The organism is Bradyrhizobium sp. USDA 4011 (assembly GCF_054063415.1).
The window spans coordinates 6,114,496-6,171,158 of sequence record NZ_JBSSGG010000001.1 but is presented as its reverse complement, the minus strand read 5'-3'; the positions used below and the strand labels follow the sequence as shown (position 1 = coordinate 6,171,158).

The 56,663-nt window shown below is 58.4% G+C and carries 52 protein-coding genes and 6 pseudogenes (2 of these 58 only partly in view); 26 read left to right on the top strand and 32 right to left on the bottom strand.

The annotated features are described in order from the left end of the window. The 7 genes from ACVW1C_RS29145 to ACVW1C_RS29115 all read right to left on the bottom strand — a co-directional run. Positions 1–963, bottom strand: the 5' portion of a protein-coding gene (locus ACVW1C_RS29145) for a hydantoinase B/oxoprolinase family protein (RefSeq protein WP_456761274.1). 657 nt of this gene lie to the left of the window's left edge; 963 of the gene's 1,620 nt are visible here — the first part of the coding sequence; it begins with the start codon at positions 961–963; its stop codon lies beyond the left edge, outside the window. Beyond that, positions 960–3,056, bottom strand: a complete 2,097-nt coding sequence (locus ACVW1C_RS29140) for a hydantoinase/oxoprolinase family protein (protein WP_456761273.1) — start codon at positions 3,054–3,056, stop codon at positions 960–962. Before ACVW1C_RS29140 ends, ACVW1C_RS29145 begins: the two co-directional genes overlap by 4 nt. Continuing rightward, positions 3,053–4,723, bottom strand: coding sequence for a thiamine pyrophosphate-binding protein (locus tag ACVW1C_RS29135; protein WP_456761272.1), 1,671 nt, complete (start codon positions 4,721–4,723; stop codon positions 3,053–3,055). The genes ACVW1C_RS29140 and ACVW1C_RS29135 overlap by 4 nt, the downstream gene beginning before the upstream one ends. A gap of 379 nt (positions 4,724–5,102) precedes the next feature. Next, positions 5,103–6,293: a M24 family metallopeptidase gene (locus ACVW1C_RS29130; RefSeq protein ID WP_456761271.1), complete on the bottom strand. Its 1,191-nt coding sequence runs from the start codon at positions 6,291–6,293 to the stop codon at positions 5,103–5,105. Between the two features lie 376 nt (positions 6,294–6,669). Continuing rightward, complete coding sequence (locus ACVW1C_RS29125) at positions 6,670–7,506, bottom strand: alpha/beta hydrolase family protein (protein WP_456761270.1); 837 nt, start codon at positions 7,504–7,506, stop codon at positions 6,670–6,672. A gap of 404 nt (positions 7,507–7,910) precedes the next feature. After that, positions 7,911–8,231 carry a 2Fe-2S iron-sulfur cluster-binding protein gene (locus ACVW1C_RS29120; RefSeq protein WP_456761269.1) on the bottom strand — a complete coding sequence of 107 codons (321 nt, stop codon included), beginning with the start codon at positions 8,229–8,231 and terminating at the stop codon, positions 7,911–7,913. A gap of 13 nt (positions 8,232–8,244) precedes the next feature. After that, on the bottom strand, positions 8,245–9,444 hold the full coding sequence (locus ACVW1C_RS29115; RefSeq protein ID WP_456761268.1) for a cytochrome P450: 1,200 nt from the start codon (positions 9,442–9,444) through the stop codon (positions 8,245–8,247). A gap of 441 nt (positions 9,445–9,885) precedes the next feature. Here ACVW1C_RS29115 and ACVW1C_RS29110 point away from each other — a divergent pair, with 441 nt between their 5' ends. The 10 genes and pseudogenes from ACVW1C_RS29110 to tnpC (ACVW1C_RS29065) form a co-directional block, all read left to right on the top strand. Then, positions 9,886–10,254 carry a hypothetical protein gene (locus ACVW1C_RS29110; protein ID WP_456761267.1) on the top strand — a complete coding sequence of 123 codons (369 nt, stop codon included), beginning with the start codon at positions 9,886–9,888 and terminating at the stop codon, positions 10,252–10,254. A 685-nt stretch (positions 10,255–10,939) separates the two neighbouring features. Continuing rightward, the gene (locus ACVW1C_RS29105; protein ID WP_456761266.1) at positions 10,940–11,965 is read left to right on the top strand and encodes an NAD(P)-dependent oxidoreductase; all 1,026 of its coding nucleotides are present in this window, start codon (positions 10,940–10,942) and stop codon (positions 11,963–11,965) included. A gap of 87 nt (positions 11,966–12,052) precedes the next feature. Continuing rightward, positions 12,053–12,853: a maleate cis-trans isomerase family protein gene (locus ACVW1C_RS29100; RefSeq protein WP_456761265.1), complete on the top strand. Its 801-nt coding sequence runs from the start codon at positions 12,053–12,055 to the stop codon at positions 12,851–12,853. A 176-nt stretch (positions 12,854–13,029) separates the two neighbouring features. Then, entirely contained in the window at positions 13,030–14,061 is a 1,032-nt protein-coding gene (locus tag ACVW1C_RS29095) for an NAD(P)-dependent oxidoreductase (RefSeq protein WP_456761264.1), read from the top strand. Between the two features lie 327 nt (positions 14,062–14,388). Continuing rightward, a pseudogene (locus ACVW1C_RS29090) lies at positions 14,389–14,588 on the top strand (transposase); the annotation flags it as partial. A 41-nt stretch (positions 14,589–14,629) separates the two neighbouring features. Next, a complete protein-coding gene (gene tnpA, locus ACVW1C_RS29085) occupies positions 14,630–15,157 on the top strand; it encodes an IS66-like element accessory protein TnpA (protein WP_456761263.1) in 528 nt (175 codons plus the stop codon). Beyond that, on the top strand, positions 15,109–15,354 hold the full coding sequence (gene tnpB, locus ACVW1C_RS29080) for an IS66 family insertion sequence element accessory protein TnpB (protein ID WP_456761262.1): 246 nt from the start codon (positions 15,109–15,111) through the stop codon (positions 15,352–15,354). Before tnpA (ACVW1C_RS29085) ends, tnpB (ACVW1C_RS29080) begins: the two co-directional genes overlap by 49 nt. Before the next feature lie 173 nt (positions 15,355–15,527). After that, positions 15,528–15,719, top strand: coding sequence for a hypothetical protein (locus ACVW1C_RS29075; protein ID WP_456761242.1), 192 nt, complete (start codon positions 15,528–15,530; stop codon positions 15,717–15,719). Then, the gene (locus ACVW1C_RS29070) at positions 15,697–18,012 is read left to right on the top strand and encodes a recombinase family protein (protein WP_456761261.1); all 2,316 of its coding nucleotides are present in this window, start codon (positions 15,697–15,699) and stop codon (positions 18,010–18,012) included. The genes ACVW1C_RS29075 and ACVW1C_RS29070 overlap by 23 nt, the downstream gene beginning before the upstream one ends. Before the next feature lie 121 nt (positions 18,013–18,133). Beyond that, a pseudogene (gene tnpC / locus ACVW1C_RS29065) lies at positions 18,134–18,910 on the top strand (IS66 family transposase); the annotation flags it as partial. A gap of 375 nt (positions 18,911–19,285) precedes the next feature. Here the strand turns inward: tnpC (ACVW1C_RS29065) and ACVW1C_RS29060 are convergent. Beyond that, a complete protein-coding gene (locus ACVW1C_RS29060; protein WP_246230513.1) occupies positions 19,286–19,936 on the bottom strand; it encodes a UPF0149 family protein in 651 nt (216 codons plus the stop codon). Further along, positions 19,933–20,133: pseudogene (locus ACVW1C_RS29055) on the bottom strand (transposase domain-containing protein); the annotation flags it as partial. The pseudogene ACVW1C_RS29055 and the gene ACVW1C_RS29060, both read right to left, overlap by 4 nt. A gap of 309 nt (positions 20,134–20,442) precedes the next feature. On the opposite strand from ACVW1C_RS29055, the gene ACVW1C_RS29050 reads away from it, so the two are divergent. Together ACVW1C_RS29050 and ACVW1C_RS29045 are read left to right on the top strand one after the other, a co-directional pair. Continuing rightward, entirely contained in the window at positions 20,443–20,634 is a 192-nt protein-coding gene (locus tag ACVW1C_RS29050) for a hypothetical protein (RefSeq protein ID WP_061876443.1), read from the top strand. Continuing rightward, complete coding sequence (locus ACVW1C_RS29045) at positions 20,615–22,693, top strand: recombinase family protein (RefSeq protein WP_456761260.1); 2,079 nt, start codon at positions 20,615–20,617, stop codon at positions 22,691–22,693. The genes ACVW1C_RS29050 and ACVW1C_RS29045 overlap by 20 nt, the downstream gene beginning before the upstream one ends. On the opposite strand, the gene tnpC (ACVW1C_RS29040) is transcribed toward ACVW1C_RS29045, so the two are convergent. Genes tnpC (ACVW1C_RS29040) through ACVW1C_RS29025 form a run of 4 tightly spaced genes read right to left on the bottom strand, consistent with a single transcriptional unit; the run spans position 22,599 to position 25,434 of the window. Then, positions 22,599–24,080 (bottom strand): IS66 family transposase, encoded by a 1,482-nt coding sequence (gene tnpC / locus ACVW1C_RS29040; protein WP_456761259.1) that lies wholly within the window; start codon positions 24,078–24,080, stop codon positions 22,599–22,601. The genes ACVW1C_RS29045 and tnpC (ACVW1C_RS29040) overlap by 95 nt on opposite strands. A 50-nt stretch (positions 24,081–24,130) precedes the next feature. Further along, positions 24,131–24,487, bottom strand: coding sequence for an IS66 family insertion sequence element accessory protein TnpB (gene tnpB, locus ACVW1C_RS29035; protein WP_018273742.1), 357 nt, complete (start codon positions 24,485–24,487; stop codon positions 24,131–24,133). Continuing rightward, positions 24,484–24,792, bottom strand: a complete 309-nt coding sequence (locus ACVW1C_RS29030) for a transposase (protein WP_456761258.1) — start codon at positions 24,790–24,792, stop codon at positions 24,484–24,486. Before ACVW1C_RS29030 ends, tnpB (ACVW1C_RS29035) begins: the two co-directional genes overlap by 4 nt. 54 nt (positions 24,793–24,846) lie before the next feature. Next, positions 24,847–25,434, bottom strand: coding sequence for a transposase (locus ACVW1C_RS29025; RefSeq protein WP_456761257.1), 588 nt, complete (start codon positions 25,432–25,434; stop codon positions 24,847–24,849). 466 nt (positions 25,435–25,900) lie between these two features. Here ACVW1C_RS29025 and tnpC (ACVW1C_RS29020) point away from each other — a divergent pair. Further along, positions 25,901–26,524, top strand: a pseudogene (gene tnpC, locus ACVW1C_RS29020) (IS66 family transposase); the annotation flags it as partial. 142 nt (positions 26,525–26,666) lie between these two features. Here the strand turns inward: tnpC (ACVW1C_RS29020) and ACVW1C_RS29015 are convergent. From ACVW1C_RS29015 to ACVW1C_RS29005, 3 genes are read right to left on the bottom strand one after another with little or no spacing between them, the layout of a single operon-like run. Next, complete coding sequence (locus tag ACVW1C_RS29015; RefSeq protein ID WP_456761256.1) at positions 26,667–27,668, bottom strand: tyrosine-type recombinase/integrase; 1,002 nt, start codon at positions 27,666–27,668, stop codon at positions 26,667–26,669. Further along, positions 27,665–28,591, bottom strand: a complete 927-nt coding sequence (locus tag ACVW1C_RS29010) for a tyrosine-type recombinase/integrase (protein WP_456761255.1) — start codon at positions 28,589–28,591, stop codon at positions 27,665–27,667. The genes ACVW1C_RS29015 and ACVW1C_RS29010 overlap by 4 nt, the downstream gene beginning before the upstream one ends. Next, a complete protein-coding gene (locus ACVW1C_RS29005; RefSeq protein WP_456761254.1) occupies positions 28,588–29,688 on the bottom strand; it encodes a tyrosine-type recombinase/integrase in 1,101 nt (366 codons plus the stop codon). The genes ACVW1C_RS29010 and ACVW1C_RS29005 overlap by 4 nt, the downstream gene beginning before the upstream one ends. 266 nt (positions 29,689–29,954) lie before the next feature. Between ACVW1C_RS29005 and ACVW1C_RS29000 the strand changes: the two are divergent. After that, positions 29,955–30,098 (top strand): annotated as a pseudogene (locus ACVW1C_RS29000) (transposase domain-containing protein); the annotation flags it as partial. Between the two features lie 388 nt (positions 30,099–30,486). Here ACVW1C_RS29000 and ACVW1C_RS28995 read toward each other — a convergent pair. Then, positions 30,487–31,548: a polyamine ABC transporter substrate-binding protein gene (locus tag ACVW1C_RS28995; protein ID WP_456761253.1), complete on the bottom strand. Its 1,062-nt coding sequence runs from the start codon at positions 31,546–31,548 to the stop codon at positions 30,487–30,489. Positions 31,549–31,852: 304 nt separating this feature from the next. Then, positions 31,853–32,194, bottom strand: a complete 342-nt coding sequence (locus tag ACVW1C_RS28990) for an aspartate racemase/maleate isomerase family protein (RefSeq protein ID WP_456761252.1) — start codon at positions 32,192–32,194, stop codon at positions 31,853–31,855. 87 nt (positions 32,195–32,281) lie between these two features. Here ACVW1C_RS28990 and ACVW1C_RS28985 point away from each other — a divergent pair, with 87 nt between their 5' ends. Then, positions 32,282–32,722, top strand: coding sequence for a hypothetical protein (locus ACVW1C_RS28985; protein ID WP_456761251.1), 441 nt, complete (start codon positions 32,282–32,284; stop codon positions 32,720–32,722). A gap of 87 nt (positions 32,723–32,809) precedes the next feature. Here the strand turns inward: ACVW1C_RS28985 and ACVW1C_RS28980 are convergent, their stop codons facing one another. Next, a complete protein-coding gene (locus ACVW1C_RS28980; RefSeq protein WP_456761250.1) occupies positions 32,810–34,417 on the bottom strand; it encodes an MFS transporter in 1,608 nt (535 codons plus the stop codon). 33 nt (positions 34,418–34,450) lie between these two features. Between ACVW1C_RS28980 and ACVW1C_RS28975 the strand changes: the two genes are divergently transcribed. After that, the gene (locus ACVW1C_RS28975; RefSeq protein WP_456761249.1) at positions 34,451–34,720 is read left to right on the top strand and encodes a hypothetical protein; all 270 of its coding nucleotides are present in this window, start codon (positions 34,451–34,453) and stop codon (positions 34,718–34,720) included. Here ACVW1C_RS28975 and ACVW1C_RS28970 read toward each other — a convergent pair. The 5 genes from ACVW1C_RS28970 to ACVW1C_RS28950 form a co-directional block, all read right to left on the bottom strand. Further along, positions 34,694–35,884: an ABC transporter ATP-binding protein gene (locus ACVW1C_RS28970; protein ID WP_456761248.1), complete on the bottom strand. Its 1,191-nt coding sequence runs from the start codon at positions 35,882–35,884 to the stop codon at positions 34,694–34,696. The two genes, ACVW1C_RS28975 and ACVW1C_RS28970, sit on opposite strands and share 27 nt — an antisense overlap. Before the next feature lie 59 nt (positions 35,885–35,943). Beyond that, positions 35,944–36,645 (bottom strand): ABC transporter permease, encoded by a 702-nt coding sequence (locus ACVW1C_RS28965; protein WP_456761247.1) that lies wholly within the window; start codon positions 36,643–36,645, stop codon positions 35,944–35,946. 118 nt (positions 36,646–36,763) lie between these two features. Continuing rightward, entirely contained in the window at positions 36,764–37,588 is an 825-nt protein-coding gene (locus ACVW1C_RS28960; protein WP_456761246.1) for an ABC transporter permease, read from the bottom strand. Between the two features lie 215 nt (positions 37,589–37,803). Then, entirely contained in the window at positions 37,804–38,859 is a 1,056-nt protein-coding gene (locus ACVW1C_RS28955; RefSeq protein WP_456761245.1) for an ABC transporter substrate-binding protein, read from the bottom strand. Positions 38,860–39,059: 200 nt separating this feature from the next. Continuing rightward, complete coding sequence (locus ACVW1C_RS28950; RefSeq protein WP_456761244.1) at positions 39,060–40,142, bottom strand: threonine aldolase family protein; 1,083 nt, start codon at positions 40,140–40,142, stop codon at positions 39,060–39,062. Between the two features lie 963 nt (positions 40,143–41,105). Between ACVW1C_RS28950 and tnpA (ACVW1C_RS28945) the strand changes: the two genes are divergently transcribed. The 7 genes from tnpA (ACVW1C_RS28945) (at position 41,106) to tnpC (ACVW1C_RS28915) (ending at position 46,158) form a co-directional block, all read left to right on the top strand. Next, on the top strand, positions 41,106–41,504 hold the full coding sequence (tnpA, locus tag ACVW1C_RS28945; protein WP_429032523.1) for an IS66-like element accessory protein TnpA: 399 nt from the start codon (positions 41,106–41,108) through the stop codon (positions 41,502–41,504). Continuing rightward, positions 41,501–41,800 carry an IS66 family insertion sequence element accessory protein TnpB gene (tnpB, locus tag ACVW1C_RS28940; RefSeq protein ID WP_456761243.1) on the top strand — a complete coding sequence of 100 codons (300 nt, stop codon included), beginning with the start codon at positions 41,501–41,503 and terminating at the stop codon, positions 41,798–41,800. Before tnpA (ACVW1C_RS28945) ends, tnpB (ACVW1C_RS28940) begins: the two co-directional genes overlap by 4 nt. Positions 41,801–41,973: 173 nt before the next feature. After that, positions 41,974–42,165 (top strand): hypothetical protein, encoded by a 192-nt coding sequence (locus ACVW1C_RS28935; RefSeq protein ID WP_456761242.1) that lies wholly within the window; start codon positions 41,974–41,976, stop codon positions 42,163–42,165. Continuing rightward, the gene (locus ACVW1C_RS28930) at positions 42,143–42,571 is read left to right on the top strand and encodes a recombinase family protein (protein ID WP_456761241.1); all 429 of its coding nucleotides are present in this window, start codon (positions 42,143–42,145) and stop codon (positions 42,569–42,571) included. The genes ACVW1C_RS28935 and ACVW1C_RS28930 overlap by 23 nt, the downstream gene beginning before the upstream one ends. Then, on the top strand, positions 42,558–44,234 hold the full coding sequence (locus tag ACVW1C_RS28925; protein ID WP_456761240.1) for a recombinase family protein: 1,677 nt from the start codon (positions 42,558–42,560) through the stop codon (positions 44,232–44,234). Before ACVW1C_RS28930 ends, ACVW1C_RS28925 begins: the two co-directional genes overlap by 14 nt. A 37-nt stretch (positions 44,235–44,271) precedes the next feature. Continuing rightward, positions 44,272–44,460: an IS66 family insertion sequence element accessory protein TnpB gene (tnpB, locus tag ACVW1C_RS28920; RefSeq protein WP_456761239.1), complete on the top strand. Its 189-nt coding sequence runs from the start codon at positions 44,272–44,274 to the stop codon at positions 44,458–44,460. A gap of 45 nt (positions 44,461–44,505) precedes the next feature. Next, a complete protein-coding gene (tnpC, locus tag ACVW1C_RS28915) occupies positions 44,506–46,158 on the top strand; it encodes an IS66 family transposase (RefSeq protein ID WP_456761238.1) in 1,653 nt (550 codons plus the stop codon). Positions 46,159–46,622: 464 nt separating this feature from the next. Here the strand turns inward: tnpC (ACVW1C_RS28915) and ACVW1C_RS28910 are convergent, their stop codons facing one another. The 7 genes from ACVW1C_RS28910 to ACVW1C_RS28880 all read right to left on the bottom strand — a co-directional run bounded on the left by ACVW1C_RS28910 (position 46,623) and on the right by ACVW1C_RS28880 (position 53,215). Continuing rightward, positions 46,623–47,393, bottom strand: a complete 771-nt coding sequence (locus tag ACVW1C_RS28910; RefSeq protein ID WP_456761237.1) for a GntR family transcriptional regulator — start codon at positions 47,391–47,393, stop codon at positions 46,623–46,625. A 611-nt stretch (positions 47,394–48,004) separates the two neighbouring features. Next, entirely contained in the window at positions 48,005–48,787 is a 783-nt protein-coding gene (locus ACVW1C_RS28905; protein WP_456761236.1) for a maleate cis-trans isomerase family protein, read from the bottom strand. 238 nt (positions 48,788–49,025) lie between these two features. After that, a complete protein-coding gene (locus ACVW1C_RS28900) occupies positions 49,026–49,988 on the bottom strand; it encodes a CocE/NonD family hydrolase (RefSeq protein WP_456761235.1) in 963 nt (320 codons plus the stop codon). Then, entirely contained in the window at positions 49,931–50,194 is a 264-nt protein-coding gene (locus tag ACVW1C_RS28895) for a hypothetical protein (RefSeq protein WP_456761234.1), read from the bottom strand. Before ACVW1C_RS28895 ends, ACVW1C_RS28900 begins: the two co-directional genes overlap by 58 nt. A 60-nt stretch (positions 50,195–50,254) precedes the next feature. After that, positions 50,255–51,197, bottom strand: a protein-coding gene (locus tag ACVW1C_RS28890) for an IS630 family transposase (RefSeq protein ID WP_456655323.1) whose coding sequence is annotated in 2 segments (ribosomal slippage) — positions 50,255–50,860 and positions 50,862–51,197 — 942 coding nt in all. Because the reading frame shifts where the segments join, the coding sequence is not laid out codon by codon here. Then, on the bottom strand, positions 51,194–51,727 hold the full coding sequence (locus tag ACVW1C_RS28885) for a CocE/NonD family hydrolase (RefSeq protein WP_456761233.1): 534 nt from the start codon (positions 51,725–51,727) through the stop codon (positions 51,194–51,196). Before ACVW1C_RS28885 ends, ACVW1C_RS28890 begins: the two co-directional genes overlap by 4 nt. 315 nt (positions 51,728–52,042) lie before the next feature. Continuing rightward, a complete protein-coding gene (locus tag ACVW1C_RS28880) occupies positions 52,043–53,215 on the bottom strand; it encodes a M20 aminoacylase family protein (RefSeq protein ID WP_456761232.1) in 1,173 nt (390 codons plus the stop codon). 1,075 nt (positions 53,216–54,290) lie between these two features. On the opposite strand from ACVW1C_RS28880, the gene ACVW1C_RS28875 reads away from it, so the two are divergent. Next, positions 54,291–55,001 (top strand): Crp/Fnr family transcriptional regulator, encoded by a 711-nt coding sequence (locus ACVW1C_RS28875; RefSeq protein ID WP_456763206.1) that lies wholly within the window; start codon positions 54,291–54,293, stop codon positions 54,999–55,001. Positions 55,002–55,260: 259 nt separating this feature from the next. On the opposite strand, the pseudogene ACVW1C_RS28870 reads toward ACVW1C_RS28875, so the two are convergent. Beyond that, positions 55,261–55,451: pseudogene (locus ACVW1C_RS28870) on the bottom strand (transposase domain-containing protein); the annotation flags it as partial. 303 nt (positions 55,452–55,754) lie between these two features. Here ACVW1C_RS28870 and ACVW1C_RS28865 point away from each other — a divergent pair. Next, complete coding sequence (locus ACVW1C_RS28865) at positions 55,755–55,946, top strand: hypothetical protein (RefSeq protein WP_061876443.1); 192 nt, start codon at positions 55,755–55,757, stop codon at positions 55,944–55,946. Then, positions 55,927–56,663: the start of a recombinase family protein gene (locus ACVW1C_RS28860; RefSeq protein ID WP_456761231.1), read on the top strand. 1,342 nt of this gene lie beyond the right edge of the window; only the first 737 of its 2,079 coding nucleotides appear in the window; the start codon lies at positions 55,927–55,929; its stop codon lies beyond the right edge, outside the window. The genes ACVW1C_RS28865 and ACVW1C_RS28860 overlap by 20 nt, the downstream gene beginning before the upstream one ends.

The following is a 56,663-nucleotide window of genomic DNA, read 5'->3' as shown; positions in this document are numbered from 1 at the left end:
AATAGCGTTCAGGATGTTGACCGGAGACTCCACCGTGAAGAAGGCCAGTGAGGCCGAATTGTTGGGGATGTCCGGCGCGACCACGCACTTCAGAGCATAGCAGGCATAAGCCTTGCTGTAGATGATGGGGCAATTGATGCCCCAGGAGCTTATCGGATCCGTGCCTGCGAAATCGACTGTAAGATGATTGTTGCGAATGGAGACGGTAGTGGCGAGCTTGATCGGACTATCGTAGCCGTCAGTCATGAGCTCGTTTGACCAGCTTCCCTTCGGGAGTGCCTCAAGACGCTCACGCATGGCAACTCTCGTGCGCGAGAAGATGAACTCGCCCAGCACGTCCAGAGACTGCAGGCCAATCTCTTTCATCATGGCAATTAGCCGCTGATGACCAACCTCGTTGCAAGCTGCCAGTGAATAGAAATCACCGACAACCTGGTTCGGCTCGCGCACGTTGGTTCGAAGCAGGCGCACCAGGTCGGTATTGACCTTGCCTCTCTCCGCGAACTTCATGATCGGGATCTGTATGCCTTCCTCATAAACAGATTTGGCATCGGCCCCGAAACCGCGGCCTCCAATATCGACCACATGGGCAGTGCACGCGAAGAACGCAACAAGTTCGCCGTCTAGGAATGACGGCGACACCATAGTGATGTCGTGCAGATGGCCCGTCCCCTTCCACGGATCATTGGTGACATAGGTGTCGCCTTCGAACATCTCATCACGGGGAATCTCGTTGATGAAGTGCAACACAGCTTCGGCCATTGTGTTGACGTGGCCGGGTGTCCCTGTGACGGCTTGTGCAAGCATCTCTCCGCGTGGATCGAAGACGCCCGCCGAAAGGTCGCCGGCCTCGCGCACTGACGTCGAGAACGCCGTGCGAAGCAATGTAAGTGCCTGCTCCTCGACGACAGAGATCAACCGGTTCCACATGACCTGCATGCGGATTTCGCCAATGTCGCTCATGCCGGGCTGCCTTTGCGGATCAGGAGAATTGCCCCGTCGCTTTGCCGGACGGCATCGAAGGCCCTCGTAACGACGGTAGATGTCTCGCGTTCGGTGATCACTGCCGGCCCGACCACTCTGTCGCCAGCGTTGAGCGCGTCACGCGCGACAATGACATAGTCTTGTGTCGCGCCAGCTGCGGGATCGAATACCGGCCGGATCGCGGTAGGCTGAATAACGCGATCACCCGTCGTCAATGGGTGACGCGCCGCGAGCGGCCGATCATCGGTAGCCTTGACCGACCAAGTCACCACTTCAATGTCCAGGCCATCCAACCCGTCAATGGCACGGCCGAAGAACCGCTGGTAACTGGCGCGAAACAGGGACTCGAGCTTTCCGACAGCATCATCGCCGAAGAGCTCATCTGGCAGGGATACCGGGATCTCCCAGCCTTGTCCGGCATAGCGCATGAAAGCGGTAATTTCGACGATGATCCTAGCGTTTGCACCGGTGCGAACGAAGCCTTCTGCCGAAACCCTGAGCTGTGCGAGCAGCGAATTGACTTCGGCAACATCGAAATGCGACAGCCGCGCCAGTCGCGACGCTACCGCTTCGTAAGCGAAGGGAGCCTTGAGGAACCCAATCGCGGAGCCGACACCGGCACCCTGTGGAACGATACACCGATCGATGCCTAGTTTCTCGCACAACCTCGCGGCGTGAAGAGGTGCGGCGCCGCCGAAGGCTATCATCACGTTGTCGGATATATTTTTGCCATTCTCGATGGCATGCACCCGAGCGGCATTCGCCATATTCTCGTCGACGACCTCGCAAATGCCGAATGCCGTGGCCATAACTTCCAGCGAAAGTCGCTCGCCAACATCGCGGATGACCGCTCGCTCCGCGGCAGATGTATCGAGCCTGATTGCGCCGCCCGCAAAATTGTCGGGATCCAACTTGCCGAGGATCAGATCCGCATCGGTGATGGCCGGCCGCTCGCCGCCACGGCCATAGCAGGCAGGGCCGGGCTCCGACCCGGCGCTCTCCGGTCCCGTCTGGATGCGTCTCATTGCGTCAACCCAGGCGATGGAGCCGCCGCCCGCCCCAATTTCGATCATTTCGATTACAGGGATCGAGATCGGCATACCGGACCCCTTGCAGAAGCGGTATGTTCGCGCGACTTCAAAGGTTCGCGCTGTGCGCGGTGCATAGTTCTCGATGAGGCAGATCTTGGCCGTTGTTCCGCCCATGTCGTAGGAAACGACCTTCTCCAGGCCAAATCGGCTGGCAATGTCAGCAGCAAAGATCGCCCCGCCCGCCGGTCCGGATTCGACGAGTCGCACCGGGAACTCGGAGGCTGTTTCGACCGATATCAGCCCGCCACCAGAATGGATCATGAAGACCGGGCAGTCGGCCCCCATCTGCTTTAGGCGGTGCTGCAAGCGGGCCAGATAATCAGCCATCTGAGGTCGAACGTAGGCATTGGCGCAGACAGTATTGAAGCGCTCAAATTCACGCATTTGCGGTGACACTTCCGCGCTGATGGAAATGGGCACGCTGACCTTTTTGCTGAGGATCTCCCGAGCCCGCCGCTCATGTACCGGGTTGGCATAGGAGTGGATGAAGCCGATGGCGATCGCTCCGTAGCCGCGCGCTGCGATGATGTCTCCTATGTCCTCCAGTGCCTGTTCGTCCAGCGCTTGAAGCTGCTGCCCCTCCGCACCTATACGACCCTTGACCACGAAACGATCTTCGCGAGGGACCAAGGGCGGCGGCAGTTGCAGATTGAGGTCATACTGCTCGAACCGGCTTTCGGTCCGCATCTCGATTACGTCCCGAAAGCCATCTGTTGTTACTAGTGCGGTTTTTGCACCTCTCCGTTCGATCAGCGCATTGGTCGCAAGCGTCGTTCCGTGGACGATGAGCCTGATATCCGCCACCGAAACTCCTGCATCCCGAACAACGACGGCGAGGCCATCCAGAATAGCCTGCTCAGGCGCGGAATAGTTGGTCAACACCTTGGCCGAAAAGATCTTGCCCCGCACATCAAGCGCAAGGTCGGTGAAAGTACCGCCGATGTCCGCGCCCAGCCGAATATCTTCCTCTCGATTGCTCATGATTTCACCTTCCGCGAGGCGAGTGCAGCATCGCGCATTTGGGAGAGGGTTTGACGGGGCGTAAGAGCTTCATGCGAAACTGCAAGGTCGAGAACGGCGCCTGTCGGCGATGCCAGCGCGCGCTCGAATGCCGCTGCGAAGTCCTTCGTGGCTGCGACACGTTCGGCATGGAAGCCATAGGCTCGCGCCAAAGCAACAAAATCCGGATTATTGATGGTCGTGCCCAAGACCCGTGCCGGATAGTTGCGTTCCTGATGCGCGCGGATCGTTCCGTAGATTCCGTTGTTCAGAATCAGCACGATCGGCTGTGCCCCTGCCTGCATCGCAGTACCGAGTTCCTGACAGTTCATCTGGAAATCGCCGTCACCGGCAAAGCAAACGACCGTGCGTCTTGGACAGGCGACTTTCGCCGCAATGGCGGCAGGCAAGCCATACCCCATGGCGCCAGATTGCGGCGCGAGCAGCCGCGCCGCAGGACCGAACTTGAAGAACTTGTTCGGCCATACGGTAAAATTGCCAGCGCCATTCGTCAGGACCACGTCGGCAGGCAGCCTCTGCCGCAACCACGCACTGACCTTGACCATATCGACTGGACTTGGCTGCTCCGGCGCTTCGAAGGTCCGCTCATATGCCAGCCTGGCGTTCGCACGCCATTCCGACCACTTTCCATTCACGACCTGGAGAGCGTCCGCGAAAGCGTTCGGCCCAGCATGAATTCCGATCGCCGGAACGTAGATCTTTCCTATTTCCCGATCAGACGTGTGAACGTGGACAAGTTTTTGGCGGGGCTGCGGCACATCGAGCAGCGAGTAGCCATCCGTTGTCATTTCACCGAATCGGACGTTGATGGCGAGGATCAGGTCGCTCTCAAGAATAAGCTTCTTGACGTGAGGTGCCATTCCAACACCAGCCTCGCCGACAAACGATGAGGAATGATTGTCGAACTGATCTTGATACCTGAATGCCGCCATAACGGGGATGTCGGATGCCTCAGCAAAGGACTGAAGCGCGAAGCGCCCCTTGTCTGTCCAGTTGGTCCCGCCAATCAGGAGAAGTGGACGTTTTGCTGAAGCCAGTAGCGCGCCAACCGATGCGATTGCATCAGCAGTAGGCGCGGGTTCCGACGCTTCTGCGAAACCGGTGAGCGGCGCAGCGGAGGTGACGGTGGTCAGCGTGTCTTCCGGAAGCGCTACCACTACCGGACCGGGCCGGCCGATCAGGGCGGTACTCCATGCACGCGCGATAATTTCGGGCAGCCGGTCCACGTCGTCAATCTCGACCGCCCATTTTGCGATCGAACCGAACATGGCGCGATAGTCGATCTCCTGAAAGGCCTCGCGACCTTTCATATTGGTGCCAACCTGCCCTACGAACAGGATCAATGGGGAACTGTCCTGCATCGCCGTATGGATGCCGATGCTGGCATTGGAGGCACCCGGTCCGCGGGTCACGAAACAGATGCCAGGCGAGCCAGTGAGCTTGCCATAGGCCGATGCCATGAAAGCTGCGCCGCCCTCGTTACGGCAGAGTACATAGTCGAGTCTGCCGATCGTATCGTGAAGCGCGTCCAGAACAGCGAGATAGCTTTCGCCGGGTACTCCGAATGCCTTCGTCGCCCCCAAGGCGAGAAGGCAGTCGACAAGAAGATGGCCGCCAGTTCGGGTCATGTCTGAGAACCTCGGATCTGCCGCCGTCCGCGGCCGATTTACCACTGATCGGCGACCCAACTAGTAGGATCGGCAGACCACAATTCACTTCGCTGGTAGAGGTCACCGCAGATCAGCGACACTCATGCGCCACCCGAATGGCAGCGACCCCCACGCCCTCCGCAGGGGCGCGGCGAGCCAACTACCGAAGGTAGCTCTACGCAAAACACCTGGGGCGAACGCTCTGTGCGGCCTTCTGCCGGCTGATAGCATGCTGTCGCGCTGCGCAATTCGACCCTTGCGGGAAGGCTCGGTAGGCCTCATCGACCGCCCCACCCTACCAAGATCAAGGGGGAGCCAATGCAACTCTTAGCGTTCACTTCCGCTTACTTGCATCGCGCTAAATTGCCACCTCGGGAAGCCGCTCTGGCGCAACGTCGGTGAGGATCTCCAGCCCGGTCGCGGTAATTACTCCCAGCTCCTCGGTCATGTAGAACCCGCCGTTCACCTTGTATAGCGGCTCAGCATGGATGATCATCCCCTCGCGGAGCACGTCCTTGCCATTGGATAGAATCGAGGGCGGTTCGGTCGGGTCATATCCCGAGCCATGGCCCACACGCGCCGTCCACGCCAGCATCGACGTTGGCACACCCAACGGCGACCTTGCGCAGATATCCTTATAAGATTCGTAGGCCTCGCCCGTCGTCATGCCGGGACGGTAAGAAAGCAGGATATCTTGGGTCATCTTGCGCACAGCCTGGTAGGTCGCCTGCTCTTCCGCAGTAGCCTTCCCGGCCTTTGCCACACGAGCAAGGTCTGTAACCGAGCCGTTCTTCATAACACCGATGTCCACGTAGATGAAGTCGTCGGGCGCGAGCGGAATATCTCTGGCCGGCAGATGCGTAGGTAGCTCATCCCGGCCGAACTTGACCGACAGGAACGATATGCCGTCCGCACCCTTTTGATAGGCCTTAGCGCAGATGAGGCGGTAGAACTCCGTCTCAGTCATTCCGATGCGGAGCTCCTTGAACGCTTCGTGAAGCGCGTCTGTCGCCACGGCACAGGCCGCTCTTTTCTGCTCGATCTCCGTGGGAGACTTGATCATCCTGATACTCCAGATCGCGTCGGCACCTTCGACCAACTCGGCCCGGGGCAACTCGCGACGGATGCTATCGATGAGATTGAGTGAGCCGAAACCGAAGCTCTCCTCGCCAAAATCGAACGCGATGCGCTTCGGATCACGGCTCTTCAATGCGCCGAGAGCACATTCGATGAATTCCGGCAGAAGCCCGTGATAGGAAATGGTTTCCGCCGCGCTGGGCACGCCTTCCGACATCTTGATCGGCACTACCTCGAGCCTGGAGACGATGAAATATGCCTTGTCCCCGTCCTTTGGCACCAGCAATGCCATCGGCCGGGCGCTCGATATCCAGACGAAGGTCTCGTAGCCGCCGAAATACTCGAAGTTGGTCCTGCCCGTCACCAGAAATAGATCGATCGACTTCTCGGCCATGGCGCCTTTCAAGCGCCGGATACGCTCAGCGCGCTCCGAAGCCGTGATTTTTGGAGAAGCCTTGAAAACCTTATTCATTGCGCCCTCTACCGCGAATGTTTATATACATAGTATATTCCAAATATAGAACGACACAAGAGCGAAAGCGACGCGTTCCACTGTCCTTGGTCTATAAACTCGCCAGTTGGCGCCATGACGACAGATGAGCAGCTTCGTCTCCTTCGAGGCAAAAGAGCCAACTGATACATCGTAAGTGAGCCCAAACGGTAACGTCGCCGCGCCCTCGCAACCTGCAGTTGTCGCCGCAGCCCACCGGCTGACGCAATACGAAATCTCATCGTGCAGCGCCGTCCTGGTGTCCGAATATCGAACCGTTCGAAAGATTCACGATATAACGACAGCTGCGAAGACGCCCGACTCTATCGACATTGCTATTTTCCTCATCGCATCGGAGCTAGTTGTTGATCCCTCGGACTACGATTCGACGCGCGATCTCTGAACTAGAGATTCCCTGTAACGCCCAAGCAACTGCCTCTTGCCCAGTTGCATCTAGGGCGTGATTCCTCAGTGCTTTGCATCGGACTAAGGTGACGTCGTGGCCGGCTTGCTCTGCAGCTTCAAAGAATTCAACAAGATTGGAGAACTGAGCCCACTTGTCCTGCTCGTCGCCGATGATGAACAGCCGGCGATGGGATTTAGGTTCAACTTCGGATATGTGGGCGATTGGATCGTAGATGCCATGCGCTCCATAGTCATACCCGCTTGTCTTCTGTAGTGAAAGGCAAGCCGCCGTAAAGGCAAAGCACTCAGCATCCGGAAATTGGGTCATGAGGTACGCTGCCACACTACCGCCGCCGGACTGCCCTGCAAATCCGTATCGCCTGATGTTGTATCGCTTGATAATTTCCCGCGCCGCAGCTGCGACAAGCTGCAATTCCCGCATTTGTCTGCTTGCTAAGTGTGAGCCAGAGGATCCGTAAAGCCCAGGACGCGCAATTTTGACGAGCGGCATGCCAATAGATTCCGCGGCTCTGGCAGCGCTCTCTCTCTGAACCGATGAATTGTTATCGCCATACCCCACGACCTTTCCGTCCCATAGGCGATCGCCATGAATAAAGAAAACCGCACTAAGTGTTGCTTCCGTTACTCCTGCAGACCAGTAACATAAGCACTCGGCCTTTCCGTCGACCTCAACCCAAACGCCGTTCCCACGGGCCTGGCACTGGGTCTGCGTCGGGGCGGGAACACCGTTCAGGACACCTTCAGCGGAGTATTCTTCAATCAATTCCATATGCATTCTGCGGCTTCGGTGAATGGCAGTACTAGCGATCAGCAAGCTTGTACTGGGAGCGCTTTCGAAAGAACGGACGTATAAAAGTCGACGTTCTGCAGTTGTCGCTTTGTGACCTTGTCGGAAACCAGGAACTTCCGTGCAGCCAAGTGGTCGTGAGACCTATTGACAGTTTCGAGTAAACGCAAACTTCTTCGCGGAAGAAGGCCGCTGTCATGAGGGGCTTGGCCTCACGTGTGGGAGCCGTTCAAAATGCCCTCACTGGTGTGGGAGTCCCGCTGTTCACTCACAATGAGAATGTCTTCGCTGTACCCATTTCGCCGTGCAGACGACGCGGCTTCACAGGCCGCGTACGCCCCTCCGATGACACGTAGTCGCTGGCGCATCTCTCCGCCTGCGCTACGTCAGGCAAAACCGCAGCCAGGCGCCAGCGTCACGGTTAGACCGTCCAGCTCTCTTGTTAGCTCAATCTGGCAAGAAAGCCGGGAACTCTCTTGGCGGCCTTCCACTACGTCCAGCATCGCGTCTTCGGTTTCACTTCTTGGCTTGAGCTTTGCCGCCCAAGAGTCGTCAACATATACATGGCAAGTTCCGCACGATGCACATCCACCGCACTGGGCCGTCAGATCAAGGCCTGCATCTCGAATTGCGATCATTAGTGTTGGTGCTGAGACATCCTTCAGTTCGACTGTCTCGCCCAATTGGTCATGTACTATCAATCTCATTAGTTCGAATTCCTTAGAATTTCACATGCAACGGCGCGAACGAGCGGTGTGAGAAATGGCGGAATCTCGGGGGCTCCTTGCTTTGATCCAGACGCAGGTCCGGGAAACGCATGATTAACGCCTTCAACGTTTCACGTATCAGGAGTCTCGCAAAGTGCATGCCCAAGCAGATGCGAGACCCAACGTTGAAGACCAGGTGGTCGGTCGGCGGCTTCCTTTCTAAGCTCACCATGTGCGGACACGAGCCGTAATGCTCTGGATCGCGATTCGCAGCTGCATGCAGGGAGCAGATGAGGTCGTCTTTCTTGATACTCGCACCACCTATGGTGACATCCCGATTCGCCTTTCGGAACCGCCACTGCGTCGATCCCAAGAGCCGCAGACTCTCTTCCACAAATAGGTTAAGCGTGGCTTCCTGATCCTCCAACACCGCTTCATGCATGGCGGGGTCGGACAGGAACAAGTAGATTGCATTGGCGATCGCATTCGACGTCGTTTCGGCCGCGCCGACCTCCAATTCCCTCACAAAGGCAAGAATATGGTCTTCACTGATGTCTCGGCCATACTCCTCCTGCGCATAGGTCCACATCTGACTAATGAAATCAGTCCCGCGCTTCTCCCTTCGCTCAGCCACGAGGGGGCGGAGAGCCTTGTTCAGTCCGGCAGACGCGAGCTTTCCTCTCCGATTCATTTCCTCATCGACGTACCCCCTGCCAGCACAGGCAGAGAGGTCATCGTGCCATCTGGACATTTCAGCCATGAGCGCTTCATCCTTCCAACTAAGCCCAAAGAGTGAACCCATGACCAGGTTCGACACTTCGAAGGCGAGCTCGGATGCAAGCTCCGCGCCACCTCTTTCCGCGAAGCGATCGATCAGATGATCTATGACTGGTAAAACGTGCTCCGCTCGATACTGCGGCATGAGCGCCGGGCCCAAGAATTTCATATAGAATCGCCGCAAGCGCGCGTGCTCGTCGCCAACGACGGAAGCAATCTGGACGGGATTTTCAGGAATGTCGCCAAAAATCTCGAACGTCAACGGAGGCGCATCGACCCGCAGGATTCGATAAGTCGCCTCATCTGTTTCAATCGTCTTGCATACGTTGTAGCTCAATGCGAGCCAGCAATTCATTCCGGGATCCCAAACGACCTCACCACGCTTTCGCAACTCTTCGTAAGCCGGAAAGGGATCCTCATCCGCAAGTGAGAGCATGGACCATTGCGGGGAGTCCGGAGATACTTGAGGACTGTTCAAGTGCTATCCTTTCAATTTGAAACCCGACGATGGGCAGCGCGGCAACTGTAGCGCCGCAGCATTAGATATACTGAGTATACGCCTCATACGATCGAACGTCAACGACATCTTCGAAGCCCGCGGACTTGGTGACGGCCCGTCTGGCCCGGCGCCTGTCGCGAAGCGAACGCTAGGTGGCGCGGACATTTATCGCGTCCATAAGACGGTAGCTGCGAGAGTGACCGTGCTCGGCGCCTCGAACTACACCTACGCCGCAACCAGCGTCACCCAGAGCCCGCCGGACTGGACGCCCCCCCCCCCCCCCACACGTTCGGCTTTACCTATTTTGGAGGCACGAAGCGGCAGACGGTGAGCGATAGTCTGAAGGCTGGCATCACCCGAGCCTGCTTTCACGAGCCGATGGTGAACCGGACCTATGCCGATCTCGCCCGCCATTACCGCACCGCCATTGTGCCGGCGCGGCCGTATCGTCCGCGCGACAAGGCCAAGGTCGAAGTCGGGGTCCAGATCGTCGGGCGATGGATTCTGGCGCGCCTGCGCAACCGCCGCTTCTTCTCGCTCGCCGCCCTCAACGAGGCAATTTACGCGCTCCTTGTCGAGCTGAACGATCGACCTCTCCGGAGCTGGGGACGAAGCCGGCGCGACCTGTTCGAGGAGCTCGATTTGGGGCACTCCGCGCCGCGAACTTGGCGCTCCCATGAACCGCTGGGACGGATCTCAAAACCAATCGCCAACCTTGACCACGAGGCCATTTCCAGCATCACATAAACTTGTCAGCCGTGTCCGGCTCCGCGCCTGATAGCGATCACTAGAATCCGTGATCACCATCGCCTGGAACACCTGATCACCATCCCTGGAATGCACACCTTACGGGAAGATCAGCTGCCTGCGCCGCGCCTCACCAAACTCGCGGCCGCCACCCAAGAAATACTCTTCGCCATTAACTCCTCCAAACCCTTCGAAGGCGGCAAGTCGCTACACAGGCAACTAACCATCTTCGCCCCGAAGCCCTCCCGAAAAGCGAAACGCGCGAGACGGCCGATTCCGGACCCGCAGGATCAAGTTGGGCGACAGTTGCTAAAGGCACGAAGAGATCGAAGCAGGAGCAGCCTTAGTGCTTTGAGATATCAACTTGACCTGCCTGAGTTGCATTCAAGTCCGGGCGCGATAGCGGAAACGTCGGTGGCTTACCTTAGAGCCGGGAATAGGACTTCATGTACAGGTTGACATGCGTTATATACATAGTATAATTTAGTAAAACGGTGCCCGCTCTGGCCGCAAGACTCTCTCCGCTCCTTTTCCGCCACTGCAAAAAAGTGGATCTAAAGAGTGCGCGACAGGCCGAACCTTAACGTATGGGGCTTTACGCGCGGTCGCTGTGATCGATAAGGACCTCGATATGACTTGAGTTCCTCTTTGTTCATCTTCGCCGAAGCTTAGTTTTGAGGTTGCGATGAAGGTTTTGTGTTTGTGGCATGCGACAGATGATGAGCTTGCCTCCGTGACAGACGCGCTGCCGGCTGGCACGGAGGTTGTTGCGCCATCGGGTGACTATTCTTGTCGTTTTGAGTGCAGGTTGCCTGATGTTGAGCGTCACGCGCGCGATGCAGACATGTTTCTAGGTTGGGTTCTTCCGAGGGGCATTCTGAAAATCGCAGATAAGCTTCAGTTCCTCTCGTGGATACATGCCGGGTGTGACGACCTTGATTTGGCGGCTTTGAAGCAGCGTGGAGTGAGGGTGGCGCACCTGAATGAGTCCACCGGCAGCAGTATGTCAGAGGAGGCCATGATGTTCGTTCTAGCTCTCGCGAAACGGACATTGGTTAGGCATCAGTTGGCCTTGGCAGGACGGAAGCCGGTGAATGGTTTCGACTCCCCGCCTGAATCCCAAAATACCATGTTGGATGGTCGTACGATGGGCGTGATAGGCGTCGGGAACATCGGTGCCCGGATTGCGCGGCATGCGAAGGGCTTCAATATGCGTATTCTGGGTGTGCGTCGCAACAAGCACCAATCGGTGGAACATGTGGATTCGATGCATGGAATGGACGAACTACACTCGGTGCTTTCCAGGTGTGACTTCGTGGTATTGGCTGCGCCGCTTACCGAGGAGACCTACCAGTTTTTCGGGAAGGCCGAGATCAAAGCCATGAAGACGTCGGCCTTTCTCGTGAATTGCTCTCGTGGCAACCTGGTTCAAGAAAAGCCTTTGTATGAGGCGCTTACCTCCGGACGTCTGCGCGGATATGCGGCTGATGTCTGGCCGCACTATACGCCTGGGGAGCAGTGGCCGATTCCGCCGTGGATGCCGCGCCTAGAGATTTACAACCTGCCGAACGTTCTCTGCGCGCTCGCGGGAGGGATCTCTGAGGCAGAAGGTGCCCTGCAACGGGTTCTCCAGCAAGGGATTCAGAACCTCGTCGAGTTCGCCAACGGAATGCCGCTCACGAACGAGGTTAGCTTTAAACTGGGGTCGTAGTCTCAATCGAACGCTTTCGGTTGGGGTGGCTGCAGACGAACGGACTGTGTCACTAACCTTATTTTGCCGAAACAAATGGAGGAGACGATGACAGCTACCGCTGTTAAATCCCGCAACATCACCAGCTCGTATAGGACGGATGACGGGTTCGGCACGCGCGCAAGCATTGGATACGTGATTATTTCCGGTGATCAGACGCTTCCAGCTGAATTGCACATGATTCATCACGCGATTCCCGGAGTAGCGGTTTACGAGAGCAGGCAGCCATCCGAGCGTGTTGGTGAGCAACGGGCCACGGCTGATCACTTTATTCAACGGGAGGGTAGCATCGCTACCGCCGCTGCCATGATTAATAGTGTGCGGCCTCCGGACGTCGTGGCTTACGGCTGTACTGCCGGCGCTATGGTGTCGGGTCACGCGCGCATTGCAGAGGCAATCAGAACGGTGCTTCCCAGCGCGCAAGTCACAGATCCGCTAAAGGCGGCATTGGCTGCGCTTGCGGCGTTGAAATGCGAGTCAGTAGCGTTGGTTTCGCCCTATCCTCAGGCAGTGTCTGACATGATGGTCGCACATTTGGACGCTGCCGGCTACGAGGTGCCGGTGGCGTGCAGATTTCACAACGACGGGGGGGACGCCATCCTAGACGTGCAATTCATCACGCCGGAGTCAATTGAACGTGCGGTTATGGACGCAGGAAGCATGCCGCAGGTGCAGGCGGTCTTCGTGTCATGCACGGGGATGCGGGCCCTAGAGATTCTGGGTCGTGCCGAAGTGAAACTGGGTAAGCCCGTTATCTCATCAAACCAGGCTCTCTGTTGGCACGCCCTACGTCTCGCCGGTTGTCACGACAAGATCACGGGGTTCGGGTCGTTATTCCTGAAAGTGTAGGCTCCGCCGGAGGCCCAAAGAGACTGCAAGGGATGCGGCGGCTTGCTCTGCCTCGGGCCAGTTATCCGTTACATCGAACAAATCTTGAAAAGAACCTGCGCTTTTTCGAAACGGAATGTCGAGCTACAGATTTCACACGCTAAGGTGGTAAACTTCAGTTACGAGGTGATATTGCGATGAAGGTCTTGTGTTTGTGGCATGCGACAAATGATGAGCTTGCCGGTGTCAAGCGTGCGCTGCCGGCTGGCACGGAGGTTGTTGCGCCATCGGGTGACTATCTTTCTCGCTTTGAGTGCAGGTTGGCTGATGTTGAGCGTGATGCGGTCGATGCAGACATGTTTCTAGGTTGGGTTCTTCCGAGGGGCATTCTGAAGACAGCCAAGAAACTTCAACTCCTCTCGTGGATGCACACTGACTGTGACGACCTCAATTTGGCGGCTTTAAAACAGCGTGGAGTCAGGGTAGCAAACTTGGACGACCCCAACAGCGCCGCCCTCGCAGAGGACGCAATGATGTTCGTTCTGGCTCTCGCGAAAAGGACATTGGGTAGGCACCAGTTAGCGTTGGCAAGCCGGAAGCCGGTGAACGGTTTTGACGCCCCGCTTGAGTCCCAGAATGCCATGCTGGAACATCGTACGATGGGAGTGATAGGCGTCGGCAACATCGGCGCACGGATCGCCCGGCATGCCAAGGCGTTCGACATGCATGTTCTGGGTGTACGTCGCAACAAGCACCAATCGGTGGAACATGTGGATTCGATGCATGGAATGGACGAACTACACTCGGTACTACCCAAATGTGACTACGTTGTGTTGACCGCGCCGCTTACGAAGGACACCCACCACTTTTTTGGAAAGCCTGAGATCGAAGCCATGAAGACGTCGGCCTTTCTTGTGAATATCTCTCGTGGAGATCTGGTTCAAGAAAAGCCTTTGTATGAAGCGCTTACTTCCGGGCGTCTGCGCGGATATGCGGCTGATGCCTGGCCGCAATATAGGATTGGAGAACAGTTCAATCATTTTTGGATGCCACGCTTTCACATTCACGGTCTGCCGAACGTTGTCTGCACGCTCGAAGGGGCGAGTTTGGAGGCGGAAGGTGCTCTGCAACGGTATCTCGAGCAAGGAGTCCAGAACCTCGTCGAGTTCGCCAACGGAATGCCGCTCACGAACGAGATTAGCCTCGATTCAGACTACGCCCCGCGGTAAGTGTCTCTGTGGTATGGCGCCACCTAGCGGCGGCGCCATGGCGTCAACACGGACTGGTTACGGTGTCTGAGGCCCTGGTCAGGGGGCTGCAGTTCGTGGGGGACCAACTGTCACGGCCCGTGTCGAACCGGGAGTTCGCTTGCTCGGTCCGGAGGATCGACTTCTTTGCGGGTCGCCGGCGCCGTCATACCTAGGTACGCTATTCGGATGGTTCACCACAGGTTTGATCCCGCAGATGCGTTGCTTAATCTTCTCGACCCCGTTTGGCCTGCCCCTGAGTATTTCCTCCAGATGGAGTTAGAATTCGGCCGAGACAAGATCGGACAGATGAAACGAGCAAGGTTCACGGAAGAGCACATTATCGCAGTGCTGAAGGAGTACGAGGCTGGGGCGACGACAGCTCACCAGGCTCACAAACAGGGGAACCGAGGCGACGACCTACAATTGGAAGGCCAAGTCCGGCGGCTTGGACTGTCTCCCAAGCCAAGCGGCTGAAGGCGATCGAAGAAGAGAACGCGAAGCTGAAGAGTAAGCGCCAAGCTGAGGGCGTTCAGGCTTTGAAGTGCCAGTGCATGAGAGCATCGATCTGAGAGAGATCGGCCAGCTGCGTGATCCGTTCGAGAGTTTGCATGAGCGGCGGCGGCGCTGGTCGCGGGATGACAAGGCGCGGATTGTCGAGGAGACGTTGGCGCCGGGCGCGAAGGTGACAGAGGTTGCGCGTCGCAACGGAGTAGCGGCCAGCCTGGTGTTTACGTGGCGTCGACAAGCACGGACATCAGAGCAGGTTGTACCTTCCTTTGCGCCGGTGCAGATCGTCGCTACGGAAGTGGAGGAAACTCCGAAGCTTTTGCCTGCGGGTGACGGCCGAGTGCGCTCCGTGGCAGCCGCGCGTACTGGATTGATCGAGATCGATCTTGGCAACCGACGACGCATCCGGGTGGATGCACACGTCGATCCGGAGGCGCTGGCGCGGGTCCTCGAGGTGCTTGAGCGCCGATCGCCATACCGGGCAATGTACGGGTTTGGCTCGCGACCGGCCATACCGATATGCGCCGAGGCTTCCCTAGCCTTGCGCGTCTGGTTCAGGAGGGTTTGAAACGGGACCCTCACGCTGGCGATCTCTACGTTTTTAGAGGCCGCCGCGGCCAACACGCGACATTCTGCATACAGTCTTCGAAGCGCGACAATTGCATATCCGTGGCATCCGCTTTTTGGGCGGACGCTTCAGGTGGCACCGTTCCGACGCGGCAAGGAGCTGAAATGCATCTACACGGAGGAGCGGCGTGGGTTTAGCCGCGAAGTTCCCAATTGGATGCTCGACGAAAGCTACTGCGCCGGCATGGCGCTAGGACCGCCGCAGGTCAGTATTGAGGGGCTGAACGAATTTGCTGCTGTTCTGAAGCTTCTGGGCGCGTCTCAGGCGTCGGGCGCACGATCCCGTCCTTCTATGAAGAGGGAGAAAGGACGTGCGGAGAAAAAGCCGATATCGCGAGCCGATGCAACTGGGTCTGGATCTGCGTCTTCGGATTCCCCAGAGCCCGCTGGGCGCCAATCCCAAAGGTCTGATCGAGGCGCTCGCCGATCTGTTGCTGGAAGCGGCTGGCGTCGAACCCGCTCAGATGTCGGGAGGTGACCATGAGTGTCAAGATCACACGTGATCACCTCGACCGCGCCGCCGTCGTCTATGTTCGCCAATCGACAATGTCCCAAGTTATGGGGAATCTCGAAAGCCAGCGGCGGCAATATGACTTGGCGCAGGCCGCGGAAACCGCCGGATTTAAGTCGGTGGCGGTAATTGACGATGATCTTGGCCGCTCAGGCTCTGGCAGCACTCAACGGCCCGGATTTGAGCGGCTTGTGGCGATGGTTTGTTCGGGTAACGTCGGTGCCGTTTATTGCATTGAGGCGTCGCGGCTGGCGCGCAATGGACGCGACTGGCATCACTTGATCGACCTATGCGCCCTCGCGGGCGCGTTGGTCATTGATCCCGACGGCGCCTATGATCCGCGGCTTGTCAACGACCGCCTGCTTCTCGGACTGAAGGGAACGATGTCGGAGTATGAGCTGAGCCTGCTTCGCCAACGTGGAATCGCCGCTCGAGACTCTAAGGCCAAGCGCGGCGAGTACCGCTTCATGCTTCCACCTGGATTTTGTTGGAGTGAACTCGGCAAGATCGAAATGGATCCCGACGAACATGTGGCGGGATTGGTTCGACTCGTCTTCACGAAGTTCCGCGAGCTCGGTAGCGCCCGGCAGGTCTTTCTTTGGCTGCGTGCTGCCGACATCAAAATGCCTGTGGTTCTAAAAAACGTTCAAATCTACAAGCTCAGCTGGAAGGCGCCGGCCTATCACACGGTGATGCAGATCCTGCACAATCCGCTCTATGCTGGCGCCTATGCGTTTGGCCGAATCGCTCAGAAGACACGGATCGTGGACGGTCGCGCCCGCAAGGTCAGCGGGTTCAAAAAGCCGCGGGAGGAATGGAATGTTCTCCTGCGCGACAATCATCCCGGCTATGTCAGCTGGCAGGAGTATGAGGACAATCAGAGGCTGCTGCTGGAAAACGCCCACATGAAGAAGAACTGCTCGCGAAAATCGGCGCGCGGGGGACGCGCACTTCTGACCGGATTGATGCGGTGCGGCCATTGCGGGCGGATGATGCGTGTGTTCTACGGCCAGGCCAAGGGGAATGCCCATCGTTATCAATGCCGCGGCGATGACGCCCATGTCGGCGCTGGCCTATGTATCGGCATCGGCGGGGTGCGGGTCGATCGTGCGGTCGCGCTGCAAATCCTTGAGGCCGTCTCCGATCGGGCTGTTGAAGCAGCGATATTGGCGTCCGACCAGGTTGAGCGCTCAAGACAAGAGATCATCACGGCCGTCGAACGGGAGCTTGAAGTCGCACGCTACGAAGCGTCTCTTGCCGCACGCCGATACGAGCTTGTGGATCCGGCCAAGCGCCACGTTGCCCGTGAACTCGAGGCGCGCTGGAATGGCGCATTGGAGCGGGTTGCCGAGCTTGAAGGTCGGATCAAGGAGCTGCGCGCCGCATCGGCGGAAAGTCCCAAGATCGACCGTGCCTTGCTTCTGCAACTTGCGTATGATCTGCCGCGGGTGTGGAACGCACCGTCCACGGACACACGCACCAAGCAGCGGCTGGTTCACATCGTGGTCCGAGAGATTGTTTGCGATCTCGATGAGGACACCAACGAGGCCGTTCTGCTCATCCACTGGACCGGCGGCCGGCACACGGAGGTTCGTGTTGCTCGCGTTAAGACGGGCCGATATCCGGGCGATATGGCACCGACTGCCGTTGACGCACTTCGCAAACTCGCTGGTCATTGGCCTGATCGAGAGCTCGCCGTGTCGCTCAATCGGATGCGCTGCAAGACCGGCGACGGCGAGACCTGGACGACTGTTCGCGTGCGGGAAATGCGCGAACGCCTGGGCTTGCCTGAATATGATCCCGCATCATCCGACGGCAAAATGATCAGCCTTGCGAAGGCTGCGGCACACTTCGGAATTTGCGTCGGATCAGCAAAGAGCCTGGTGCTGAAGGGCATCTTGCCGGCCACACAAGCAATCAAGGGCTCGCAATGGTTGGTTCCTGTCGACGCGCTGAGCTCGGAAACAGTACGCATAGCGGTGCAGCGCGTGATTGAACGCCGGCCGAAAAACTACATTGATTATCAATATGATAGGATGATCCGCCTACCGGAATCTGACAAAGGGACGTACAATGAAACGAGCTGTAGCGACCTGATCAAGATCATTTGGCATGATGGCCAGGGCGCGTGTCTGTTCACGAAGCGGTTGGAGCGAGGCCGCTTTTTGTGGCCATCACTGGCGGACGGCGTTGTGACGATCAGCGTTGCGCAACTATCCTATCTCCTGTCCGGAATTGACTGGCGGATGCCGCAGGCAACCTGGCGTCCACAGGCTTCCGGTTAAGCTGTGGCTCTTTGACTCACGGCAGGAATCCAGCGGGATTTTTTGCGGCGAATATGCTTGATTCGTCCTCGTGACGACCCCCACCGATGCGCTTCCCGCCGACCTTGCCGCTGCGCATGCGATGATCATTGCGCAGCGCGAACAGCTGAGGCTGGCGAAGAGCGAAGTGACCGTCGGCCGGCTGGAAATCGAGCGGCTGAAGCTGATGCTGGCCAAGGCACGGCGCGAGCAGTTCGGGCAATCTTCTGAACGCGGCAAGCTGCTGGTCGAGCAGTTCGAACTCGCCATCGAGGATCTTGAAGAGACGCAGGCGGAGCAGGAAACCAAAGCCGAGTTCGCGGCGCCGGAAGCCGCCAAACAGAATCGCACGCAAAATCCAAGGCCGCCGCGACGCCCCCTACCGGATAACCTGCCGGTCGAACGTATCGTCGAACCCATGCCTTGCGCGTGTGGTAAGTGCGGCAGTGAACGGCTGCACAAGCTCGGCGAGGTGGTATCGAAGACCCTGGAATGCGAGCCGCGGCGCTGGAAGATTATCGAGCATGTCCGCGAAAAGTTCTCCTGCCGAGATTGCGAGGCGATCACAGAGGCGCCGGCGCCCTCCCATCCGATCCCGCGGGGCTTCGCCGGGCCGAGCCTGCTGGCGATGGTGCTGGTCAACAAGTTCCTGCTGCATCAGCCGTTGAACCGGCAGAGCAAGACCTATGCCCGCGAAGGGATCGAGATCGACGTCTCGACCCTGGCGGATCGGGTCGGCGCCTGCGTGGTAGCACTCGATCCCATTATTGAGGCGATCCGGATCCACGTCATGAGCGCGGAACGCATCCACGCCGACGATACGACGGTGCCGGTGCTGGCCAAGCTCAAGACGGTTACCGGCCGGATCTGGACCTATCTATGGACGGTCCCCGCCTTGCAAGGCCATTTGCTTTGTTTCGGCTAACGATCGTTTGCAGCTATCTATCCGGCTTTATGGCAATGCCACGAGCCTTGATGAGATCCGCGGATCGGCGCCCAATTACGTTGGCGAGCTCTGAAGCTCGATAGGTCCAACGGGCTTAGCCGACCCCGGTCCGACCGGTTGCCATCACTCTGCTCTTGCCCTCGCAAACGGAACCACGCCCGATTTATACTTGCGGGCGGTACTCTTCACCATTGGCCATGATAGCCCAAGCGATCCGTGCAGTTTTGTGAGCAAGCGCTACCGTCACGACATTGAAGGGACGTAAACGGTACGAGAGGCCCACGGAGCCACGGACTTGGTGCGGACGGCCTACGCACCGCGCTTGAAGCGTATAGGCATCCAGAACTGCCGGAGGGCCTCGACGGTTGCTGGAATGTTGCGCCAGGCGTTTTGGACGATGGGCTGCGTTCCCAGCGTGCGCCGGGCCGGGGGCAGCAAGGGCCGACCGGCGTCGTCGATGCAATGGACCAAGATCGGCCGCAGCATAAGGTGTTCGGTTCCGTTCGGGGAGAGAAGCCGCGACCAGACGAGAAGCCGAAGCTTCATGACGGCGTAGAAGCCCATGCACCAGGGCTGCGGGTCGACTTCGCCGTCCGGTGATCGCACGAACAGCGGCTCGAAGCTCTCCGGTCTCGTCGACAGCGTCTCGCTGATTGCGTTGTGGCGCATCAGCGTGGCGGCGATTGCCGAGAACTCCTCGGTGTCGTGATTGAAGGCGTCGGGATCTACGCCGAGGAGCGGGCACACCCATTCCTCGGACGCCATCGAGACCGGCCCGGCGACGACCGCGGCCACCGCGCCGTCGAGCATGGAGAGCGACGTCGCCCGCGGATGCCGAAGCGTCGGCGACCTGGCGCGCTTGCTGATCCATTGCCCGAGCCGTTCGAACGACATGGCATAGTCCGCCATCGTCGTCTTGCGTGCTTTTCGCGTTCCCCGCCCTTGCTTCGGCTTCGTCATGCCACGGCCCGCTTTTCGGCTTCGCGTGCGGCCTTCCAGTTCCAGGCCAGAAGTTCGTGAAGCTGGTTGGTCTTCGTGGCGCCGCTCACCATGCGATCGAGAACGTCGACGAGATACGCCTCGGGGTCGAGGCCATTCAATTTCGCTGTGTTAAGAAGCGAAGCGAGTATCGCCCAGGTCTCGCCCCCGCCTTCCGAAGGGGCTGCATAATGCAGGGATTTCGGGCAACGAAGTTCGAGTAACATATCCATTCCATCCTGACGCCGGCCGAGACCTAGTCGTGCTCGGCGAACAAATCCACGATGGCCATCGCCACTTCACGGTTCGCCGCGAGAACGGCCGTCTCCATCTTCTGCCGGCATGGATGACCGAGCCCGAAGCAGCGTCGGCTAAAATTGTAACAGATCCATTTCTCCCGGTGGACCGACTTCTTGAGCTTCGCACGTACGTTGACGTCCTCGTAGCCTCGCGTTGGGAGGAATCGCCTCCCGTCGAGGGAGGAACCCATGTCCAAGACGATGCAAAAGAGGCGGCAACCGGATCTGTTCGCGACGGCGCGAGCGGAGCATCTGCCTCAGGTGGTGCAAGCCGAGGCCGCAAAGTTGCTGTCGCTTCTGCTAAACGAAGCTGTCGCAAAGGCGCCCGCCGCGCCAGCCCAGTCAGGTCAGGAGGCGGGTCATGACGAAGATCTCCGCTGATCACCTGGCGCGTAGTGCCGTGGTTTACGTTCGACAGTCATCGGTCGATCAGGTTGTCCACAACCTGGAGAGCCAACGCAGGCAATACGGCCTTGATGCTCGCGCCCGTGCACTCGGCTGGAGCGAAGTCGAGGTTATTGACGATGACCTCGGCAAGTCTGGTGGCGGCGTTGCAAGACGTGGATTTGAGCGGTTGTTGGCGTTAATCTGCGAGGGGCGCGTCGGCGCAGTGTTTTCGATCGAGGCTTCCCGCCTCGCTCGAAACGGTCGAGACTGGCACACGTTGTTGGAGTTTTGCGGCTTGGTCGGCACGCTCATTATCGATGAAGATGGCGTCTATGATTCGCGGTCGATCAACGATCGATTGCTCTTGGGGATGAAGGGAACGATGAGCGAGCTGGAGCTCAGCGTCATTCGACAGCGATCAGTTGAAGCCGTCAAACAAAAGGCTCGGCGCGGCGAGCACTTCACAACGGTTGCCGTCGGGTACGTGAAAACGAAAGATGACCGAATCGAGAAAAACCCGGACGTACGTGTCTGCGAGGCGCTGGATCTCGTCTTCAGGAAGTTTGTGGAGCTGCAATCGATCCGGCAGGTCTTGCTCTGGTTGATCCAGGAGAAGATCGCGCTACCGTTCGCCATTGGAGGTTCGAACGATCCGAAAATCGAATGGCGTACACCAAGCTACACGACGTTGAATCACATGCTCACCAACCCTGTTTATGCCGGGGCGTACGCGTTCGGACGACGGGGTGTCCGGACGACGATTGAGAACGGCCGGAAGAAGGTGAAGCGAAATCCCCAGCGCGATTGGAAGGCCTGGGACGTGCTGATCCGTGAACATCACGCGGGCTATATCTCCTGGGATGAGTTTGTTCGAAACCAGCGCCTCATTGCGAACAATGCCAACGGCAAGAGCTATCTGGGTCGAGGAGCCGTCCGACGCGGCGAAGCACTTCTCCCTGGGCTTCTGCGCTGCGCGCGATGTGGTCGCCGGTTATACGTTCAGTATTCCGGGAGAGGCGGCGACACGCAGAGATATGTCTGCCGCGGAGACTTCAACAAGGCGGCAGTCGCAGCCTGTCTTGGCTTCGGTGGAATGCGCCTCGATCGGATGGTGGCGCGAGAGGTGCTGGAGCGGCTTCAACCGCTTGGCGTTGAGGCTGCGCTAAATGCAATGAAAACTCAGGGCGCCAAACAGTCGGAAAAATTGCGTCAGCTCCAAAGGTCTCTCGAACAGGCGCAGTACGAAGCGAGCCGGGCGTATCGCCAATACGACGTGGTCGACCCCGACAATCGTCACGTCGCTGGTGAACTTGAGCGTCGCTGGAACGAGCGCATCCAAGCTGTACGTACGATTGAGCGAGAAATCGAGGGCTTGACCAGCTCGCCTTCTCCTGGACTCTGCGCCGGCGATCGCGAAGCGATGCTTAAGCTCGGGGACGATCTGAATAGAGCCTGGCAACGCCCCGGCGTTACGTCGGAGACCAAAAAGAAGATCTTGCGTACAGTGCTGTCGGAAATCGTTGTCGACGTGGATCAAGACAATGAGCATCTTGACCTCGTCATCCATTGGCAAGGTGGCGATCACACCCGCTTGAAGGTTAAGAAGAACCGTGTCGGCGTGACGCGTTGGACGACCGACACTGAGGCAGTTGATCTTGTGCGCGCGCTCGCACGTCAAATGCCTGACTACGCGATCGCCGCCTTGCTCAATCGCTCCGGAAAAACAACCCCGCACGGGGCGTCCTGGACGAGGACCGGCATTTGTTCGTTGCGCAGAGCCCGCGAGATCGCCGGTTATCGTGAGGGGGAACGCCAGGATCGAGGTGAGCTCTCGTTAATCGAAGCAGCGGAGATGCTCGACGTCAGTCCATCAACCATACGTCGCATGATCATCGAGGGACGATTGCCTGCGGAGCATTTATACAAGGGCTCGACATGGATCATCAAACAATCTGATCTCACGCGACCGGACGTGCGCCAGGATGCCTCTCGCAGGCGATCGCGCCGCAGTCCGCCGTCTTGCGACGCCAACCAGAAATGCCTTGAGTTATAAGAGGATAGACAGATGGGCAGTATGAAGCGCCGTCGTCGTCACCACTGAACAACGAGTTCTTTTTTCCGATCGCAATTGGCCTGATCGATCGCTCGACCGTGTTGGTGTCCGGCTCAAGCCGCCCGTCATCCAGGAACGCCGTCAGGCCCTGCCAGCGTTCGAGCATGTAGTCGATCGTGATGAGCGTCGAGCGGCGGGAGATCCCGTCCTTCACCGCGATCAGACGGGCCCTCAATGCCTCCATCAGCGGCTTCGTCTCGGCCTGTCGCGTCGCGCGGCGTTCCCCAGCGTCGAGACCGCGGATCCTCTCCTCGATCGCGTAGACGGCCGCAATGCGCTCGATGACCTCCGCGGCGAAGGGTGAGTTCGTCGTCTTGTGCACCCTCACGAAGTTGCGGCGCGCGTGAACGAGACAATACGCCAGCTGGATCTGGCCCGACATCTTCGCATCGCCCGCCAGCGAGGCGTAGGCGGCATAGCCGTCGACTTGCAGCACGCCTTCGAAGCCGGCCAACTGCGCCACGATCTCCTTCTTGCCGCGACCACCTGCGAACACGTAGGCGACCGCCGGCGGCGCCGGCCCCTTCCACGCCCGATCGTCCGTCGCGTGCGCCCAGAACTGGCAGATCCTCGTGCGGCCGCGTCCTGGATCGAGCACTGGCATCGGCGTCTCGTCGCAGAACAGCCGCTCGAAGCCGTGCATAGTCTTCAGTTGCAGATCGTAGAGGCCCCTGACCAGCCACGCCGCGCTCCCCATCCAGCGCGCCAGCGTCTGACGGTCGACGACGACACCCTGACCCGCCAGGATCTGCGTCTGGCGGTAGAGCGTCGATTGCCAGGCATATTTGGCCGCGGCGATATGCGCGATCAGAGCCGTCGTTGCCATGCCGCCCTCGACGAGCCGCGCCGGTGCCGGGGCCTGGACAATCGGGCCCTCACAGGAGCGGCAGGCGTATTTTGGACGGATCGTGCGGAGCACACGCAGCCACGCGGGAACCCGATCGAGCGCTTCGCTGCTCTCCTCGCCGATCCGATGCATCTGACCCGTGCAGCACGGGCACAGCGTGGACGCCGGCTCGATCACCCGCTCGACCCGGGGCAGATGCGCCGGCAGCGCGCCGATGTTGCGCTTCGCTTTGCGCCGCTCCGGCCGCGGCGCGTCCGGTTTGTCGTCATTGGCCGGGAGCTGTGAGCCGGCGGTCCGTTCCAGATCAAACGCGATCTGCTCGGCGCAGACGATCGCCGAGCGCTCCGATCGTGCGCCGAAGATCAGGCTCTTCAACGTGGCGATCTCTGCGCGCAGATCATCGTTCTCGCCTTCGAAAGCCAGCACCGTCTCGGCAAGAGCCGCAGGGTCAGAGGGGAGATCTTCGGGGCGAAGCGCCATATCGCAGAGCTACACGAACACACTCGCAATCGCCAGCAAAACAAGACGCTTCAGGCAACCTTCGTCGGCCGCTTCGTCACCTTCGGGACCACACGCGACCACTCCGCAAGACCTTCAATCAGCATCGCCAGTTGCGCCCCCGTCACCGGCATCGTACCCTCGCGAACAGGTGGCCAGGCGAAGCCCCCATTCTCCAGCCACTTCGTCGCTAGAACCATTCCCGAGCCGTCAAAAACCAGTAGCTTCAAACGATCCGATCGCTTCGATCGGAAGACATAAACGTCACCGCTGTAGGGCTTGCCGCCTAATCCCTCCGCTACCAGTGCGACAAGGCCATGAACGCCTTTACGAAAGTCAATCGGCTGCGTCGCGACGAACACACGGACCATTGGACCGAAAGAGATCATCGCGTCGATCTCACCGCCGCCAGCACGCGCTCCAGCGTCGCGGCGTCGACGCCGACGGGTACGCGCACCGTCGCGCCCGCGATCATCACCTCGATCCGCTCGGCCGGATCCGTCAGAACATGCGCCTTATCGATCGCGTTCGGCTGCGCCTCGACGGCGGCGTCGAGCCTGACTTGCACGAACTGCGGCGCTTCGCTCGACGCGAGCCGCGCCTGGCGCCGCCACACACTGAGCAGTCCCCGGTTCACCCCATTGCGTCGAGCCACCTCGGAAATGCTCGTCTCCGGATCGGCGCTCTCGACCACGATCCGCGCCTTTCTCCGCATCGCTCCAACTGCGCCGTCGCCTCTCCCCTGTGATCACCTCGATCCGCTGATAGGAGGCGGCATCATGCCTGTCTTGATGTCTGTCTTGATGCATGGAACGAGCGTCCCTCGCGTTGTCAAATCCACGCGCGAGTCTCGCTCATCCCGTCCACCTAAACGAGGTGGGGTCGTCGTACCGCTATCGAAGGGACGCCTGTCGAGCAGCTCTCTTATCCAAGTATTGGGGACCTGATGGATACGGACGCGATGAACGGCCGCTCGGGCGCCATGTATCAGCAACTTACGAATGTAGCCGTCGCCGCGCTTGCTGATACCACCCAACCGCTCTTCTCCCCCGGTCGAATGCTGCTTTGGTACTAGTCCAAGCCAGGCAGCGAAATGCCTTGCCGACGCGAACTGTTGTGGATGGTCGACAGACGCCGCTAGGGCAGTGGCGGCAAATGGGCCGATGCCCGCCACCTTCATGAGACGCCGACAGACTTCATTGTCTTTGGCAGTTGCAAGGATCATCTTTTCGTAGCTTTCAATGTGTAGCTCAAGGTCTTCGATCTGATCGACAAGGATTGAAAGGGCGCTACGCGCGCTCTGTGGAATACGCTCGTCAACGTCCACGAGTGCCATGAGCTCTCTCGCGTTTGCTTTTCCCTTTCCGGTCACGATCCCTAACTCGCCCAAATGACCGCGCAGAGCATACGGTTTTTACAGGGACAAAGCGCATGCCAGGTCGTTGGACGGCCTCCCAGCACGCCTCCGCATCAGCAGCATCATGCTTGTTTGTCTTCACGTAGGCTCGTACGTAGCGGGCCGGCATAAGACGTGCTTTGTGTCCAAGCTTCATCAGTTCACGAGCCCAATGATGTGCGCTGCCGCAAGCCTAAAGACCAACGAGACAACTTGGAAGCCGTGAAAAGAAATCGAGACCCTTCCCGCGGGCGAGCTTCTTGCGGACGATTTCTCCATCCGCCGTAATCCAATGGATTTGAAACCAGCTCTTCGAGATATCGAGCCCAATTGTCATCATAGCCATAGCTTGTCCTCCTTCTGGGTGCTCTTTCGAGCTTATCAGGGCGGGGACCGTCCATCTCATTATGTTCGCGATGACCGGCCATTTGGCGGCACGGATCCGCCGGCGGCCCTGTTCTACTACTCACGCAACCGGGCTGGAGACCATCCGCAAAGCCATCTTGCCGGCTATGTCGGCCTCATGCAGGCCGATGCCTTCGATGGGTATAATCAGCTCTACAAGGCCCAAAGGAAGCCAGCTCCGATCCTTGAAGCGGCCTGTTGGAGCTACGGCCGCAGAAAGTTCTTCGACCTGGCGAAATCTGGAGAGGCGCCGATTGCCAGCGAGGCCGTGCGACGCATCGATATCCTGTTCGAGATCGAGCGCACCATCAACGGCAAAACGCCAGAACAGCGGCTTGCGGTACGTCGAGAGAAGTCTGCACCAATCGTTGCTGATCTCGAGATCTGGATGCGCCAGCAGCGGACCTTGCTCTCCTCAGGCAATGATACCGCAAAGGCGATTAACTACCTGCTCAATCGCTGGGCGGCGTTCACGCGCTTCCTGGACGACGGCCGCATCTGCCTCTCGAACAACGCTGCCGAACGCGCGTTACGCGGTGTGGCCGTCGGAAGACGAAATTGGACATTCGCCGGTTCAGACGCTGGCGGACATCGCGCCGCCGCCATCTATACTTTGATCGAAACCTGCCTATGCCGCGCTCGGCATAGTGCCGTTTATGCCGGCCGCCGAACTATGCCGAACGGGTTTGGTATGGCGCGCCGTTGTCACGCTGGCACGCGTCGATTGCGTGCGCGGCAGCCCCACTCCATTCGGCATAGTCTGGCGTTCAGAGCGCCTCCAGAAAGGCGAGCAGGCGGTCGTTCGGCTGGAAGCGGGTTCGCTTGCCGCGCTCGTAAGGCTTGAGCTTCGCCAGGGCAGCTTCCTTGAGGGCGAGGTGGGCGGGCAGGTACGTCTGCGTCGTCTCGACCGATTCATGACCGAGCCACAGCGCGATCACAGAACAGTCGACGCCGGCTTGCAGCAGTTCCATCGCAGCGCTGTGCCTCAGCACGTGCGGCGACACGCTCTTGGCCTTCAAAGACGGGCAACTCTTGTGAGCGACACGAACATGCTTTCCCAGCAGGGACTGGACGCTGTCGGCACTGAGCCGGCCCCCGTGCACGTTCGGGAACAACGCTGTTGCTCCTTTCCGCAACGGTTCCTTGAGCCATGCCTGGAGCGCACACCGAGCGAGTGTGGTCAGCGGAGTGGTCCGCTCCTTCCGCCCTTTACCGACGCATCGCACGTGTGCGCCAGACCCGAGGTGGACGGCATCCCGGTCAAGGCCAGTCAGCTCTGAGACGCGTAAGCCCGTCTGGGCCGCGACCAGCAGCAAGGTGTGATCGCGGCGGCCAAGCCACGTCGTTCGATCGGGCGCGGCGAGAACCGCCTCGATCTCGGGGCGCGTCAGGAAGTGCACCTGTCGCTTGTCGTGACGCTTGCTCGGTATGGCGAGCACGCGCTGGATCAGCGCACTGTGTGCCGGTTCCTCGAAGGACACGAACCTGAAGAAGGAACGGATGGCCGTCAGACGCAGGTTACGCGTCTTCGCACTGGCGCCGCGCGTTACCTCGAGATCGGTGAGGAACGCGCCGATGAACGTTGCATCCAGATCGGCGAGCGTCAGGGCCGATGGGGACTTCCGCAGCTGCACCTGAGCGAACATGAACAGCAGCCGGAACGTGTCTCTGTAGGAGGCGATCGTGTTGCCGCTAACATTGCGCTGGCGCATGAGGTGCTCGGTGAAGAAGCGCTCGATCAACGTGGCGACATTGCAGGCGGGCTTCATGGCGTCACCTCCCATCGCCGATCGAGACGCCGCGCGGCTTCTTCCATCAACTCGGGGCAGGCCGAGAGATACCAGTAAGTGTCGCGCACGCAGGCGTGGCCGAGGTAAGTGGATAGTACTGGGAGTTGTTGCTCGACGTCCTTGCCTTCGCGATACCAGTTGAGCAGCGTCCGGATGGCGAAGCGATGACGGAAGTCATGCACGCGTGGCCCGGTACGATCACCTGGGCGCCGCAGCCCGATCTCTCGGGACAATCGCCAGAAGACGCGATGAACGTACTGGTGCAGCAAGCGGCCTCCCTGTTCGGCAACGAAGAAGGTCGAGCCGCAGCGTGATCCGAGCATCGCGTCGCGCCGGTGGGCGTAGTCGCGCAACGCGATTCTCGTCGTCGGATGCAATGGCACGAGCCGCGACTTGCCGAACTTGGTCAGCCGGACCGTCAGCACGCCGGCGTCGAGGTCGACGTCATCACGCTCCAGGCCCATCGCCTCGGATATACGCTTGCCCGTCACCGCGATCAGCCCGAACAAGGCATGGTAGGTCCATCGGCGCAGCCCGTCCGCTGGTGGCAGAGCCAGCGCTGCCGTCAGCAACGCATCGATCTCCGCGTCGCTGTAAACATAGGGCTTGGCGCGCTTCCATCCGGGCAGCATGCCGACGGGCGGCACCTCCGTTCTCGGGTCGAAGTTGGCGACATGGCGCGCGAACCCGCGCACGCCGCTCAATCGCAGCGCCCAGGATGCATGACGATCAGGCGGCAGCGTTGCCCATTCCATGGCCAGCTTCGTCGTGATGCTCCTGGCCTTGCGCTTCTCCATGAAGGCGACGAAGTCGGCGAGCCGACGGGTCTGGTGCTCGTACTTGTATCCAAACCCCTTGCGCATGCTCAGGTACTTATCGAGTGCGGCGCGCAGATTGGTCATTGCACGCCTCCCGGCCAGGGCAGGCTCAATGTTCTCAGCGCATCGATGTCGACCTTCGCGTAAATCCGGGTAGTGTCGTGGTTCTCGTGCCGCAGCAACTGTCCGATCTCCGACAAGGTCGCGCCAGATCGGAGAAGCTCGGTAGCGAGACTGTGTCGGAAGATATGGGCGCCGCGATGTGCGCAACCTTCGATTCCAACGCGATCGAGAGCGGCCTTGGCGATCATGGTGATCGCACATCCGGAAGCAAAGCCGACGTGTGACGCGAGCGTACGGACGAACAACCGTCGGCACGACGACTTTGGGCGGCCATTGCGGAGATATGCAACGATGGCCGCGCCAACGTCTGGCGGTATCGGCATCCGTGCACGCTGTCGGCCCTTGGCGCGAACGAGTATCTCGCTGGCGCGCCAGTCGATATCATCAAGGGTGAGCGTCGCGACCTCGTCGGCCCGCAGGCCGAGCTTGGCCAGCAACAACAGAATGGCGTAGTCCCGCCGTCCCATCACCGTCTCTCGGTCGCAACCGTCGAGAGCCTTCCGCACCTGTGCAGCAGGCAGATAGGTCGGCAGAGTTGCGAGCTTCCATCGCCGCATCGATGGAACGCAATCCGCCAACGGGCGCGCATTCAGCCCCCGATGGTGGAGGTAACGAAGAAAGGCGCGCAACGACCAGCGCATCGCCTTGCCTGTTCCCGGGCTCCAATCCTGGGCGTGGCGCTCAATGTAGCGGATCACGTCTTCTTGGCTGATCTTGCAGAGGGCGGCGGCGCCACCGGGGCACACCTCGTGCAGGAACCTGCGGATGACCGGGAGATGGCGGACGATGGACCTCGGGGCCAAGCCGCGCTCTGATCGTAGGTAGGCATCGAACTCCTTGAAGATCCGTTTGTGCGGGGTGAGAGGCAGTAGCACCAACGGCGCGATCGCGCCTTCCGCGCGCAGCACCGACAGCCATCGCTTGAGCGCGGCTCGGTCGCCGGGTTGGATAGACTGCCTCCCGCCTCGATGTCGGAGGTACCGCTCAACGACCTGTTCATCGAGATCGACCAGCTTGTAGCGACGGCCGGCGATCCAACTCAGGAGCCCGCTGACCACGTTGAGGCAACGCCACGCGCCATGCCGAACGAGCCTCTCTTCGACGAGACGAGCGGCGTAGCGCTCGACGAGTTGTCCGTGCGGCCCGCTTCTGAGACGCCGGTACAGCCGGCTGTGCTGCCCAAGTACTCTTCAACTTCCATCTTCCTGTTCTCCGCTGTTGAAAGCGGAGGCACAGAACGAACTATGCCGAACGGACCAAACGCCGGTCAGCGAGAAATCTGGGGAAAACGACCCAACTCGGCATAGTTCGGCGGCCGGCATAAACCTGCAAGATGAACGACGTTGATCCGCAAGCCTGGCTCGCCGACGTGCTGGCCAGGCTTCCAGATCACCCCGTCAACAGAGTCCCCGACCTGCTCCCGTGGAATTGGAAGGCGACCCAACAGTCCAGAGCGGCTGCCGCCTGAGCGCCACCGCAGACCCGCAGACCGGCGCGCCTGACCGGGGTGCTGGTCGGATGCGTACCCATCGCCATAAGCGGCGACTGGCCTAACCACGGGCGATGACGTGGAATGGCGCGGGCTTAGCTGATGCTTCGCAGTCCCGGCAGCTGAGCTTCTCCCGGACTCGCTGATCACGTTCCAGGATTTCATCACCTTCAGCGTCTCGGTGATATCCTAGCCGTTCGCAATCTAGATCCGTGCGCTCGAGGCGATTGGGTCATCGACTCTCCAGAACCTGCAGCACCCACATCAAGGGCGGCGGCGTCGACGATCACCGGACGGTCCTTGAAATGAAATCGCTAGCGCTATTAGGAGAGCCCAAGGCCAACCCGGGATAACGACAGCTACAGATTCAGGTCGACTTCCATTCCTGGAAACGCCGATTTACCATCTCGTAGTTCTCAGACCAATATGTGCTGCTCATCGTCACGTTGTTGGGGTTATTCAGGTCCGGCTGCCATTCACGAATCTCGGGAGACAACATCGTGGCGGCTTTCTTGGAGACCGGAATCGTGCCCAGAATCTCAAATAGCCTAGCCTGAACCTCGGGACGCATGTAATAAGAAAGCAGTTTCATCGCGTTTTCCTTGTTCGGGGCGCCCTTCAAAATTGCTAATGAATTGTTGCCAGTGATGTTCTGCGCGGAGGAGAATGCCAAAGGTGTTCCACCACCCGGCCGAGTCGTCGCTAAAACTCGGTTGTTGGCTGCAACACCAAAATCGACTTCTCCGGTCTGCACCAAGGAAGTGTCCTGCGGTGTGGTGGCTGACCATAGGAGATGTGACCGGACCCGGGAGAGTGATTTGAAGGCGCGGTCCAAATCCAGCGGATAGATATCCTTCGGCGCCACCCCGTCGGCGAGGAGCGCTATTTCCAGGGTGCCCGTCGTAACAGTTGCGCGCAAGGCGCGGCGTCCAGGAAACCTATTCACATCGAAATACTCGGCAAGCTTTATCGGATGCTTTCCGTCCCCGAACTTCATCGGATTCCACGTTATGCCGAGGCCCCAGACTTCAAAAGTGAGGTAGTCGCCTGCCGGTTGGACCTTTAAATCCTTTAAGTCGAACAGGGCAGGATCGAGCTTTTCCCAAAAGCCTAGCTTGGATCCGGAGGCGATACTGACGTCAGTGTTCACAACAATATCGACGTCGACGTTGCCCGTTAACTGCATGGCCTTGACTTTGTCGAGTTGGATGAGGGGAACGATCTTGACCTTGATCCCGGTTTCCTTTGTGAAAGGATCGTAGACGGCCTTGATATGTGCGTCTTGAGTAGCCCCGCCGGAGTTAGTCATCGTCACTGTATCGGATTTGGCGGCAGCGCGAGAGTCTTGAATGAGCATCGGTGCCGAAATCACACCCGCTGCGCCAGCCAGAAAGGAGCGGCGTGAGACTCTATGGATAGCACGGTTCATCTGAAGTTCTCCTTGTGTTGTCGCGTCGATCACGGCAGCGCCGACATCGGTTAGAAGCTGGAAGGACGGCAGCTGCGGGAAGCCGCAGCGGACGCTAACGCCTTTGCAGAGTGCTTCCGGCGCCTCTCGAGCTGGCATATCGAAACTGCTAACGTTTCGAAAAACCAGATAGAAATAGATCTAACTCACGATGGCTAATGCCGTCCCGATGCCTTTGGCTCTAGCTGGTGTCGAGTTGACGGCGCTTCATTCCCCAGCAGTTAGTGTTAAACTCGCCTGTCAGGACTCCTTCAACCTGAGTTAATCAAGAGGCCGACCTCAAAAGGTCGCCCCCATCCGAGCACGGCATCGTTGTAACCGGCAAGGCGCAGGGCATGCCAGCACAGGGCCGCCAGCACAGGGCTTGGTTAGATGTGATCACATACTTGCCCGTGTGTTTCTCGATACTGTCGACCACCGAGGCTGCACGCATTCCCGTGCAAGAAATCACCGTGGCGTCGACGTCCGCTCCATCGATCACGCGCTTCACCGTAAGCTCAATGATCGCGAGGGATATGAAGGGACAATCATCGATATGGCTACCGACGTCACGAAATGACCCTGCTACGACGACCTGACGTCCGGCTACGTCAATCTGCACGATCATCGTCTCAGCAATTCCTTAGGGATAGGAGGAAATAAATACGATGTTGCGAGCCGAGCGCGCCAAGCGCCAAGGCACAGCGAATATTTGATGCTCTGGCGCGGAATCGTCCGGTGCGTCTTGATTGTCATCATCGACAACTACGACTCCTTGGTCTTCAACATTGCGCGTTACTTCCGCAAGCTTGGTGAAGCAACGGCAGTGGTCCGGAACTACGAGGTCGGCATCACTGATCTCCTTGGCCTCAAGGTGGTGTTTGCGAGACTGCCATTCCGCTACTCGCAGATTCGAAGTTGGCAGATAATCTTCGTAATTGGCCCACAAAGTCTGCACGAATCGTACGGTCCTCGCCTGCGCTCGAAGGCGTGTGATCCAATCGCTTCATTTCGGTACGACTGGTACCAATGTATCGAGAGAAATTTCGGGTTTCTTCGCTTGGTCGCTAACGAATTCGATTCAATAGCCCAAACCGAAACCAAATGTGCAGGCCCAGGGCACACTTTCCGCGACGAACCTCAGCCCGGTTTGTGATGCAGACCAGAAGGTGGGACATGTTCGGAACCGTGGCGACATGTTCGGTTTGGACGTCGTTCGCGGGTCGGGCCGGCGTCTCTTGCTTCACCGAACCGACCCGAATGGCCTCTCCAGCATACGTCGGACGCGCACGGGCACCGGCCCGACGTGAAGAGCTGTGGCCTGGCGATCAAGTGCGCGCTCCGCTTGGGTAGAGCGGCTGCGCTGCCGCAAATAGTCAAGCCACGTTGGGCAATGATAACGCTCGGTCCACAGCTCGGGATCAGCAATGTCGCAAGCAATCGACCAGCCATAGGCGCCATTGCGCTTTCGAGATAGCTGAACCTCCTGCATAAGAACGTGGAAGGCGAGCGCATTCTCCTGAGGGATTCGATATTCGATCTCTACCACGAGCGGACCGCTACGGGCAGTCAGAGCCACCCGCACCTTAAGATCTTCAAGCGTCTCAGGCTCCTCGCCCTTCGCAGTGATGCGCGGCATTGGCAGCCAACGGCCGAGCAGGGGCGAGAGGAGCAACAAGGCTGACGCGACGAGGAGAGCCGTATCAACGCCGGCGCTGTCGGTTAGACGTCCCCACGCCCAGCTGCCGAGGGCAATCCCGCCCGAACTGACCGCCTGATAGGCCGCGAGGGATCGGCCCGTCACCCAGCGAGGCGACGAGAGCTGCACGCCAATATTAAACAGCAGCCATGTCATCGTCCACCCTGTCCCCACCAACAGCAGGGCGGCCGCCGTCAGAACCGGTTCGCGGCTCAGCGCCGCGGCCGCCATCGCCCCGCCCATAGACAAGGCGCAAGCGCGAATTGCAGCCTCGCCACTCATACGCCTGCGCACCTCCGCGACAACGAGAGCTCCGAGCACAGCACCGAGTCCAAACGCGCTGAGCATAATGCCATACATCTTGGCACCGCCGTGCAAGAGATCGCGCACCATTAGCGGCATCAGCGCGATTATCGCGCCGCTAATGACGCCAGTCAGCAGTGCTCGGCTCAGTACGATTCTGACCGATGGCGAATTCATGATGTAGCGCACGCCGGAAATGATCGCCCGGCTGAGTTGTTCGGGAGGCAGACGTGCAGGCTGGGTAGCGCGCTTCCACACAATCAATGCGGCTATTAGCGGCAGATAGAGTAGCGCGTTAACCGCGAACGCAACCACTGCTCCCGCCGCAGCAACCAAAATGCCGCCGATCGCCGGCCCCATGCTTCGGGCTATATTGTAGCTGATGCTATTCAGGGCGACAGCCGCCGGCAGCGCGTCCGCCGACACCTGCTCGCCTACTGAGGATTGCCAAGCCGGGTACCTTAACGCCATGCCAACACCAACGACAAAGCAAAGCGCCAGCAGAACATTTGGCGTAGCAAGGCCATATAGGTCGAGCACAGTCAAAGCAATTGCTCCCGACGCCTCAATCGAGAGTGCAATTAACGCCACGATACGACGGTCATGCATGTCAGCTATCGCGCCGGCCAGCACAGATATTAGCATAACGGGCAGCATGAGCGCCGTCTGCACCAGAGCAACGCGATCCGCAGATGACGTCATCTGAGTCATCGCCCAAGCCGCGCCAACTCCTTGGATCAAAGTGCCAAGATTTGTGAGCAAGCTCGCTAACCAGATGAGACGAAAGCTCGGATAGCGCAATGGGGCGATGATGCCACCGAAACCGGATGGTTGCGTCGAATCGATCATCGCGACTCCTGCTGCGCTTCTGACCGAGCGCTTATGCTCCAGTTCATCAACGGCAGTTTAGAACGTCTCCGCTCGCAAGTAGCCGAGCGTCTCGTCGCCCTCTCCTTCGTACAGATGCAGCTCAACACTCAACAACGTATCGATGCAGCTAATGCAACAGAGCATTCGCGATTCCTCCGGCGTACGAGAAAGCGCTTGATGAAGCTGCCGCCGCGCGTGCCCGGCGCCAACTTGTCAGTGCATTTTAAGGCGACAGTATTTGACGTTTTGCCAACATCACTTTTCGAGCACCACCATATCTGAGGATGACCAGCACAAGCGCACTTGCGTCCCAGGCTTAGGCCTCATCTCCGCCCGACATGATATCATCTTCGCTGTCAGATCGATGCCGTTCTCAGCTTTAACGGTCACGCGAGTGGTTCCGCCGATGAACGAACTACTTATGACCTCGCCGTTTACGACGTTATCATCGTCTCGGGTGGTATGGTCATTGGCGGTTACACGTAGCTTCTCAGGTCGGATCATCACAGTAAGATCCGGCCCATCGATCCGCGCATTGGCGGATACAGCAATGTGGTGGTTTCCAGAAATCAACATTCGACCATCACTGGTCATTCTTCCATCGATCAAATTCGACTCGCCGATGAACTGCGCCACGAAACGGTTGCGCGGCTGAAAGTAGAGCTCATCGGGCGTCCCTAGCTGGGCGATTTCGCCCCTGTTCATCAGGCAGATGCGATCGGACATGTTCAGCGCTTCTTCCTGGTCGTGCGTGACATAGATGAGAGTCGTGCCCAGATCTCGGTGGAGGCGCCTAATCTCTCCCTGCATCTGCTCGCGCAGATTTTTATCCAACGCTCCCAGGGGCTCATCCATCATGATAATCGCCGGACAATAGACAATGCACCGTGCGATACCAACGCGCTGCTGCTGACCGCCTGACAGCTGACGGGGTTTGCGATTTTCGAAGCCGTGCAGTCCGACACGATCAAGTGCCTCCATCACCCTGCGATGAATCGTTTTGGCCGGTTGACGACGCACGCGCAGCGGATAGGCGACATTATCGAACACAGTCATATGCGGCATCAACGCATAGTTTTGAAATACCATGCCGACGCCCCTATCGCGTGGAGGCATGCGCGTGATGTCGCGTCCGTCCAAGAGTATTGTGCCAGTTGTCGGCTCGCTCGCACCTGCAATCAAATTTAGCAGCGTCGTCTTACCTGACCCCGATGGGCCGAGCAAAGTTAGGAATTCGCCCTTCTCTATGCTCAGGTCGGTCGGGTGAAGAGCCGTCACCGGGCCAAACGTTTTCGATATACCCTTAAGGGCGACCGCGTGCCCGGACTGACCGGCAGTAATAGCACCGTTATGCATCCCAATCACACTTTCATCGGAGCCATTGTGCGCCCTCGCGCTGGTGCGTTCATGTTGGCCAACGTATTCAAGTGATTCCCATTTCGCCATTCGTAGCGTCATCCCAGATCCTGTCCTCATAGTTGCGCTCCGATCATCGCGCACATCGATCAAACGTCGACCGACGGTCCCTTCCTCAAGGTGATCGCGACAATGCTGACCAACAAGGAAATTACCGTTAGCAACGTAGATACCACGGCAATTACCGGCGACACCTCCCAATGGAGAGCGTTGTACATTTTAACGGGCAGCGTGACCGTATTCGGTCCCGCCAAGAACCAAGATATGATTACTTCATCGATTGATAGTAGAAACGCAAAGAACGCGGCGCTTACGAGCGATGGAACGAGCTGCGGAATAACCACCGTCACGAACATCCGGATAGGTCCGGCTCCCATCAGTTCGGCGCCGAATTCGAGATTGCGGTCGAGTTTGTTAACGCCAGCTACGATCATGACCATGACGAAGGGCAAGGTGACCATAACATGCCCCAAGACGATGGAAACAGTCGTACCGCTGACTCGAAGATACGAGAAGTAGAGAAAAAGCCCGAGACCCGTCACGATGTGGGGCACAATGAGCGGGCTCATGATTAAGGCGGTGATGAAGTCCTTGCCAACGAACCTATGCCGGGCAGTCCAGTAGCCGGCCGGCACCCCGGCAAGCATCGCCACTGTCGTACTCGCGACCGCGACCTTGAGGCTTTGGAAAAGCGGATTTGTCCAGTCGGAAGACTCGAAGAAAATTTTGAATAAGTCGAACGAGTAAGTTTCCGGCGGGAACGCCAGCGTACCCGTCGGTCCGAAGGCCATGGGGATTGTCACCAGGACCGGGAGAAGCAGATAGAAATAGATCGTCGTAGCGAATGCCGTCCCTATCCTTTGGTAGCGGCGCGAAAGCGGGTCGTAAATGTGGGATACGAACAAGACCTTAGACCTTTCGTTGACGCCTAAGGGCAACGGGCGCGGTGAGAATGAGAGCCATGGCGAGCAGAATCACGCTGATTGCAGACGCCTTGGGCCAGTCCAGTACCTCACGGTTATAGAAATCGACCAGATTCGCCAGCATCATATCCCGGGAGCCGCCGAGCAGCGCGGGAACGATGAAGGCGCCCAGAGACATAACGAAAATGCTAAGAAGAGCCGCCAAGAGGCCAGGTAGGCTCATGGGAACCGTGACTGTCCAGAAAATGCGTGCGGGTTTTGCACCCATGATAGATGCTGCGCGATAAAGGGCGGGATCAATCGCCAGCAGGCTAGCCAAGACCGGCAAGACAACAAGTGGGATGAGGTAGTTTGTCATGCCTACAAGCGTTCCCATCAAGTTGAAAAGAAGCGGTACTTCTACATTCGTGTTGAAGATCCAACTTAGGAGCGAGTTGATAATTCCGTTGCGGCCTAGGATTATTGTAAATGCAAAGCATTTGACCAAGACGCTGGTCCAAAATGGCAGCAGCACAAGTACCATAAAAAACGACCTGCGCCGCGCCGGTTGACGCGCAAGATGCAAGGCGACGACGGACCCCAAAATCAAGCTCAAGATCGACGACAAGCCGGCGATGTACAGCGTCGTAGCCAGAGAACTCCTAAACAATGTGCTGCTTAGCACAGCGTTGAACGCAGCAAGCGATAAGTTCGGACCTTGGACGCTTGTGTAGAGGATATACAAAGCTGGCGGCAGAACAATTGCGCACCCTATCAAGGTGGCTGGCAACATGAATATAGTCTGCGCACGCAATGTACTTGTGCGGATCATGGACGCTCCGAGCGGGCTCGTTGAGAGATCAAGAATGGCCCCTTCAGATCGCCTTGGAGGACGATGAAGATTCCGCGGCCGGTGAAGTTGTGTTCAAAGAAGTATGCGATAGCGGGGCATGAGCATATGCCGAGTGCCGCAAATTGGTCGTTCGAATCATAGACATTCCGGTCACAGCCGATGGAGATAGAGCATCGCTTGCGACAGCGGCACACTCAGCTCATTCTCCATTCTTGGAAACGCCGATTCACCGATTCGAAATTCTCAGCCCAATATGTACTGTTGACCATCACATTGTTGGGGTTGTTCAAATCCGGCTGCCATTTACGTATCTCAGGCGACAACATAGTCGAAGCCTTCTTGGACACCGGACACGTGCCCAGCAGCTCAAATAGCCTAGCCTGAACCTCCGGACGCATGTAATAGGCAAGCAGCTTCATCGCGTTTTCCTTGTTCGGCGCGCCCTTTAGGATTGCGAGCGCGTCGCCGAGATTGATGTTTTGCTCGAAGGAAATCGCTAATGGTGTTCCGCCACCCGGCCGATTCGTCGCTAAGATCCGATTGTTGCCTGCGAAACCGAAATCGATTTCTCCGCTCTGAACCAAGGAGATGTCCTGCGGTGGAGTGGCCGACCACACGAGATGAGACCTGATCCGAGAGAGCGACCTGAAGGCACGGTCCAAATCTAGCGGATAGACGTCCTTCGGCGCCACGCCGTCGGCGAGGAGCGCAATTTCTAGCGCGCCCATCACGACAGTGCCGCGCATCGCGCGGCGTCCAGGAAAATTTTGCAGATCGAAGAATTCGGCGCAGTTTTTCGGATGCTTTCCGTCACCAAACTTCTTTGGATCCCATGTTATGCAGTTGCCTGCTACTTCGAACGTGACGTAGTCGGTTGCCGGCGAGATTTCCAGATCATTGAGGTCGAACAGAGCCGGATCGAGCTTCTCCCAAAAACCTTGCTTGGATCCGGAGGCGGTGTTGACGTCAGTGTTCAAAAAAATATCGACGTCGATATTGCCCGTTAACTGCATGGCCTTGACTTTGTCGAGCTGCAGGATGGGCACGAACTCGACGTTGATTCCCGTTTCCTTGGTGAATGGCTCGATCACCGCCTTGACTTGGGCGTCTTGATAGGACCCGCCACCATTCGCCATCGTGATGGACTTGGATTTCGCACCAGTAGCCGCGAGCACCGTCGGCGCTGAAATAACGCCAGCTGCTCCGACTAAGAAAGAGCGGCGCGAGACTTCTGAGCCATTACTCTTCATCTGCAATCCTCCTTTGCTCAGGCCATATGCTGCAGTTCGGTCAAGTTCCTGTCACACATCATATATCAGGTATGTCTACTATATCAAATCTTTTGTCGACGACCGATTGGGTGCCGGGCAGTAGCAGCTACTCTCTTGGAGAGAGTCTGAAGCACCACAGCCATCCGATGACGTCCAAGGCGCAGGCGAATTTCCGAAGCTTACCGAGCCGATAAGCTACCCGCTGGAGAGACCAATCTGCTCACCAGCTCAATGAGTTGATCGACGTCGGCGTCGGTGCAATCAAAGTGCGTCACCAGCCGGACGACACCGCCTGGTTGCTGCACAAAACGCACGCCAGTAGCGGCTAGCGCCTCGATCACCTTCTCCGACATTGCAGCGAACACCAGATTGGCTTGAACGGGCGCGACCACCTGCACTCCGGAGAGGTTCGCAAGGCCCCGCTCGAGCCGACGGGCACGGGCGTTCGCCGTACCCGCCAGGTGCAGATAAAGGTCATCCTCGGCATACGCGATGAGCTGCGCGGCTGCGAAACGCATCTTCGACCAAGTCTGACCCGCGCGGCGCAACCGATACGAAAGTGGCTCGGCGAGCGCATGGTTGAACACCACGATGGCATCCACTGACATCGCACCGTTTTTGGTTGCGCCAAAAGATAGAATGTCGACGCCGCGGCGCCACGTCGCTTCGGCCGGCGTGCAGCCTAAGGTGACGAGAGAATTCGCAAAACGCGCGCCGTCCATGTGGAACTGAATGCCCGCGTCGCGCGCAATCTCGCCGATCGCAGCGACCTCATCGAGCGAGTAGACGGCACCACGCTCCGTAGCTTGAGCGATCGATACCGCATCGGGCTGCGGCGCAGCGCGAGCACCCCGCTCGGCGCGCCCCAGCGCTTCCGCCAGCGCCGTCGGCTCCACCTTGCAATCACGGCCAGCGAGCGGGATGAATTTTGCTCCGCCAGTGAATGCCTCAGTGGCCCCTCCCTCCCAAGTGTAAGTGTGCGCCAACTCGTGGCAATAGATGCCTCCCCATGGCCGAGCGATGCTGGCCAATGACAACGCGTTCGCGGCCGTCCCGGTGGATACAGGGAAAACCACAACGTCCCTTTCAAACAGTTGCGAAAAGGTCCGTTGGAGGCGCGCACTCCACTCGTCGTTGCCGTATGGCGCCGCCGCCCCCTCATTTGCGGCAGCCAGCGCGCGCAAGATCTCGGGCGCCGTCCGCGCGGCGTTGTCGCTGCGGAAGCGGAAATTCGGTGGTGCAAGTCCGGGATCGTTGTTCACGTTCGATTTCCTAGTTTCGGCTGCGACCGGCACCAATCTCGCGTTCCGAAACGCTACTGGCCGGTCCATCATCGTATACCCAGTATATTTTATGTCAAGAACTCGTTGCACTCGCCGAACAGGGCGACGACATACACGACGTTCTGCGGAGGTCTTACCCGCGTGCCGACCTCTCCCAGGCCCGGCTGTGGCTCACCGCGGCGGCTCAGCAACTTTAGCTCGTTGGCCCGAGTCGGCACCGCCGCGCTGGCAGACGCAAACCGAACCTAGCTGACGCAATAGCTGGAGCTTAGAGCTGAAACCGCACAAGCGGACGCGGGTGCGGAAGCAATGGCGGCCCAGAGAAATGGCCTGTCTTGGTTAGCGGCTGCGACAGCCGCGGCACCGGTCTCCGCGCCCCTATCATCATTGCGGACATACTCGCGTTCGTCGGGGCAGGCGCAAGTACGCACACGACTGGATGACCACCGCCAAGCCATCGCCTCTATTCTCCGCGTACCGCCTTGGCATTTCGAGTGGACGATGATGGCCCCCCATGATGATGGTGTGACCCACGCCAGACGCCGTTAGCGAAGCAACGACAAGCTTAGTCATGTCGGTATGCGACAGCCAGGCGCGGAGCCCGCGGTGTTTAGAGGGCTCAGGCTCACACAATCCTATACGGATAGAAACAGTCTCCAGCTCGTGCCTGTCCCAATAAGCGGGGCGAGTTTTTCGCCGAGAGACTTTGTCAGTCCGTAATAGGTGTCCGGTCGAACCGGCGCCTTGAAATCAACCACCTGGGTTTGATCGTAGAGCCAACCGCATGCACCGAGCCGGCGAACACGACTCGCTTCACACCATCTTTAACCGCAGCAGCATAGATGCTGTGGGTGGTCATTATCCGTATCCCTCCACTGAAGGCCGCCTTGTTTGACGAACGAGATCGCTGCAGGTCCTAGGGGTAATCCTAGGAGAAGCGCTATGACGATTTCGAGGACTGAGGTAATCACATCGGTCGAGCGGCGGCGCCGGTGGTCGCAGGACGAGAAAGAGCGGCTTGTTGCAGCATCGCTTGAGCCCGGCGCCAGTGTTTCCGAGGTGGCTCGCGTGGCCGGGCTTCATGTGAGCCAGCTGTTCAGGTGGCGCAAGGAGCTTTGCAAGCACGGCGAAGCGAGCATGGCTCCGTTTGTTCCGGTCGAGATTGGGCCGCCTGCGTCACCGCGGGAGCTGGCCGAAGCGCCGTTGACGACGACGGCGCGGCGACGCAAGAGCGATGGCATCATCGAGATCGATCTTGGTAGCGGGCATCGCATTCGGGTCGATGGCGACGTTGATGGAGACGCGCTACGTCGCGTTCTCGATGCTTTGGCCCACCGATGATCCCGGTTCCGACGGGCGCGCGAGTGTGGCTGGCGACAGGCCACACGGATATGCGCCGAGGCTTTCCGTCGTTGGCACTCCAGGTGCAGGAGGTGCTGCGCAAGGACCCGCTCAGCGGTCATTTGTTCGTCTTCCGGGGTCGCCGCGGCCAACACTCGACATTCTGCATACAGTCTTCGAAGCGCGAAGATTGCGTATCCGTGGCATCCGCTTTTTGGGCGGACGCTTCAGGTGGCACCGTTCCGACGCGGCAAGGAGCTGAAATGCATCTACACGGAGGAGCGGCGTGGGTTTAGCCGCGAAGTTCCCAATTGGATGCTCGACGAAAGCTACTGCGCCGGCATGGCGCTAGGACCGCCGCAGGTCAGTATTGAGGGGCTGAACGAATTTGCTGCTGTTCTGAAGCTTCTGGGCGCGTCTCAGGCGTCGGGCGCACGATCCCGTCCTTCTATGAAGAGGGAGAAAGGACGTGCGGAGAAAAAGCCGATATCGCGAGCCGATGCAACTGGGTCTGGATCTGCGTCTTCGGATTCCCCAGAGCCCGCTGGGCGCCAATCCCAAAGGTCTGATCGAGGCGCTCGCCGATCTGTTGCTGGAAGCGGCTGGCGTCGAACCCGCTCAGATGTCGGGAGGTGACCATGAGTGTCAAGATCACACGTGATCACCTCGACCGCGCCGCCGTCGTCTATGTTCGCCAATCGACAATGTCCCAAGTTATGGGGAATCTCGAAAGCCAGCGGCGGCAATATGACTTGGCGCAGGCCGCGGAAACCGCCGGATTTAAGTCGGTGGCGGTAATTGACGATGATCTTGGCCGCTCAGGCTCTGGCAGCACTCAACGGCCCGGATTTGAGCGGCTTGTGGCGATGGTTTGTTCGGGTAACGTCGGTGCCGTTTATTGCATTGAGGCGTCGCGGCTGGCGCGCAATGGACGCGACTGGCATCACTTGATCGACCTATGCGCCCTCGCGGGCGCGTTGGTCATTGATCCCGACGGCGCCTATGATCCGCGGGCTTGTCAACGACCGCCTGCTTCTCGGACTGAAGGGAACGATGTCGGAGTATGAGCTGAGCCTGCTTCGCCAACGTGGAATCGCCGCTCGAGACTCTAAGGCCAAGCGCGGCGAGTACCGCTTCATGCTTCCACCTGGATTTTGTTGGAGTGAACTCGGCAAGATCGAAATGGATCCCGACGAACATGTGGCGGGATTGGTTCGACTCGTCTTCACGAAGTTCCGCGAGCTCGGTAGCGCCCGGCAGGTCTTTCTTTGGCTGCGTGCTGCCGACATCAAAATGCCTGTGGTTCTAAAAAACGTTCAAATCTACAAGCTCAGCTGGAAGGCGCCGGCCTATCACACGGTGATGCAGATCCTGCACAATCCGCTCTATGCTGGCGCCTATGCGTTTGGCCGAATCGCTCAGAAGACACGGATCGTGGACGGTCGCGCCCGCAAGGTCAGCGGGTTCAAAAAGCCGCGGGAGGAATGGAATGTTCTCCTGCGCGACAATCATCCCGGCTATGTCAGCTGGCAGGAGTATGAGGACAATCAGAGGCTGCTGCTGGAAAACGCCCACATGAAGAAGAACTGCTCGCGAAAATCGGCGCGCGGGGGACGCGCACTTCTGACCGGATTGATGCGGTGCGGCCATTGCGGGCGGATGATGCGTGTGTTCTACGGCCAGGCCAAGGGGAATGCCCATCGTTATCAATGCCGCGGCGATGACGCCCATGTCGGCGCTGGCCTATGTATCGGCATCGGCGGGGTGCGGGTCGATCGTGCGGTCGCGCTGCAAATCCTTGAGGCCGTCTCCGATCGGGCTGTTGAAGCAGCGATATTGGCGTCCGACCAGGTTGAGCGCTCAAGACAAGAGATCATCACGGCCGTCGAACGGGAGCTTGAAGTCGTACGCTACGAAGCGTCTCTTGCTGCACGCCGATACGAGCTTGTGGATCCGGCCAAGCGCCACGTTGCCCGCGAACTCGAGGCGCGCTGGAATGGCGCATTGGAGCGGGTTGCCGAGCTTGAAGGTCGTATAAAGGAGCTGCGCACCGCATCGGCGGAAAGTCCCAAGATCGACCGCGCCCTGCTTCTGCAACTTGCGCATGATCTTCCGCGGGTTTGGAATGCACCGTCCACGGACACGCGCACCAAGCAGCGGCTGGTTCACATTGTGGTCCGAGAGATTGTTTGCGATCTAGATAGGAACACCAATGAGGCGGTTCTGCTCATCCACTGGACCGGCGGCCGGCACACGGAGGTTCGCGTTGCTCGCGTTAAGACGGGCCGATATCCGGGCGACATGGCACCGACTGCCGTTGACGCACTTCGTAAGCTCGCTGGTCATTGGCCTGATCGAGAGCTCGCCGTGTCGCTCAATCGGATGCGCTGCAAGACCGGTGACGGCGAGACCTGGACGACTGTTCGCGTGCGGGAAATGCGCGAACGCTTGGGCTTGCCGGAATACGACCCCGCGTCATCCGACGGCAAAATGATCAGCCTCGCGAAGGCTGCGGCCCACTTTGGAATTTGCGTCGGATCTGCAAAGAGCCTGGTTCTGAAGGGCATCTTGCCGGCAACACAAGCAATCAAGGGCTCGCAATGGTTGGTCCCCGTCGACACGCTGAGTTCGGAAGCAGTGCGCATAGCGGTGCAGCGCGTGATCGAACGTCGACCGAAAAACTACATTGATTATCAATACGATAGGATGATCCGTCTGCCCGGAATCTGACAAAGGGACGTACAATGAAACGAGCTGTGGCGATCTTGTGAAGGTGATCTGGCACGATGGCCAGGGGGCATGCCTGTTCACCAAGAGACTCGAGAGAGGAAGGTTTATATGGCCATCCGTTGCGGGTGAAGCTGTGACGATCTCGCCAGCGCAGATGAGCTATCTGTTGTCCGGAATCGATTGGCGCAACCCGCAAGAAGCACAGCGTCCGACACGGGTCGGGTAGCCGTTTTTGGTTTGAATCTGCGGCTTGATCTGATTCAATGGCTTCATGATATCGAAGCCGGACGATCTTCCATCGGACCTTGTCAGCGCTCTAGCGGCGCTGCAGGCCGAGCGTGAGGCGCGGCTGCGAGCCGAAGCGGTGGCTGCCAGTGCGTTGGCGGAGCTGTCGGACAACGAGGCGCTGATCGCGCATCTTGAGCTGCGAATTGAGAAGCTCAAACGCGAACTGCACGGGCAGCGATCCGAGCGCTCGGCACGGCTGCTCGAGCAGTTGGAGTTGGAGCTCGAGGAACTCATCACCACGGCGAGCGGGGACGAGCTCGCCGCACAGGCGGCGGCAGCGAAGACGCAGAACGTCCGTCCCTTCACGCGTAAGCGGCCGGTGCGCAAGCCTTGGCCCGACGATATCGAACACGAGCGCGTCGTTGTTGAAGCTCCAACGACCTGCGCCTGCTGCGGTGGATCGCGGCTGGCGAAGGTCGGCGAGGATGTGACCAAGACCCTGGAGGAGATCCCGCGCCGCTTCAAGGTCATCGAGACGGTGCGCGAGAAGTTCACCTGCCGGGACTGCGAGAAGATCAGCCAGCCGCCGGCGCCGTTCCATGCCACACCGCGTGGCTTCATCGGTCCACAATTGTTGGCGACGATCCTGTTCGACAAGTTCGGCATGCATATCCCGCTCAACCGCCAGAGCGTGCGCTTTAAGGCCGAGAGGATCGATTTGCCGTTATCGACACTGGCTGACCAGATCGGCCACGGGACCTTTGCCGTCATGCCGCTCTTCCACTTGATCGAGCATCATGTGCTGGCGGCCGAGCGCCTACATGGCGACGACACCACCATCCGTATCCTGGCCAAGGGCAAATGCACGACTGGGCGGATCTGGACCTATGTGCGGGATGACCGACCCTTCGCCGGGCCCGCGCCGCCCGCTGCGGTCTATTACGCCTCGAGCGACCGACGAGGCGAGCATCCCCAAAAGCATCTGGCGGTCTTCGCCGGCATCCTGCAAGCCGATTGCTACAACGGCTTCGAGCCGCTGTTCGATCCGCAGAAGAAGACACTGCCAATTACGCCGGCGTATTGCTTTGCCCATGCACGGCGAGGCTTCTTCGAGCTGGCTGACATTGAGAAAAATGCTCGGGAAAGCAAGAAGGGCAAACCGGTCTCCCCGATCGCACTGGAGGCGGTCAGGCGGCTGGACGCGTTGTTCGAGATCGAGCGCGCCATCAACGGCTGCAGCGCCGACGAGCGACGTGCCGTGCGCCAGGAACAGAGCAAGGCGCTTCTCGACGACATGCACGCCTGGCTACTGTGCGAGCGAGAAACCCTCTCGCGCTCGTCCGAGGTCCTGAAGCCGATCAACTACATGCTCAGGCGCTGGGAGGGCTTCGCCCGCTTCCTCGACGACGGCAGGATCTGCTTGACTAACAATTGCGCTGAACGCGCTTTGAGAGGCATCGCCTTGGGACGGCGCAACTGGACCTTCGCCGGCAGCCAGCGTGGTGCCGACCGTGCCGCCATCATGCTGACGATGATCACGACGTGTCGTCTCAATGACGTCGATCCAAAGGCCTGGCTTGCCGACGTCCTCGCCCGTATCGCCGATCTTCCTGCATCGCGGCTGCACGAACTGCTGCCCTGGGAATGGAAGCTTCCGCGCCAAGCCGGCAAATCCGACGATCAGCAAGCCGCCTGACCTTCACCCAACGCCATCACATATAGCTCGCCGTGCCCGCGCGCACGCGTCAATCAGGCGGCCTTCGTCGTAGGCGTACCATTATCCCGACAATAAATATCTGCAAAACTCGCTTCGTCGCTGACAAGGCCGGCGAAGCGAATGACTGCGTCGACACCAGCGACAAGGCCGCTTCTCTCGAATCGACCAAACAGGACCACGGCATAACCGATGACTAAATCGCTAATGCCTTACATCGTGCACGGCGCGGCGAGCATTTTGCAAGTCAGAGGCGCAGGACAATAATCATTGCTGTGGCAGCGCGAACCGGGAAGTCCTCAATCCCAAGGTTATTCCGCTCAACCTCTCGCGGCCAAGTCTTGAAGTGAGTCCCCCGGCCGCTGTTACGAATGGCCGGAATGATCCTACTCTGGCCCCGCGGTCAGCTCATGCGAATTGGGTGAAGGTCTCCGGTCGCAGACGCTTCACTGCTTCCGCGTTCGCCGACCGCGCTCACGGACATCGCGCTCCATAGAAAACCGATAGGCGACGACATCAGCGCGCGTTACCGAGCACCCCACAACCAGAGGCTTGCTATCCTTGCGAAATGCGACATAGCGGCAGTATGTCACAGCGAATCCTGGCGTTATCTCGAGTAACGCAGCCTGCTCGTCCGTGGCTGTCGAGCTTTCGAACTGATACTCGAAACGGTCGAACCCCTTCAGCGCCTCGACGAGAGGTATCACAAACTGATCACGGATCTTCGGCATTATTGCTTCGGCGACCTCTTTGGTCAGCCAAAGTGAATCAAGAGCGATCGGTTCGTCGTCAGCCAAAATAACCTTCTCGACTCGATAACCGACGCCCAAGTCCCCGAGCTGGAAAGGGTCTCCATCGTTAGGATCGGCCAGCGCCAATTGAAGCACGCGCATGCTAGGTTTGAGGCCAATTTTGCGCAGATCATCTTCAATTGAGACGCACTTTCTTGGTTTTAGTACTCGCACTATCTTGCGTCGGCTTGCGACAAAGACCCCGAGGCCCTGTCGACCGACAAGAAGCCCCTCGAGTGAAAGGTCGCGAATCGCGCGCCGGATGGTGATCATGCTGACACCGAAATCAGCGGCTAATTCACCTGCGCTAGGCAGCTGCGTGCCAGTTGCGTACGTTCCGGCATCGATCATCTCTCTTATTTTTCGCGAGACTGTGCGATAAAGAAACTGATCAGTTCGTCGCCCCGATTTATCAGGTTGGCGCATTTACAATACTCAGTTCTATCGGAGGATCCATCTATTGCAGAGTTCTTCTACCCAACTTCTATTGCACTAGCACTTCTACCCCTAAAAATTCAGATCAGAACTCCATCCTGTCGGCCGCTCAGCTGCGGGTGCGGACGAATTGTTCGGCATGATCTAGATGGATGGGCTTGCGGACGCGAGCAGGCCCGCTCGACAACGCAGTCAAGCTAGACTCCCTCAACGAGAACACTAAGGAAGAGTCGCCCGAATCAAATAGACAGAATACATACTTAGTATTCAGAACTGCCGTCTGTCAATCCCCATCTGCGCCTCCCCTTGGCGAACGCCCCCGATGCCGTTACCCACTCAGCCGATCGCGAACCGCTGTTCCATATGGTGTTCACAGCGATAATGGAACGCCAACCGACGCAAAAATCTACCGACCACTCAACGATAAACTGGTTGAAGCAGATTCCTTTCCCGCACGATGTCAGGGCAAAGGCCCGGCTGCATAATGTCAGGGACAGCCGGGCAGAGTTCGCACTAACCTTCAGTCATTCTCATCTTAAATGGCGACCGCCTCTGGAGCGCAGCAAATCGATTCGGCGATCTTCTGGCTGAACTCATCGCCCCTATGGCGAGACTGAAAGCTCGAACAATTTGCCAAACTCGGGCATGGTGTCGTGGATACCGGCCAGACGCAAGGCGTGCCAACCCATCGCATGATTGCTCGATGTAACGGGCTTACCCAATTCATGCTCAATCGTGGCGATCTGATCAACTAGGCGCATATTCGTGCAGGCAACGAGCACCGCTTCGACGCCGTCCACCCGACCAAGCGTCCGAATAGTCTCACCGATCGAGGTGAGCGAGATCCGTCCGACCTTGAGATCATTTTGCTCGCTGAAGGAGCCGAACGCCACTACATCTAGGCCGCGCCTGCGCAGGAAATCCGCTACGAACACATTGACCGAGTCGCTGTACGGCGTCAGCACCGCAATGCGCGACACACCAAGCCGCTTAAATGCTTCGATTGTGCCAGTAACTGGAGAGGTGCAGGGCACGCCGGGGCGCGCAGCTCTGATTTTTTCGTAAACGACTTCTTCTCCGAGTATCATCGTTCCTGAGTTGCAGCCGAACGCCATGACATCAATGGGGAGGCCGGGCAGGATCAACTTTGCGCCCTGAGTGATTTCTTTTTCCAGCTCCTTCAACGTCTCTGGCGTCACCTCCGGTGCGTTGTAAATCCGGGATTCGTAGATTCCGACGCCCGGAAGCGCGGTAATGCGCCGAAACTCATATTCGATACATTGATCGCTTGCCAGTACAATTAGCCCGAGTGCGGCTCGCGCAGCGATCCCCGCATCAGTTTTAAAGGGCATGTTGGGCAGATATCGATCCGATACTTTATTCATCTCATTTCCCTCAGCTATTTTGTGCCGCAGAACGCACGCGTGAACCAGCACAATAGATAGATATATTGTGTATATCAACCCGCGTCATAGGTGGCTTGCTCCGGCTTTGAGGCGACGCACGGTCCACTGCAAATCTGCTGGCTGTGCTACTTGACCATCCGCCAAAGATTTGGACGGCTGACCAATTTCCTCCCGCTTCGCCGGCCAAAATCAATCAACGATCAATCTTGAGGGTACTCTAGTCCACCGCGCCAATCCCTATTCGCCGAATCGCTCGCACGACAAGGCTGATTCCAGAGGCTGCCGCACAGAGGCGCCTGCCAAAACGGAGTTCGATCCGATGCCCCTTTCTTACGACATGCCCGACCTGCTGCAACGAAAATCGAGCTTCGTTGATTTCGCCAGGCTGCAGCTTCTCCTGTTTTCGGAAGGACTGGATGATCCTGTCGGGTTTAGAACGCGCTTCATCAACTTCCCGCAAAGGTGCTCGCAAGAAGCCCCGCGTTAGATACGTTGTGCGCCCGTCTGGAGCGATGTCTTTCAACGTCAACATGAAATCAGTGTCTGTTAACGCCGCGCTAAAGTAGAGATCGATGGCTGGGTTGCCCAACAACGTCATGTCGTCCGCCATGGGATCGGTTCGATATTGCAACGAGCCACGAGGCGTAGGCACCAAAGCGAACTGGAGGTTCGACCCGACTAATTCAGTACCCGCCGGGTACAGGTATTTCCGCTCCTTTCTCTCTGATTGCGAGATTGAGGTACTAAGCTTCGCGTCCCCGGTTAGATAGAACGCGATGTGCTTCAAGTTCGGAATCGGCCAATCAGCATAGGTGCTGGTCCAAGCCGGCACGGCTCGGCTAGACTCCTCCGGTGAAATTTGATAGTGTTTACTAAAATCGACCCCCGGGATTTGCGTCTCCCAGAAGACAGTCACCGCTTCCTTGTCGACGCCGTTATCGATCCCTTTTAACCAGTGGTCGAACCATCGGATCGTTTCCGCCGCCACTGGCGCTAGCTTGGCGGCAGGATGCCCACCGTTCGTAACGATGAGTCTTTTATTCTTGACGTTGGGCAGCAAGTGAGCGAACGCAAAACCATTCGAGCTAGCATTTTCGGTTTGGTCATCCTGCAGCCCCGATATCAGCAAAGTGGGCGCCGCTTCGGAAGCAGATTTTCCGTAGATTGATTGGTCTGCCACCATTCGTCATACAACGTATGCTGCATCATCGGGACATATGAGTCGACTGATGCATCGTGTTGCTTGCGCCCCCCAAGCGTACGTTCACACGCCTTGTCGCCCCATGTGATCCGTCGTTGGGCGCCAAATCGCGCATAGTCCTCCTGCGTTCCTAACGTCCATGTGCCAACATAGAAATGCTGAAAGATGCCTCCAGGGTAGTACACCTCTCTATACACATCAGTTACGGTACCAGCGATAGCTAGCGCCTTTAGAGCATGATGTGTTTATACGGAAACGTACCCTGAATTTTTGAGATAGTTGGCGCACTCCTCCTTGGAGAAGACGTCGAGGAGTTCGCCGACCTTGCGCCAAGTCGCTTCGACATCACGCGGCTGCGCGGCTCGCATCAGGTGTTTGAGCTTGGCGAAGACCTGCTCGATCGGATTGAGGTCGGGGCTATAGGGCGGCAGGAAGAGCAGATGGGCTCCTGTGGCGCGGATGGCGTTGCGCGCCGCCTTGCCCTTGTGACTGCCGAGATTGTCGAGAATGACGAGTTCACCCTTTGCGAGGGTCGGCGCCAGCACCTGCTCGACATAGAGGGTGAAGAGCTCGCCATTGATGGGGCCGTCGATGACCCATGGCGCGCTGATCCGGTCGTGGCGCAGCGCCGCGATGAAGGTCATGGTCTTCCAATGGCCGAAAGGCGCAGACGCCTGGAGACGTTGCCCACTCGGTCCCCAGCCTCGCAGCGGCGCCATGTTGGTTTTGATCCAGGTCTCGTCGATAAAGACCAGGCGCGAAGCGTCGATCCTGCCCTGATGGGTCTTCCAGCGCGTCCGTTTACGCGCGATATCGGGGCGATCTTGTTCGGCCGGCAGGATCGTTTTTTTTGAAGCTCAGCCCTTCGGCATGGACGAACGTCCACACTGCCCGCACGTCGGTCTTGATCCCGCGCGCAGCCAGTTCCTGCGTCAGCTTCCGCAAAGTGAATGGGCCGGAGCGAATGCGTTTGCGCAGCCAGTCGGCATTGGTGCCGGACAGAACCGGCTTCTTGTGACCGCCGATCTTGCCGGGAGAAACGCCTCCGGTCTCCCGCCGCAGATTCTTCCACTTCGTCACACAGGAAGGACTGATCTGAAGCGCTTCTGCAATCGAACGAACGGTCTCGCCCGCGTCAGCCCGCGCCAGAGCGAGTTCACGAAGATCTTCCGAATAGGGTCGCGTCATCCATGCTGGCCCCCGTTCCAGCATGGAGTTTGAATCAGAAATTGTCCCTTCTGGGAATCCCGCTTCTGGCAAAAAACAACATGCACTAGATGCGCTGGCCGCTCCGCCGCAACATAGTATTGGTTGAGCCCCGGATTTGAAATCCCGAACATGCCCACACTACCATTGCTCCACGGCTGCACTCCGATCCATTCAACGACCTGCGCGCCGTCGGGCCCCTCCTTTGGCCCATGCCAAAGGAAGTTGTTTCCCTCGGAGCATCCGCTAGCTCGAACATCCGCTCCAACGACTGCATAGCCGGCTTTCAAAAGGTCCTTCGCCGCGGAAAACGCCATGCCGCTGATCCCGTAGCTGGAATACTGCAACACAACCGGATATTGGCCTGCTTTGATTGGTCGCCATACGACGTAGGCGATCTTTCCTCCGTCTTTCATCGAAATGTAGCCATACTCGCGATAGGCCCCCTCCTCTGTAACGCCATCGGCGGTTTGCGCCCGAGCAAAGGTAGCAAATGAAAGCACGAGTGCCACGATTGCGGTTATTCTCAGAGGGCCCGCGAGCGTTAGACGGATAAGCGCGAGGGCCGCACTACGCAAGACCACTCTTGCTGCAGGTGCGATCGATCGGATTCGCATGCGAAATGTCTCCAAGTGAGATCAAAAGGGGACTGCTAGCTGTTAGTCCCCCAAAGCGGCACAAGGCCACGAAGAGCTCCGCAAGCAGCTCGATTTCAGGCAACTTGCATGAGACGCGAAATCGCCCGAGCCTTTGGGAGAACCCAAAGGCATTCTCCCGACAGCCACATCGTTAGCTCAATTCCCGGCATGGCAATCGATTTACAAAGATTACGCCGCCGGCATGGCCAGCTCAGCGAGCTTCGCCCAATAGGAACAGCCAATAGGGATAGCTTCGTCGTTGAAGTCGAATTTCGGATGGTGAAGACCTGCAGTGTCGCCATTCCCGAGGAAGATGAAGGCGCCAGGCCGAGCGTTGAGCATATGGCAGAAATCCTCACCACCAAGCAGTGGTTGCGCATTGCGATTGACGCGCCCCTCTCCTACTACCTTCGAGGCCACATCCGCGGCAAACGATGCCTGAGCTTCGGCGTTGCAGGTGATCGAAACGCGGCGGTCAATGTGGATATTTGCCGTAGCACCAAAAGCCTTCGCCGTATGGTCCACGATGAGCTTCATCCGCTCGTGAATCATATCCTGCACTTCGGCATTGAGCGTGCGTACGGTGCCTTTGATCTTCAGCGTTTGCGGAAGGGCGCTGTAGTCGTCAGTTTCAGTGTGAAACGAGGTTACCGAGACGACGGCCGATTCTATTGGTGAAACATTTCGCGACACGATTGACTGGAGCGCGTTAACCAGCTGCGCTCCGACAAGAGTGGCGTCGATGCAGATGGAGGGGAGCGCTGCATGCCCCCCTAGGCCTTCTATATCGATAGTGAACCTATCAGCCGCCGCCATAATAGGACCTGAACGAAGAAAGAATTCGCCGACCGGCAAGCTTGGCCAGTTGTGCATGCCATAGATCTCTTGGATACCAAAACGCTCCATCAGACCATCATCGACCATCGCGCGCGCGCCCCAGCCACCCTCTTCTGCCGGCTGAAAAATAACCACTGCCGAGCCGTTGAAATTGCGCGTTTCAGATAAGTATTTGGCAGCGCCAAGCAGCATTGCAGTATGCCCGTCATGACCGCAGGCGTGCATTTTACCTTCAACTTTAGACGCGTACGGCAGGCCCGTCGCTTCTACGATCGGAAGCGCGTCCATGTCGGCGCGCATGCCGATGACGCGCCCTGAGTCGGCTCGCTTTCCCTTTATGACACCGACCACGCCGGTCTTTCCGACGCCACTAACGACCTCATCAACTCCGAATGCCTTTAGCTTCGCAACGACCATCTCGGCGGTCCGGTGGACATCGAACAAAAGCTCGGGATTACTATGGATATCGTGGCGCCACCCCACGATTTCAGCGTGGAGGTCGGCAAATCGATTAACGGCAGGCATGCTGTCTTCCCATGTTTTTAGTTGCGGCCACCATCGAAGGCCACCTCTGCTCTAGCGAGCGCGAAGAAGCCTATCGCGAGGCGAACCTTGTGGAGCTTGAGAATGAAGCACAGACAGTGACGAGCATTCTCGCTTTCGCGCCATGCACTACGAGCTATGGAATACTTAGTATATTCAGTATAACCCAAACCATTCGCGCACGCAAGAGCGAATATGAATGTCCACGCGTAGCACCTGTCCTGGCATCCAGGGCCTGCGGCCTGATATTGTTTCCGCGCCTCGGGCATGGAAGGGAAGGAGGCGATGCGGACCCTACGCTTTCATCAAGGCTCCAGGCAGCAACGGAGTTACAGATGAGACTGATCTGACATGGGTTGAGGCATTTTCTCGAACTCAATAAGGCAAGGGGCATGGCTCGACCGCGAGCCGCACCGATCCACGGAAACCGAAGTTGTTGCGGCTTCAAGACGTGCACCGACGGGGGGGCATGACTGGTTAGGCGCAACGATGCTTCTGTCAACGCGGCTTATGAAAAGCGCCCACTCGAACGGCCGCGTTCCTTGATCGTTCATTTCGGCTTGCCAACTCCGCAAAAGGAACGTATGTATATCTGGTATATTTTGTTCGTCAGGAATGTTCACCGAATTACACCGTTTGTCGGGGTGAGTCGGCAAGGAGGATACAACCCCTCAGGTAATGCTCGTCCTCACGGAGGCTAAGCCATGGATGTGCTGAAAGCGTGGCTGGCGAGGCTTTGCCTCTCTCTGTACCAGCCAAATGCCGGCATGCCGGAGAACAGATTCTCGCTCCTGGCGTCGGTACCGACTGGCCCCTCCGGTACGGTCGTCGCGGCTGCACTACACACCGCTGTGCCGAGATGGATCGACTGCTTTCGTGGCACCTGCATCAAGCAGCTCGAAGATTTGCGTCTGCTTTTGGATCCTAATCTTTCTCGAGTGGCCAAAGAGTGTTGGCCGGTGTTTCGTCGGTGGCCACTCTTTCTGTGCCGCCGCAGCGTCCCACTTTGTCTTACAGCGAGATCTATATCGTGACTCAGGAACAGAGCAATTTATCGATGCCACCTTGGGCTAGTGGCGAACGCCACACAATGCGGTCATCTCTGAACAACGCGATCCTAGGACGACTCTTGCCGCAGGATCTTGCGGTATTGGGAAAGTTCTTAGAGCCGACCGTCTTGAGAGAGCGGATGATTCTGCAAGAGCCGAGAAGGCCGCTTGATTACGTTTACTTCATAGAATCCGGTCTCGTTTCGCTGAGGGTTGTCGCGGCGGGAGGCATGCTCGAGACCGCTGTGGTGGGACATCGAGGAGCAGTCGGCGCTTCGGTGCCCGGGGGAGCCAATCTTTCGACATATCAGTCCGTCGTGCTTTTCCCAGGGAGGGCACACAGAATACGTCTCGTCGATTTGCATCGGGTAATGCACGAATGTCCAGAAATCAGAGAGCAGCTAGTGCGCTACGTCCAAGCCTTGACGTTGCATTGCGCACAAGCGGGATTTTGCGCAGTTCGGCACGATCGTGAGAAACGACTGGCGAGTTGGCTCTGCTTGGCCAGTGATGCTCTTGACGCTGACGTGCTTCCAGTCACCCATGACTACCTTTCTTCAGCCTTGGGACTGCGTCGCGCTGGTGTAACGGAAACGCTAATCCGATTTGAAGAACAAGGCTTGATCAGAAAAATGCGCGGCATCTTGCAGATCGGTGATCGCAAATCCCTGGAGCAAAGGGCGTGCTGTTGCTACAAGCTGATCTCTAGCGCTTATTGATCTTTCTGACTTCATGCTTCCAAAAGCACGGCTGGCTGAGCACTCCGACTTAGGAACGCATCTCGCTGATGTTTCCGAGCGTGGATGTTAAAGACTCCAGTTGGGGGTGAACCACGCTGCAGTCGAGTGCCCGCCAACGCGAACATTACGTGCGTTTGAAGGCCTCGAGCCAGCCCCCAAAGGAAGATCATCCAACATATGGATGCGGGAGCGGATCCACGATTGTGGGAACACTTCCGACTACTTCTAAGCGTCGTTCTCAGGCCACAGCTTTGAGGTCTTGACGACAATAGGCCCACGGAAGCAGCTGATCGATGTCGCTGTTTAGATGGCCGTTGACGATCCTGGTGAGGGCGTCGGTCAGGTAAGCGAGCGGATCGACGCCGTTCAGCTTACAGGTTTCGACCAGGCGATGGTGGCCCAGTGCTCGGCGCCGCCTTCCGAAGGGGCTGCATAATGCAGGGATTTCGGGCAACGAAGTTCGAGTAACATATCCATTCCATCCTGACGCCGGCCGAGACCTAGTCGTGCTCGGCGAACAAATCCACGATGGCCATCGCCACTTCACGGTTCGCCGCGAGAACGGCCGTCTCCATCTTCTGCCGGCATGGATGACCGAGCCCGAAGCAGCGTCGGCTAAAATTGTAACAGATCCATTTCTCCCGGTGGACCGACTTCTTGAGCTTCGCACGTACGTTGACGTCCTCGTAGCCTCGCGTTGGGAGGAATCGCCTCCCGTCGAGGGAGGAACCCATGTCCAAGACGATGCAAAAGAGGCGGCAACCGGATCTGTTCGCGACGGCGCGAGCGGAGCATCTGCCTCAGGTGGTGCAAGCCGAGGCCGCAAAGTTGCTGTCGCTTCTGCTAAACGAAGCTGTCGCAAAGGCGCCCGCCGCGCCAGCCCAGTCAGGTCAGGAGGCGGGTCATGACGAAGATCTCCGCTGATCACCTGGCGCGTAGTGCCGTGGTTTACGTTCGACAGTCATCGGTCGATCAGGTTGTCCACAACCTGGAGAGCCAACGCAGGCAATACGGCCTTGATGCTCGCGCCCGTGCACTCGGCTGGAGCGAAGTCGAGGTTATTGACGATGACCTCGGCAAGTCTGGTGGCGGCGTTGCAAGACGTGGATTTGAGCGGTTGTTGGCGTTAATCTGCGAGGGGCGCGTCGGCGCAGTGTTTTCGATCGAGGCTTCCCGCCTCGCTCGAAACGGTCGAGACTGGCACACGTTGTTGGAGTTTTGCGGCTTGGTCGGCACGCTCATTATCGATGAAGATGGCGTCTATGATTCGCGGTCGATCAACGATCGATTGCTCTTGGGGATGAAGGGAACGATGAGCGAGCTGGAGCTCAGCGTCATTCGACAGCGATCAGTTGAAGCCGTCAAACAAAAGGCTCGGCGCGGCGAGCACTTCACAACGGTTGCCGTCGGGTACGTGAAAACGAAAGATGACCGAATCGAGAAAAACCCGGACGTACGTGTCTGCGAGGCGCTGGATCTCGTCTTCAGGAAGTTTGTGGAGCTGCAATCGATCCGGCAGGTCTTGCTCTGGTTGATCCAGGAGAAGATCGCGCTACCGTTCGCCATTGGAGGTTCGAACGATCCGAAAATCGAATGGCGTACACCAAGCTACACGACGTTGAATCACATGCTCACCAACCC

What these genes read in the sequence shown, in the direction of transcription:
- ACVW1C_RS29110 (WP_456761267.1), top strand. Translation starts at nt 9,886, where the DNA reads ATGGTGAACCGGACCTATGCCGATCTCGCCCGCCATTACCGCACCGCC.
- ACVW1C_RS29120 (WP_456761269.1), bottom strand. Translation starts at nt 8,231, where the DNA reads ATGAGATTGATAGTACATGACCAATTGGGCGAGACAGTCGAACTGAAG.
- ACVW1C_RS28960 (WP_456761246.1), bottom strand. Translation starts at nt 37,588, where the DNA reads ATGATCCGCACAAGTACATTGCGTGCGCAGACTATATTCATGTTGCCA.
- ACVW1C_RS28975 (WP_456761249.1), top strand. Translation starts at nt 34,451, where the DNA reads ATGCTCCAGTTCATCAACGGCAGTTTAGAACGTCTCCGCTCGCAAGTA.
- ACVW1C_RS28965 (WP_456761247.1), bottom strand. Translation starts at nt 36,645, where the DNA reads ATGGCCTTCGGACCGACGGGTACGCTGGCGTTCCCGCCGGAAACTTAC.
- ACVW1C_RS29115 (WP_456761268.1), bottom strand. Translation starts at nt 9,444, where the DNA reads ATGCTCTCACTTGCGGATGAGGATCCCTTTCCGGCTTACGAAGAGTTG.
- ACVW1C_RS29100 (WP_456761265.1), top strand. Translation starts at nt 12,053, where the DNA reads ATGACAGCTACCGCTGTTAAATCCCGCAACATCACCAGCTCGTATAGG.
- tnpC (WP_456761259.1), bottom strand. Translation starts at nt 24,080, where the DNA reads ATGGCGCTTCGCCCCGAAGATCTCCCCTCTGACCCTGCGGCTCTTGCC.
- ACVW1C_RS29095 (WP_456761264.1), top strand. Translation starts at nt 13,030, where the DNA reads ATGAAGGTCTTGTGTTTGTGGCATGCGACAAATGATGAGCTTGCCGGT.
- ACVW1C_RS28910 (WP_456761237.1), bottom strand. Translation starts at nt 47,393, where the DNA reads ATGCGCCAACCTGATAAATCGGGGCGACGAACTGATCAGTTTCTTTAT.
- ACVW1C_RS28875 (WP_456763206.1), top strand. Translation starts at nt 54,291, where the DNA reads ATGCCACCTTGGGCTAGTGGCGAACGCCACACAATGCGGTCATCTCTG.
- ACVW1C_RS29050 (WP_061876443.1), top strand. Translation starts at nt 20,443, where the DNA reads ATGTCCAAGACGATGCAAAAGAGGCGGCAACCGGATCTGTTCGCGACG.
- ACVW1C_RS28930 (WP_456761241.1), top strand. Translation starts at nt 42,143, where the DNA reads ATGAGTGTCAAGATCACACGTGATCACCTCGACCGCGCCGCCGTCGTC.
- ACVW1C_RS29070 (WP_456761261.1), top strand. Translation starts at nt 15,697, where the DNA reads ATGAGTGTCAAGATCACACGTGATCACCTCGACCGCGCCGCCGTCGTC.
- ACVW1C_RS28880 (WP_456761232.1), bottom strand. Translation starts at nt 53,215, where the DNA reads ATGCCTGCCGTTAATCGATTTGCCGACCTCCACGCTGAAATCGTGGGG.
- ACVW1C_RS28955 (WP_456761245.1), bottom strand. Translation starts at nt 38,859, where the DNA reads ATGAAGAGTAATGGCTCAGAAGTCTCGCGCCGCTCTTTCTTAGTCGGA.
- ACVW1C_RS29130 (WP_456761271.1), bottom strand. Translation starts at nt 6,293, where the DNA reads ATGAATAAGGTTTTCAAGGCTTCTCCAAAAATCACGGCTTCGGAGCGC.
- tnpB (WP_456761243.1), top strand. Translation starts at nt 41,501, where the DNA reads ATGATCCCGGTTCCGACGGGCGCGCGAGTGTGGCTGGCGACAGGCCAC.
- ACVW1C_RS28985 (WP_456761251.1), top strand. Translation starts at nt 32,282, where the DNA reads ATGCTCTGGCGCGGAATCGTCCGGTGCGTCTTGATTGTCATCATCGAC.
- ACVW1C_RS29105 (WP_456761266.1), top strand. Translation starts at nt 10,940, where the DNA reads ATGAAGGTTTTGTGTTTGTGGCATGCGACAGATGATGAGCTTGCCTCC.
- tnpB (WP_018273742.1), bottom strand. Translation starts at nt 24,487, where the DNA reads ATGATCTCTTTCGGTCCAATGGTCCGTGTGTTCGTCGCGACGCAGCCG.
- ACVW1C_RS28990 (WP_456761252.1), bottom strand. Translation starts at nt 32,194, where the DNA reads ATGATCGTGCAGATTGACGTAGCCGGACGTCAGGTCGTCGTAGCAGGG.
- ACVW1C_RS28925 (WP_456761240.1), top strand. Translation starts at nt 42,558, where the DNA reads ATGTCGGAGTATGAGCTGAGCCTGCTTCGCCAACGTGGAATCGCCGCT.
- tnpA (WP_429032523.1), top strand. Translation starts at nt 41,106, where the DNA reads ATGACGATTTCGAGGACTGAGGTAATCACATCGGTCGAGCGGCGGCGC.
- ACVW1C_RS29010 (WP_456761255.1), bottom strand. Translation starts at nt 28,591, where the DNA reads ATGACCAATCTGCGCGCCGCACTCGATAAGTACCTGAGCATGCGCAAG.
- ACVW1C_RS29125 (WP_456761270.1), bottom strand. Translation starts at nt 7,506, where the DNA reads ATGGAATTGATTGAAGAATACTCCGCTGAAGGTGTCCTGAACGGTGTT.
- ACVW1C_RS29060 (WP_246230513.1), bottom strand. Translation starts at nt 19,936, where the DNA reads ATGACGAAGCCGAAGCAAGGGCGGGGAACGCGAAAAGCACGCAAGACG.
- ACVW1C_RS28865 (WP_061876443.1), top strand. Translation starts at nt 55,755, where the DNA reads ATGTCCAAGACGATGCAAAAGAGGCGGCAACCGGATCTGTTCGCGACG.
- ACVW1C_RS28905 (WP_456761236.1), bottom strand. Translation starts at nt 48,787, where the DNA reads ATGAATAAAGTATCGGATCGATATCTGCCCAACATGCCCTTTAAAACT.
- ACVW1C_RS29025 (WP_456761257.1), bottom strand. Translation starts at nt 25,434, where the DNA reads ATGGCACTCGTGGACGTTGACGAGCGTATTCCACAGAGCGCGCGTAGC.
- ACVW1C_RS29045 (WP_456761260.1), top strand. Translation starts at nt 20,615, where the DNA reads ATGACGAAGATCTCCGCTGATCACCTGGCGCGTAGTGCCGTGGTTTAC.
- ACVW1C_RS28995 (WP_456761253.1), bottom strand. Translation starts at nt 31,548, where the DNA reads ATGAACCGTGCTATCCATAGAGTCTCACGCCGCTCCTTTCTGGCTGGC.
- tnpB (WP_456761262.1), top strand. Translation starts at nt 15,109, where the DNA reads ATGCGCCGAGGCTTCCCTAGCCTTGCGCGTCTGGTTCAGGAGGGTTTG.
- ACVW1C_RS29135 (WP_456761272.1), bottom strand. Translation starts at nt 4,723, where the DNA reads ATGACCCGAACTGGCGGCCATCTTCTTGTCGACTGCCTTCTCGCCTTG.
- ACVW1C_RS29140 (WP_456761273.1), bottom strand. Translation starts at nt 3,056, where the DNA reads ATGAGCAATCGAGAGGAAGATATTCGGCTGGGCGCGGACATCGGCGGT.
- ACVW1C_RS28970 (WP_456761248.1), bottom strand. Translation starts at nt 35,884, where the DNA reads ATGGCGAAATGGGAATCACTTGAATACGTTGGCCAACATGAACGCACC.
- ACVW1C_RS28980 (WP_456761250.1), bottom strand. Translation starts at nt 34,417, where the DNA reads ATGATCGATTCGACGCAACCATCCGGTTTCGGTGGCATCATCGCCCCA.
- ACVW1C_RS29015 (WP_456761256.1), bottom strand. Translation starts at nt 27,668, where the DNA reads ATGAAGCCCGCCTGCAATGTCGCCACGTTGATCGAGCGCTTCTTCACC.
- tnpC (WP_456761238.1), top strand. Translation starts at nt 44,506, where the DNA reads ATGATATCGAAGCCGGACGATCTTCCATCGGACCTTGTCAGCGCTCTA.